We start from the raw sequence: 57,087 nt of genomic DNA, 5'->3' as shown, positions 1-57,087 counted from the left end.
AAGTAGGTCCCGGTCGGCGAGTCGGAGTACTGGTAGAAGACCGAGAACCGGTCGGGCGAGGCGAACACCTGCCGCCCCGACCACTGCAGGCACATCCGCTGCCCCTCGATGGCCCCCTGCTCGTCGGCGGGGAAGACGATGCCGTCGTTCTCGTACGCCTTGTAGATGGTGCCGCCCGCGTCGTTGCGCACGAAGTGGCAGACGAGGCCGAGGTGGTGGGTGGCCAGGTTGGTGAAGCGGTGGGCGGCCATCTCGTACGAGACGGCGAACACGTCCCGCAGGTCCTCCACCGACAGCGCCCGGTCGGACTTGGCCTCCTGGAGGTAGGGGGCGGCGGCCCTCTCGGGGACGAGGACGGCGGCGGCGAAGTAGTTGGCCTCGGTGCGCTGGCGCAGGAAGTCGGCGAAGTCGCGGGGTTTGTCGTGGCCGAGCGCGAGGTGCCCGAGCGTCTGGAGCAGGATCGTGCGCGGGGTGTGCATGCCGAGCTGCTCGTGCTTGACGTAGATGCGGCGGTTGCGCAGGTCGGTGATGGAGCGTACGGAGCGGGGCAGGTCCTGGGCGGTGTGCACGGTATAGCCGAAGTGGGTGACCAGGCCCTGGATCGTGCTCTGGGAGAGCGCTCCGGTGCGGTAGCCGACCGCGTCGAGCGCCTGGGCGGCGGCCTTCTCGATCTCGGGGAAGTAGTTGCCCACCTCCCGCTGCCGCCGCCGCAGCTCGGCGTTGGCGACCCTGGCCTCCTCGGGCGTGGCGGTGCCGCGGGCCTGGCGGGCGCGCAGCTCGCCGTACAGGCCGAGGAGGTGCTCCAGCACGTCGTTCGGCACGCGCGCGGAGACCTTCAGCCGGGGCAGGCCGAGCCCGGCGTAGACGGGGTCGCGCTGGGCCTCCTCCAGCGCGATCTCGAGCTGGGCGCGGCGGTTGGGCGGCTGGCGGCGCAGCAGCTCCTCGACCGGCACGCCCAGGGCGCCGGCCAGCGACTTGAGGAGGGAGAGCTTGGGCTCGCGCTTGCCGTTCTCCAGCAGGGAGAGCTGGCTGGGCGCCCGTCCGACGCGCGAGCCCAGGTCCGACAGCGTGAGGCCGCGCTGTTTGCGCAGGTGGCGCAGCCGTTGGCCAAACGCGATCAGATCCAGCTCCTGCGTCAAAGACAGCGGTTCTTCGCCTAGCAAGGACGCCATACCGAAATCTTAGACAGAAATTCGGCCCATTTTCTAGCCTCCGCGCGGGCGCGGTTCGGCGCCTCGTGCCGACCCGCGCGGCCCCCGTTGCCACCACGGGATTGGTCTAGGCCAACGGTAAAAGTCGCGATTTCTTCACCTCTGAATACCCCTCAGTAATGCACGAGAGCGGAAGTTTTGCGATTCTTCTCGACGGTTCGATCTGTTGACGCGCATCCGCGGGGCAGAGACTCGGCGTGAGCACCCAGGGGACGACAAAGGAGTGAACGATGATCGAGCGCCTCAAGGGAGCTGCCGAGCAGCTGCAGGACGAATGGGACAACGACCCGCGGTGGGCGGGCATCGAGCGCACGTACCGCGCTGAGGACGTGATCCGGTTGCGAGGGAGCGTGCAGGAGGAGCACACGCTGGCCCGGCTCGGCGCCGAGCGGCTGTGGAGCCTGCTGCACACCGAGGACTACGTCAACTCCCTCGGCGCGCTGACCGGCAACCAGGCGGTGCAGCAGGTGCGGGCCGGGCTGAAGGCGATCTACCTGTCCGGCTGGCAGGTCGCCGCGGACGCCAACCTGGGCGGGCAGACCTACCCGGACCAGAGCCTGTACCCGGCCAACTCCGTGCCGGCCGTCGTGCGCCGCATCAACAACGCGCTGCTGCGCGCCGACCAGATCACCTGGTCCGAGGGCGACGCCGACGCGCCGTACTGGCTGGCCCCGATCGTGGCCGACGCGGAGGCGGGCTTCGGCGGCGTGCTCAACGCGTTCGAGCTGATGAAGGGCATGATCGCGGCCGGCGCCGCGGGCGTGCACTGGGAGGACCAGCTCGCCTCGGAGAAGAAGTGCGGCCACCTGGGCGGCAAGGTGCTGATCCCGACCGGCCAGCACATCAAGACCCTGAACGCCGCCCGCCTCGCCGCGGACGTGTGCGGGGTGCCCTCGCTGATCATCGCGCGGACCGACGCACAGGCCGCGACGCTCCTGACCAGCGACGTCGACCCGCGCGACCAGGCGTTCACGACCGGCGAGCGCACCCCGGAGGGCTTCTACCGGGTCAGGAACGGGCTGGAGGCGTGCGTGGCGCGCGGCCTGGCCTACGCGCCCTACTCCGACCTGCTCTGGATGGAGACCGGCACGCCGGACCTGGACGTGGCGCGCGCGTTCGCCGAGGCGATCAAGGCCGAGCACCCCGACCAGATGCTCGCCTACAACTGCTCGCCGTCGTTCAACTGGAAGAAGCACCTGGACGACTCGACGATCGCCAAGTTCCAGCGGGAGCTGGGGCACATGGGGTACAAGTTCCAGTTCATCACGCTGGCCGGGTTCCACGCCCTCAACTACGGCATGTTCGACCTGGCCCAGGCGTACGCCTCCGACGGCATGACCGCCTACGTCGAGCTGCAGGAGGCCGAGTTCGCGGCCGAGTCGCGCGGCTACACCGCCACCCGGCACCAGCGCGAGGTCGGCACCGGCTACTTCGACCTGGTCAGCACCGCCGTCGCGCCCGACTCCTCGACGACCGCGCTGAAGGGCTCGACGGAAGAGGAGCAGTTCGCGCACTGACGCGCCGCCGCTCCGCACAGGCTCGCCGGCCACCTCCAGGGTATGGGAAGGTTCCCCGGCGACGGGGCCGCGCCGGTTCCCCCAGCACCGGCGCGGCCCCATTCTGCGCGCCTGCTGGGGCGCCCGCCGGGGCGGCGGGTACGGGGAGGGCGGGCCTCAGGAGGCGATCGCCGCCTGCTCCTCGGCCTCGACCTGCCGGTTCCAGTCGCTCTTGACCTCGCGCCACGTTTCGTCGTCCACCCCGGCGCGCCAGTAGCCGGAGATCGACAGCCGGTCCAGGCCGATGCCCCGCTCCAGGCGCAGGTGGCGGCGCAGCTCCTTGACGAACCCGGCCTCGCCGTGCACGAACGCGTGCACGTCACCGTCGGGGAAGTCCAGCGCGCGCACCGCCGCCACGAGCCGCTCGCCCACCGGGCGGTCGCCCCGGTAGACCCAGGTGACGCGGGCGTCGGCGGCCGTGCCGAGCTTCTGCTCGTCCTCGGGGCCGTCCACCTCGATCAGCACGTGGGCCAGGGCGCCCTCGGGCAGCGCCTCCATCGAGGCGGCGATGGCCGGCAGCGCGCTCTCGTCGCCCACCAGCAGGTGCCAGCCGGCCTCGGGATCGGGCGCGTAGCCGCCGCCGGGGCCCAGCATGATCAGCTCGTCGCCCGGCCTGGCGCGCTCGGCCCAGGGCCCGGCCAGCCCCTCGTCACCGTGGACCACGAAGTCGAGCGTGAGCTCGCGGGAGTCGGGGTCCCAGGCTCGCACGGTGTAGGTGCGCAATCTCGGCCACACCTCGCGGGGCATGGTCTCACGGCAACTCTTCACGCTGAACGGCTGCGGGTATTCGACGCCTTCGTACGGAAAGACCAGCTTCACATAATGGTCGGTGAGCCCGGTGGTGGCGAAGTCCGCCAGGCCGTCGCCGCCGACGACGACGCGGACCATGTGGCGCGAGAGGCGCTCGGTGCGCTGGACGACACCCCGGTGATGATCAATACGCTTGTCAGCCATGGACGGCCCCCTGAAATAAGTTAGGTATACCTAACCTTACACTGCCCCCTCAAATGAGCGTATGCCAATGTGCCCTCAACCGGGCGGGCAAATCACGCCGCCGCCGAATCCTCCAGCGATTCCGGCAATTCCCCTACCGCCCGCAGGAACTGGGAGATGTGCCGGAAGGCCAGCCGCGCCTCGGGCAGCACGTCGGCCAGGATCGGGAAGACGTGCGGCATGCGGGGCCATTCCTCGTACCGGACCGGCACCCCGGCCTGCCGCGCGCGCTCCGCCACCCGGCGGCCCTCGTCCCGCAGCACCTCCGTCGACCCGGTCACGATCATCAGCGGCGGCAGCCCCGTGAAGTCCCCGTGCACCGGCGAGACGAGCGGGTCGCGCGGGTCGAGACCGGAGGTCCACCGGCGGGCCAGCCAGCGCACCCGGCCGGCCGGCAGCAGCGGGTCCTGCCGGCGGTTGGCCCGGCGCGGCGCGTCGGTCAGGTCGGCCCAGGGCGACAGGCAGATCGCCGCCGCGGGCAGCGGCAGGCCGCGGTCGCGCAGGGCCAGCAGGGTCGCCAGGGTCAGATGGCCGCCGGCGGAGTCGCCCGCCATGATGACGTCCCCGGGCGCGTACCCGCGCCGCAGCAGGCAGGCGTAGGCGTCCAGCGCGTCGGCCAGCGAGTCGGCCAGCGTGTGCACCGGCCCCTGCCGGTAGTCCAGCGCCAGGACCGGCCGCCCGGCCGTCACCGACAGGCGCCAGGTGATGGACCGGTGCGTACGCGGCGAGCACGAGAAATAGCCGCCGCCGTGGAAGTAGAGCACGACCTTGCCCTCGTCGAGCCCCTCCGCTCCGCGCACCCACTCACCGCCGCAGGCGGAGAAGCCGGCCGGCGCGATCGCCACGTGCCCGGGGTACGGCGCCCCCACCCGCGCGATCTCCCCCAGCCGGGCCGCGCCGACCAGGGCCAGCCGGTGACGCATCAGCACGGAGGACACCGGCTTGACGGTGCCGCGCATGAGGCCGGTGAGCGCACGGGCCTGCCAGCTCAAGGGATATTCCGGAACTATGTCGCTATCGATCCGCATATCGCCCCTCCAGGGCTAATTCTTCCCCTTTCAACATCGTCCTACCGGCGGGTAAGTATCTCATCTCTTACCGAGCCATTTCGGCCCCGTGAACCCCGGACCGGTACGGCCGTGCACGCCGCAAATCCCGTTGCGGATCACCGGGCGGCCAGCGGATAATTCCGTGTTTCCCACCGGCAGGCCCGCGCTCGGGCCCGGACACGGTCCGTCACCGTGGCCTCACACCCTGGAGGTGCAAAACCATACCGCTCTACGCCCGGCTCGTCCGGTACGGCTTCCGCAAACACGCCACCTACGTCTGGGCCGCGCTCGCCGGCGCGTTCACCAACAGCGTCTTCGGCATCCTGCGCGCCTACGTCCTGATCGCCCTGTGGCAGGCCCGCCCCGGCCTGGCCGGCTACGACATCAGCGACGCCGTCACCTTCTGCTTCGTCACCCAGGCGTTCATCGGGCCGATGCAGCTCTTCGGCGTCGGCCTGAGCCTGCCCGAGCGCATCCGCAGCGGCGACATCGCGCTCGACCTGGTGCGCCCGGCCTCGCTGCAGCTCTGGACGCTCTCCGAGGACACCGGCCGGGCCGCCTACCTGTTCCTGGTGCGCGGCGTGCCGCCCATGCTGCTCGGCGCGGCCCTGTTCGACCTCTCCTTCCCCGACGGTCCCGGCCAGTGGCTCGCCTTCCTGGCCGGGTTCACGATCGCGCTGCTCGTCAGCTTCGGCTGGCGCTACCTGATCGCGCTGTCGGTCTGCTGGCTGCTCGACGACCGCGGCGTCGCCACCCTGTCGCTCGTGCTGACCACGTTCTTCAGCGGCATGATGGTGCCGCTGCACCTGTTCCCCGGCTGGCTCGGCGAGCTGGCCAGGGCGCTGCCGTGGGCCGCGATGGTGCAGGCGCCCGTCGACCTCTACCTCGGCAAGGCCCCGGTGGCCGCGACCCTCGCCCTGCAGGCGTCGTGGGCCGCGGTCCTGCTCGGGTGCGGCGCGCTGGCCACCCGCGCGATCCGCCACAAGGTGGTGATCCAGGGTGGTTAGCACGTATTTCCTGTTGATCTGGACCTGGACCAGGAGCGCTGCCGCCTATCCCGTCTCGTTCGCGCTGATGACCGTGCTCGGCTTCCTCATCGCCGCGATCGACGTGGCCGTGATCCTGGTCATCTTCGCCAACACCACCAGCCTGGCCGGCTTCTCCCGCGACGAGGCGCTGTTCCTGTACGGCGCGTCCGGCCTGGCCTTCACCATCTGCGACACCTTCGTCAGCAACCTCGACCGCACCAGCCAGCACATCAAGGCCGGCACGCTCGACACGTTCCTGATCAGGCCGGTCAGCCCGTGGATCCAGCTGGCCGCCGACCGTTTCATGGCCACCAGGATCGGCCGCATCCTCCAGGCCGCGCTCGTGCTCGGCTACGCGGTCGCCGCGCTCGGCATCGGCTGGGACCGGGCGTGGATGATCCCCGTCATGGTGGTCACCGGGATCGTCATCTTCGCCTCGTTGTGGACGATCGCCGGCGCGGCCCAGTTCCTGCTGACCGACGCGCCCGAGGTGGTCAACGCCTTCACCTACGGCAGCAGCCAGCTCACCCAGTACCCGCTCAGCGTCTACGCCCGCGACCTGGTCAGGGGCGTGACCTACGTGCTGCCGCTGGCCTTCGTCAACTGGCAGCCCGGCCTGTACGTCCTGGGCCGGGACGACCCCTTCGGCACCCCCGGCTTCACGCGTTTCCTCGGACCGGCCGCCGCGCTGGTCCTGGCCCTGCTCGCCGCGCTGATCTGGCGACAGGGCGTCCGGCACTACCGATCCACGGGGAGTTGAGCGATGATCGAGCTTGACCGGGCGGGCCGCTCGTTCAAGGTGAAGAGAAACGTCGTCCACGCCGTACGCGACCTGTCGTTCACCGTCGCGCCCGGCGAGTTCGTCGGCTACCTCGGGCCCAACGGCGCGGGCAAGTCCACCACGATCAAGATGTTGTGCGGCATCCTGACCCCCACCTCGGGCACGGTCCGGGTGGCCGGGCTGGACCCGTCGCGCCGGCGCACCACGCTGGCGCGGCGCATCGGGGTGGTGTTCGGGCAGCGCACGACGCTGTGGTGGGACCTGCCGCTCGCCGACAGCTTCGAGCTGATCCGCCACCTGTACCGCGTGGAGCGGGCCGCGTTCCGGGCCCGGCTCGCCGAGCTGACCGAAACCCTGGATCTGGGCCCATTCCTGCGCACCCCGGTGCGGCAGCTCAGCCTCGGCCAGCGCATGCGCGGCGACCTGGCGGCGGCGCTGCTGCACGCGCCCGAGGTGCTGGTCCTCGACGAGCCGACGATCGGGCTCGACGTGGTCAGCAAGGCCGGCATCAGGGACTTCCTGGCCCGGCAGAACGCCGAGCGGGGCACGACCGTGCTGCTGACCACGCACGATCTCGGCGACATCGAGCGCCTGTGCCGCCGGGTGATGGTGATCGACCACGGGCGGCTGGCCTTCGACGGCACCCTGCCGGAGCTGATGGCCACCGCGCCGGAGCAGTCGTCGATCGAGGACGTGGTGACCCGCCTCTACACCGCCGGCTCCGCTCCCTAGCGGCGCCTCGGCAACGGGGCCTCGACAGCGGGGCCTCAATGGCGGCGCCCGGGGCGGCCGGTCAGTAGTAGCTGCCCTCCGGCGCGGTCTCGTACTCCTCGTCCAGGTCGTCGTCGCGGCGCGACCAGCGGGACGGCATCAGCACGGGGATGAACAGGGCCACGCCGAGCAGGGCGAACACGCCGGTCGTGAGCATGGTCCTGCTGCCGGAGCCGGCGTCGAGGACGATCCGGTGCAGCGATGGGCCGGTCGGGACGAAGGACAGCGCCCGGCCGGCGTCGAGTGCGTACACGACCGTCCAGGCCAGCAGCACCAGCGACGGCACGAACGTCGCCATGGGCGAGACGCGGCCGGCCAGCACGAGCCCGACGACCAGGCCGACGGCGGCCATCGAGCCGAGCGCGATCCACAGGTTCTGCCCGCCGGGGGCGGCCGCGCCGTTCGCGCCCGCCTGCTGCACCGCCCACCCGCCACCGCCGAGCACGGCCGCCGTCACGACAAGCCCGATGAGGAAACCAGCTAAGTGCCGCAACGTTCTCACCTCTATGTCAACGTGATCGGCACGACCCTAGCGACAAATGCCATTTTCGGCCCAGGCATTGCCCAGCTTGGTACACGAGGTCTCTTGACGTCCTTGCCCCGTGAGAGCATGGGCACACTCATGCGCGCGCGACTTCCCCTCCGGCTCGCGCGGACGGCCGCCTTCTCCGCCGTCTGCGTGACCCTCGCCGCGTTCGCCCACGTGCTCGGCGGCGGCGCGGCGCCCGCGCCGCCGGCCGCCGCGCTCGGGCTGGCGGGCGTGGCGCTGCTGGGGCTCGCGCTGTGCGGCAGGGAGCGCTCGGCGGGCACGATCACGATGATGCTGCTGGCGGCGCAGCTCGGGCTGCACGAGCTGTTCGCGGGCGAGGGCGGCGCCTACGTCCTGGTGCACGCGCACGCCCGGGGCGGCCTGGCGGTCAACGCCGGCATGCTGCTCACGCACTCCACCGCCACCGTCATCACCGGCCTGTGGTTGTCGCGCGGCGAGGCGGCGCTCTGGTCGCTGCTGCGCCGGCTCGGCCGCCGGCTGCTCGTCCTGCTCGTCCCCGCCGCCGTGCCCGCCTCGCGGCCGGCCGCGCCGGTCGTGCTCACCAGGGTGGTTCCGCTGCAGCCGGGCGTCCGGCACAGCGTGGCCAGGCGTGGTCCTCCACTTCCCGCCTGACCTCTGGCACCCCTTCTCGTCCCCCGTTCACCAAGTGGAGTTCCCGCATGTCCTTCGTACGCCGTGCGGCGACCGTGCTCGCCGCCACCACCGCGCTCACCACCGCGCTGACCGCCGCCCTGGCCCTGCCCGCGCTGGCCCACGTCACCGTCCAGCCCGGCACCGCCGAGCAGGGCGGGTTCACCAAGGTCGCCTTCCGGGTGCCCAACGAGCGCGACAACGCCTCGACCACCAAGGTCGAGGTCTCCTTCCCCACCGACCACCCGCTGGCCTTCGTCTCCGTCAAGCCCGTGCCCGGCTGGAAGGTCAAGGTCACCGAGGGCAAGCTGCCCGCGCCGGTCAAGACCGAGTACGGCGACCTGGAGGAGGCCGTCACCAAGGTCGTCTGGGAGGGCGGGAAGATCAACCCCGGCGAGTTCCAGGAGTTCGAGGTGTCCATGGGGCAGCTGCCCAAGGACGTGGACTCGCTGATGTTCCCGACCAAGCAGACCTACTCCGGCGGCGAGGTCGTGGACTGGTCGGAGGCCCCCAAGCCCGACGGCACCGAGCCCGAGCACCCCGCCCCGCTGCTCAAGCTGGTCCCCGCCGCCGAGGAGGGCGCCGCCACGCCCACAGCCACGCCCACAGCCACGGCGCCCGCCGCCGCTTCCGCCGCCGCCACGCCGTCGGTCGCGCCGGTGGCCGCCGCCGCCTCGTCGTCGGACGGCACGGCCCGCCTGCTCGGCGGTGCCGGGCTGGCGGCCGGCGTCATCGGCGTCGTGATCGGCCTCCTCGGCCTGCGCCGCCGCCCGTCGGCCTGACCCGCCGCGCGCGACGCCCCCGCGCGGTCACCGCACGCCTGCGGCGTGGGAACCGCGCGGGGGCTCGTGGGGACCGCGCGGGGGCGCCGGGGCGGTCACGAGGTGATGTCCTTGCCGGAGAACCGGGCCCACGCGATCGAGCCGAACAGCACGATGTACGCCCCGAACGCCAGCAGCCCCTCCCCCAGCGCCCCCATGTCGATCGGCGCGCGCAGCACCGCGTCGAAGTTCGTGAACCAGGTCGGCAGCAGGTAGGGCGTGATGACGGCCAGCTCGGGGATGGCCCGCAGCACCTGGCAGACGATGACCAGCACCATGGTGCCCGCGATGGCCCCGATCGGCACCTCGGTGAACGTCGACAGCGCCACCGCGACCGCGGCCAGCGCCGCCATGCCGGCGCCCACGTACGCGACGGCGACGGCGATGCGCAGCAGGCCGTCCCCCAGCGAGATCGTGGTCCCCGACAGCAGCGTCACGTCCCCGGCCGGGAACAGGATCAGCCCCGTCACCAGCGCCGACAGCGCGACCACGGCGGTCACCGCGTAGGCGTAGACGGCCGCGTTGAGGTATTTGACCGCCAGCAGCCTGGTCCGGCCGGCGGGCGCGGCCAGCAGGTAGCGCAGCGTGCCGCCGCCGGCCTCGCCGGCGATGGAGTCGCCCGCGACCACGCTCACCGCCACCGGCATGAGCAGCAGCACCAGGAACGAGAACGAGACGAACGTGAGCATGAGGCTGTTGCCCGCCACGTCCTGGACGATCCCGCTCATGTCGTCGTCGCCGGAGCCGAAGGCGCGCAGGGCGACGCCGACGACGACCGGCACCATGGCCAGCACGGCCAGCATGACGAGGTTGCGCGGGCGGCGGAAGGTCAGGCCCAGCTCGGAGCCGAGCAGCCGCCAGAACGCGCCCATCGCCCGCGCGGCCGGCTCGGGCGGCTCGGGCGCGGCGGCGGGCGGGGGCTCGGGCGCGCGGCGCTCGGAGGTGCGCATCGTCTCCGTCACCGGCACCAGCCCGGGCGTGCGCCGCCCCAGCGTCGCCGTCCCCGGCGTCGCGCCGTCACCCGTCGACATCGAAGCCCTCCCCTGTCAGTCCCACGAACACGTCCTCCAGGCTCGGCCGCACCACGGCCAGCCCCCGCACGGCCACGTCCTCGCCCACCAGCGCCGCGTTGATCCGCTCCGGCGCGTGCCCGCCCAGCTCCGCCGTGACCTCGCGGCCCTCGGCCCGCACGTCGGCCAGGCCGAGCCCGGTCAGCACGCGCGCGGCCCCCGCCGGGTCGGGTGTCTCCACCCTGATCCGGGTGACCACGCCGCCGTTGAGCGAGGCGATGGTGCCCTCCGCCACGAGCCGGCCGGTCCGCATGATCGCCGCGTGCGTGCACATCTGCTCGACCTCGGCCAGCAGGTGGGAGGAGACGAACACCGTGGTGCCGTCCGCCGCGATCTCCTTGACCAGCGCGCGCACCTCGCGGGTGCCCTGCGGGTCGAGCCCGTTGGTCGGCTCGTCCAGGACGAGCAGCTCGCGCGGCCCCAGCAGGGCGGCGGCGATGGCCAGGCGCTGGCGCATGCCGAGCGAGTAGTTGCGGTAGCGCTTGCCCGCGGCGGCCGACAGGCCCACCCGCTCCAGCGCGTCGGCGATCCGCCGCGCGGCGGTGGCCCGGCGCGCGGTCGGGTCGGCCGCGTCGAAGCGCATCAGGTTGGCCGCGCCCGACAGGTACGGGTAGAAGGCCGGCCCCTCGACCACCGCTCCCACCTTCGGCAGGGCCCTGCCCAGCGGCAGCCCGAGCACGGAGTACTCGCCCTCGGTGGGCGCGACCAGGCCCAGCAGCATCCGGATCGTGGTGGTCTTGCCCGAGCCGTTGGGCCCGAGGAAGCCGAACACCGAGCCGCGCGGCACGGTCAGGTCGAGGGCGTCCACCGCGACCTGGCCGCCCTTGAAGCGCTTGGTCAGCCCCCGGGTGACGATCGCCGCGTCCCCGGAGGGCGGGGCCGCCCCGAAGGGCGCCCCCGCTTCCTGCGTGACGGTGGTCACCTGACGCCCGCCGCCTTGACGATCTCCTCCGGGGTGACCGCGCCGACCAGCAGCCGGCCGTCGTCGGTCAGCAGGGCCGTGACGAGCTTGGTCTTGATCAGCTTGCCGGAGCCCCACGTGCCGCTCACCGGGGTGGCGGACTTGAGCACGCTGTCCAGCAGCGCCCTCGGGTCGCCCTCGCCGCCGAAGCGGTCGCCGCCGTCCCCGGCCGGCCCGCTCTGCCCGTTCTGTCCGCTCTGCCCGTTCGCCGCGGCCGTCAGGTCGGCCAGGGAGAACGGCACGACGGCCACGCTCGTCCAGCCGTCGCCGACGACCTTCAGGTCGCCCGCCACGTCCTTTGCGTGCTCGGCGCGCTCCTCGGCGCGCTGCCCGATGCCGTCCGCGCCGAGCGTGCGCTCCTCCACCTTGGCGCCCGCGGGCGGGGTGAAGGCGAAGTTCTCCTCCGCCGGCGGCGTGAACGTCACCTGGGTGAAGCCGACCTGGTAGGCCGGCTCGGCCGAGCCCCTGGCGTACACCTGGACCTGGAGCGGGACGTACGTCTCGCCGTCGAGGGCGATCCGGATCTCCTGCACCAGGGAGCCGTCGTCCTTGGGCGCCAGCACGAGCTGGTAGACCGGGCGGCCGGCCACCTGGGCGGTGTTGATCACCCGGACCGCGGTGTGCTCGCCGGTGTTGGCCAGCACCCGCGCGGCGACCTGCTGCGGGGTCAGGTCGGCCGGCTGGGGCACCGGGGTGGACGTGCCGGCCGGGCGGGTGCCGGGCTTGACGGTCAGCTTGGTGGCGGTGTTGGTGGCGCTGTCCCAGTACCACGCCTGGCCGCCGTTGAGTATCAGGTTGGTCTCGTTGAGCTGGGTCGGCATGGCCACCCGCAGCTTGTCGGCGGCGCCGTACCAGACCTTGACCTCGTGCGAGCCGGACAGCAGGCTCAGCGGCGAGGCCGAGCCGGTCTGCGGCAGCGCGGGCAGGCCGAGTGAGGCCGTCTGCTGCACCGTGCCGGACATCGGCGGCAGGCCGCCGTCCTTGCCGGTCGCCGCCACGGCGTCGGCGAGCAGTTGCTCGGCCGAGCGCTCGGGCAGCACGGGCTCGCCTCGCACCGCGGCGATCACGGGGCCGGCGCCGATCGCGGCTCCGATCACGGCCGCCGCCGCGATCGGGACTCCCCACCTCACGAACGTGCCTCTTCGCATCTCACTCCTTAACGGTATGTCGATGCCCAAAGCCTGCGGCATGCTTCCTGTGGCGGGCCTGAGACAGTCTGAGACGGCTCTCAGGCCGGCCGCGTTCCCCCTGGTGGGCGCCGGTACGGGCGAGCGGCCGCCGGGCGGGGGATGATGGAGTGCCAGGCGAGATGACGTCGAGGAGACAGGTGATCGAGCTACGCAGCACGGATGTGCCGGCCGCCGAGCGGTTCCAGTGGTGGTGCGACCTGACCGCGCGGCAACTGGTCCCCACCGACCTCAGCAGCGCGCACGCGCCCGACTTCCGCGCCGCCATCGCGGTCAAGGAGCTGGGCCGGGTGACGGCGTCCGCGCCGAGCTACGCCGACCAGCGCTCGGTCCGCACCCCGCGGCTGATCCGCCGCTCCGACCCGGAGCAGTGGTGGGTGACGCTGCTGTGCTCCGGGTCGTTACAGGTCGAGCAGGGGCGCTCGCGCGCCCGGGTCGCGCCGGGCGACCTGGTGCTGACCGACACCTCCCGGCCGTTCGACGTCGACTCCGCCGGCGGCGACGACGGCCTCACCCACATGATCACCCTCCAGCTCCCCCGCGACGCGCTGCCCCTGCCCGAGCAGCGGCTGCGCGACCACGTGGTGCGGCCGCTGCCGGCGCGCGAGGGGCCGGCGGCGCTGCTCGCCCAGTTCATGCACGGCCTCGTGCGGGAGGGCTCCCGGCTCGGGGCCGCCGACGACGGCCCGCTGGGGTGGGTGGCGGTCGAGCTGGCCACGGTCTGGCTGGCGGGCGCGATCGGCGCCGGCGACGCGGTGCCGGCCGGCACGCGGCGGCAGGCGCTCGTCAGGGAGGTCAAGGAGCACGTGCGCCGGCATCTCGGCCGGCCGGGGCTGACCCCGTCCTCGATCGCCGCCGCCTGCAACATCTCGGTGCGCCACCTGCACCAGATCTTCCGGCCCGAGGGGCAGACCATCAGCGAATACGTGCGCGGCCAGCGGCTGGAGCGCTGCCGGGCCGACCTCGAAGACCCCCGCCTGGCCGGGGTCAGCGTCGCCGACGTGGCCGCGCGCTGGGGGTTCGTGGACGCGGCGTTCTTCAACCGCACGTTCAAGGCGGCGTACGGGATGCCGCCCGGCGAATACCGCAGGGCGGCGCGGGCGCGCGCCGAGGTCTGAGACCGCTCTCAGCCTTCTCAGCGTCGTCTCAGCAGAAGGACGGGAGAATCGCCACATGAGAGTACTTGTCGTCGAGGACGAACGGCGGATGGCTGCGGCGTTGCAGCGCGGGCTCCAGGCCGAGGGCTTCGCCGTCGATCTCGCCCACGACGGCGAGGAGGGGCTGCACGCGGCCAGGAACGGCGACTACGACGTCGTGGTGCTCGACATCATGCTGCCCAGGCTGTCGGGCTACAACGTGTGCAAGCAGCTGCGCGCCGAGGAGAACTGGGTGCCGATCCTGATGCTGTCGGCCAAGGACGGCGAGTACGACATGGCCGACGGGCTCGACCTCGGGGCCGACGACTACCTGACCAAGCCGTTCTCGTACGTGGTGCTGGTGGCCCGGCTGCGGGCGCTGATGCGGCGCGACGCGGGCCGGCGGCCGTCGGTGCTGGTGGCCGGCGACCTGTCGCTGGACCCGGCCCGGCGCAGGGTGGAGCGCGGGCAGAGCCCCGTCGAGCTGACGCCGCGGGAGTTCGCGCTGCTGGAATACCTGATGCGGCGGCGCGACGAGGTGGTGTCGAAGTCGGAGATCCTGGAGCACGTGTGGGACACCTTCGACACCGACCCGAACGTGGTCGAGGTGTACGTGGGCTACCTGCGCCGCAAGATCGACGCCCCGTTCGGCAGGAACGCGCTGCAGACCGTGCGCGGCGCGGGCTACCGGCTGGCGGGCGACGGTGGCTGACTCCCCGCTGCTGTGGTGGCGGCGGCAGGGGCTGCGTTTCCGGCTCACGGTGGCCGCCGCCGCGGTGCTCGCGCTGGCGCTGGCCGTGTCGGCCTCGGTGCTGCTGAGCGTGCTCGAACGCGCCCTGATGGACACCGTCGACGAGTCCACCAGGCAGCAGGCCCAGGCCGTGCGGGTGGCGGCCGACGCGGGCACGCTGACCAGCCCGATCACCACCCACGACGGCACGATCGTGCAGGTCATCGACGCGCGCGGGCGGATCACGCACGTCACGTACGGGGCCGACCGGCTGGTGCCGCTGCTGGACGCCGGGGACCGGGCCAGGGTGCTGAGGCACGGGCAGGCGACGGAGCTGGACGGCCGGCCGTACGCCATCCCCGGGTTCCTGCGGGTCATCGTGCTCAGCGCGGACCGCGGCCAGACGGTGGTGGCGGCCCGGCCGGTCGGCGAGATCCAGACCAGCCTGGGCACGGCCGGCCGGGTGCTGCTGGTCGGCACGCCGGCGCTGGTCGTGCTGCTGGCGGTGGCGAGCTGGCTGATGATCGGCCGCACCCTGCGCCCGATCGCGGCGCTGCGCAGGGGCGCGGCGGACATCACGCACACCGCCAGGTCGCGCCGGCTGCCGGTGCCGCAGTCGCGTGACGAGGTGCACTCGCTGGCCACCACGCTCAACGACATGCTGGCCCGGCTGGAGGAGGCCGAGCAGCGCCAGCGGGCGCTGGTCTCCGACGCCGCGCACGAGCTGCGCAGCCCGCTGGCCAGCATCAGGCTGCAGCTCGAAGTGGCGCTCGGGCACCCCGACGGCCAGGACTGGCAGGAGACCGCCGAGGGCGTGCTGGAGGACACCATGCGGCTGTCCCGGCTGGCCGAGGACCTGCTGGCGCTGGCCAGGCTCGACGAGCGCGGCGGCGTGCCCGCCCGGCGCGAGCCGGTGGACCTCGACGAGGTGGTGCGCCAGACCGTGGACCGCTACGCCGAGGCCCGGCTGACCGCCTGCGACCCCGTGGTGGTGCGCGGTGACGCCCTCGACCTGAGCCGGGTGCTGACGAACCTGATGGACAACGCCGCGCGCCACACCGCTTCCACGATCGAGGTGGCGCTGACGTCCGACGGCGTGCTCACGGTCACCGACGACGGCCCCGGCATCCCCGAGCAGGACCGGGAGCGGGTCTTCAACCGCTTCACCCGGCTCGACTCCGGGCGCAGCCGGGACGAGGGCGGGGCGGGGCTGGGGCTGGCGATCGTGCGGGAGACCGTGCGGGCGCACGGCGGCAGCGTGCGTCTGGAGGACGCGGAGCCGGGCCTGCGTGCCGTGGTGACCCTGCCGGTCGCCCGCTGAGAGGAAATGGATCGTTCCCGAAAGGTCAGGCGGCGGTCCCCTTCTCCGCGGTCGCCAGGAAGTCCTGGGCGATGAGCGGCAGGCGGCGGCGGGCGTGCACGACGGCTATGACGCGGCGCAGCGCGGGGTCGAGCGAGCGCACCACCAGGCCCGCGCGCCCGGCCTGTTCGGCCATGCCGCGGTACCACAGCAGCGACGCCTGCCCCTTGCGCACGGCGTTGAGCCAGCCGTTGCGTTCGTCGGTCTCGAGCACGACCACCGGGGTGACGGCGTACTTGCCGAACATCGCGTCGAGTTCCCTGCGCCGCATGCTGCCGCGGGCGGGCAGTGCCAGGCGCATGCCGTGCAGCCTGCCCATCGGCACCGGGTTGGGCAGTTCGAGCCCGGGCGGGGAGATCAGCACGATCTCCTGGCGTTCGAGCGGATGGGTGATGAGGTCGGTGGGCACGGGCAGGTCCGTGAGGCCCAGGTCGGCCCGCTGGTCCCTGATGGCGCTGACGACGCCGTCACGGCCGTCGCAGCGGACGATGTGCACGCGTACGCCCGGATGGTCGGCCGCGTAGGCGGGCAGCAGCCGCCCTGCGAGGCCGGGTTCCAGGCTGGGGGTGGCGGCGATGCGGAGCTCCGCCTCGGTGACGGCGCTCTGGTTGGACAGGCCCTCGATCTCGTGTACGGCGTCGAGTGCCTCTCTCGCCAGCTTGACCACCCGGCGTCCCTGTGCGGTGACGACGACCCCGCGACCCGAACGGGCGAAGAGCGTCATGCCGAGCTCTCGCTCGAGATCGCGGATCGCGCGCGAGAGCGCAGGCTGCGCGATGTAGAGCGACCTGGCCGCGTCGGTCATGGTGCGGTGCTCCGCAGTCGCGACCACATAGCGGAGCTGCTGGAGATTCATGCCAAAGAAGCTAGGACAACGCCGGTCTCCCGGACCGGGAGATAGCGGAGATCACCTCGAATGATTTCGGACTGTAACCGAGCACCGCTACATCCGTGACGGGTGATAAATCAGTATGCTTTTGCCCCAAATTTGGCAAGGGTCCGATTGGTGGCCCCACAAAGCCATGCATTAGGGACGACGGGGCGATCGGGGAGACAGGGTGACAGGCAACGGGCAATACCCACCGCCGCCACAGGGGCCACACCAGCCACAGAGGCCACCCTCCCTGCCCTGGCCGCCGCCCGGTCACCGGCAACCGCAGCCGCAGGGCGCGCCGCACCCGCAGCCGCCCCAGCCCCCGCCGCCGGCGCCGCCGCAAGGGCCGCCGCACGGGCCGCCGCACCCCCAGCCGGCGCCGCCGCAGGGACAGCCGTACCCGCAGCCGGCGCCTCCCCAGGGGCCGCCCCATCCGTTCCCGCAGCCGCCGTACGGGCCCCCTCAGGGGCAGCCGCCCCATCCTCAGGCGCCGCCGTACGGCCGGCCGCCCTACGGGCAGCCTCCGCACCCTCAGGCGCCGCACGGGCAGCCGCCGCACGGGCAGCCCCCGTACGGGCAGCCCCCGTACGCGCAGCCCCCGTACGCGCAGCCCCATCAGCGGCCGCCCCAGCCCCCGCCGCCCCCGCCACCGCCGCCGCCCATGCCGCCGCGGCAGTGGCAGCAGCACCCGCCGCGCAGGAAGTCGGGGACGGGCGCCATCGCGGTGATCGGCGCCGTGTTCGGCTCGCTGGCGGCGCTGTTCGTGCTGATCGTGATCGGGGCGGCGCTGCTGGACGGCTCGCGCGGCTCGGACACGACGACGCCGGTGGCGATCCCGACGTACGGCCCCTCGGCCGAGCCCACCCGGGACTCCGAGCCCGTGCCCACCAGGACCCGCGACGAGGAGCCGACCCAGCGGCCCACCCAGCAGCCGACCAGGGAGCCCGAGCCGCCGCCCCAGGTCACGCTGAACACGAGCCTGAAGAACAACACCATGTACAAGGCCGGCTCCCTGCCCAGGCTGAACTGCCGGGCCGGGAACGTGAGCATCTACGACCACGCCCGGCTCAAGGCGCTGATCCTGAAGACCGGCAGGTGCATGGACCGGGCGTGGAAGCCGATCCTGGAGAAGCAGGGCATCGAGTTCAGGGCGCCCAACTACGCCATCGTGTCGGGGCGGGGCCGGGGCGCGTGCGGCGACTATCCCTCGCCGGGCAGCATCGTGCCGTACTACTGCCCGCGCAACAGCACCATCTACGCCTCCACCTCGGCGATGGCCAGGGGCAACGGCAACGCGCTCGGCTACGGCCAGATCATCTCCTGGCACGGCGGCATCATCAGCATGATGGCCCACGAGTACGGCCACCACGTGCAGAACATCACGGGCCTGATGGACTCGTGGTGGCGCTCGACGCTGGACTCCACCAGCCAGAGCGGCAAGCTGGCGCTCAGCCGCCGGCTCGAACTGCAGGCCACCTGCTTCGGCGGCATGTGGATGCGGTCGGTGGCGGCGTCGTATCCGGTGAGCACGGCCCAGCGCGGGCAGCTGTTCTACTTCTACGGACGGGTGGGCGACCATCCGGGCTATCCGCGCGATCACGGCAAGCCGGTCAACAACAATCTGTGGTTCCGGCAGGGGTGGCAGAAGAACAAGACATTCCAGTGCAACACGTGGATGGCGCCCTCTTCGACCGTCTCCTGATGGTCCCGTGGCGTTCATCTCAGGTTGGGCACATGTCTCTGATGTCCAGGTATGGGGGCTAGAATCCTGGCAATCTTGTGCCGATCGGGGGGCAAAACGCGGGTTTTGCCTGGTAGGCGTTTAAGGAGCCGGGTGTGGACAATCGCGATGGGGTAGGCAGCACGCCTGAAGGCAGGAAACGGCGCCCCACGCGACGATCACGCCCGTCCGCACAGCCCGCCAAGCCCGGCCGACCGGCCCAGTCCGGCCAGTCCGGCCCGTCCGCGCGACCGGCCGGCCAGGACGCCAAGCCCGCGCGGCCCGCCGGGCAGGACGCCAAGCCGGCCAAGCCCGCCGCGCCGGCCGGGCCGGCGGAGCCGGGCGAACCGCCCCGTTCCCAGGCCACCGAACCGGGCAAGTCGTCCAAGTCGGCCAGGTCCACCCGGCCCGCCCAGTCCGCCCAGTCCGCTCAATCCGCCCGGCCTGCCCAGCCCGCCCGGTCCCGCGAAGAGGGCAGGCCGCGCGCCGCCAAGCCGCGCGCGCCGAAGCCCCGCCCCGCCGGCTCGGCCGCCCCGCGCTTCGCCAAGCCGCTCACCACCGCCTCGATGCTCGGCTGGACCGCCCTGTCAGCCGTCGTGCCCGGCGCCGCTCACCTGCGGGCCGGGCACCGCCGTACCGGGCTGGCGCTGATCAGCGTGTACGCGGTGCTGCTGCTCGGGCTCCTGGCCTACGGCCTGACCGTGGCCGGAGACCTGTCGAACGCCACCTTCCTGGTCCGCGACGGCGCGATGGTCGGCGTCATCGCCGTCACCTCGATCCTCGCCCTGGCCTGGTTCGCGCTGCTGGTCACCTCGTACGTGGTGCTCGGCCCGAGCCGGCTGAACATGCAGGGCCAGGTGGTCAGCGGCATCGTGGTGGGCGTGTTGTGCGTGGCGGTCATGTCGCCGTTCGCGCTGACCGCCAACGTCGCCATGGGCGCGCGCGACGCGTTCAGCATCTTCCCCACCCACCACGACCCGGAGGTGCCGCAGACGGTCCAGAACCCCGAGGACCCCTGGAACGGCCGGGACCGGATGAACTTCCTGCTGGTCGGCGGCGACGCGGCCGGCAACAGGACCGGGGTGCGCACCGACAGCATGAACGTGGCCAGCGTGGACGTCAGGACCGGCGCGACGGTGCTGTTCAGCCTGCCGCGCAACCTCCAGCACGTGCGCTTCCCCGCCAGCTCGCCGCTGCACAAGCAGTTCCCCAACGGCTTCATGGCCGAGCTGCCCAACGGCGGCCTGCTCAACGAGGTCTGGCAGTACGCCAACGACCACCCCGAGCTCATGGGGGGCAGGAACAAGGGCCCGCGTGCCCTGATGGACGCCATCGGCCACACCCTGGGTCTGAAGATCGACTACTACGCCCTGATGAACATGTACGGCTTCGCCGACCTGGTCGACGCCATCGGCGGCCTGCGCATCCACGTCGAGCAGGACGTCAAGTGGGGCGGCCTCTACGGCACGGCCGGCACGATCAGGGCCGGCGACCGCAAGCTGACCGGCGAGCAGGCCCTGTGGTACGGCCGCTCCCGCGTCGGCAGCGACGACTTCTCCCGGATGGCCCGCCAGCGCTGCGTCATCGGCGCCTTCGCCCAGCAGGCCACGCCGACCGTGATCCTGGCCAACTTCAACAAGCTGGCCGGCGCGGCCAAGCGGGCGGCCCAGACGAACATCCCCCGCGACCTGCTGCAGCCGCTGATGGACCTGGCGCTCAAGGTCAAGGACGCCAAGATCACCAGCCTGCAGTTCGTGCCGCCCCACTTCTACCCGGGCAACGCGAACTGGGCCAAGATCCGCCAGGCCACGAAGCGGGCGATCATCAACTCGACGCGCCCGGCCCGCCAGGCGCAGACCGCGAACGTGAGCGCCTCCCCCAGCGCGCCCGCCTCGGCCTCGACGCCGGCGACGACCCGCGCCGCCGCGCCCACGCAGACGCCCACCCGCAACTCGCAGAAGAGCAGCGAGGCCGAGTCCCTCGACCAGCTCTGCGGCTGACCGCATCCGGCCACCCGCCCAGGACGCGCCTCGGACCGCCTGCCAAGGCCGGGTGGCGAGCCGCCGCCCGGCTCGCCCGCCCAGGTCATCGGCCCGGACCGCCCGTCCGGGACGGGTGGCGGGCCGGCGGGCGAGGCCGGTCTCGCCTCGCCCGCCACCCGCCGTCCCGGCCGGCGGGCCGGCGTCACTTGCCGAGCTGTCCCAGGATCCACTCCGCCAGCGTGGCGGTCACCTCGCCGTGCTCGGAGTTGTGGGAGTCGCAGTGGAAGTCGTCGAGCTGGCTCTGCTCGGGCGACAGGGAGGTGATGTCGGTGTAGAGGTCCACCGTCCAGTCCAGGGGGTCGTACTGGAGGGCCACGGCGCTCACCGACGGGACGAAGCAGGTCGAGCGGTACCTGGCCGCGATCGGCACGCCGAGCCGGTCGGCCACCGTGCCGTACAGGGGAAGGGTCCCGCCGGGCACGCCGTCGAAGGGCGGGACGTCGCTGGTGTAGCTCTTGCTGGCCCACATCGGCACCGCGCGCATGCCGCCGACGTGCCGGTTGGTGCCGCGGTCCGGCTGGGTGCGGACGGTCGCGCCGACGAGGCCGCCCAGGGCGCTCCACTCGAACACGGGCTCGTCGGGCGGCACGTTCCTGCCGGTGCCGTCGGCGGCGCCGTTGGCCACGCCGAGCTTGCGCGGGCGTACGGGGAACCAGCCGACGCGGCGCAGATCCGCCAGGAACTCGGTGCGCAGCGGGCTGGCGGTGGCCACGGGGCCGGAGTAGCGGCCGTCGGCCACCCACGCCCACAGGAGCTGCTGGGCGGCGGGACTGGTGATCAGGGCCGTCTGTACGGGTTCGGCCGGGGACAGGCCGGCCGCGAAGTGCGCGAGCTGCTGCAGGATGAGCGGGATCCACGCGCCGTTGTGCGGCGTGTCGTAGGACAGGTACGTCTCGGTCTGGTGGTCCTCGCCGCGGCTCTCCATCTCCGCCAGCGCGTAGCGGGCGATCAGCCCGCCCATGCCGAGGCCGCCGACGATCAGCGGCGCGTGGCCGGCCCGCGCGCCGATCGCGCGGCGGATGCAGGTGGCCGCCACGCCGGCGTTGGCCTGGATGTGGGTGTGCCGGGCGCCGAAGCCGAGCAGCACGACGTCGATGCCCTGAGCGAGGAGCTGGTCCAGCAGGCACTGCTGGTGAGGCGGGTAGGGTGCGTTGAGGCGGTGCCACAACCCCGGCAGGTCGCTGGGGCCGTGGCCCAGGCCGTCGGCGAAGATCATCGGCCTGACCAGGCGGTCGTGGCCGGCGCCGTAGTGCACGACGGCGGTTCCGGTGGCGGTGCGGCCCTGGTGGGGCCAGGCGGAGGCGAGGGTCCACTCCTCCTGCGGCTTCCGCGCCTGCCCGCCGGGTGACTGCGCCTGGGTCGCGAACAGCACTCCCTTCGGGAGCACCGCGGCGATCTGCTCGGCGCGGCCGGCGGGCACCGGGTCGGACTCCTGCGGCAGGGCGAGCTCGACATCAATCCTTGCTGCCCCTTGTGTCGCCATGATGACACCTTTTCTCGTGGGTTTACCGGACGTCACCCCCGATCTCGTACCTCCATTTCGAAAGGCGGGATTTCCCTTTTCGGCTACCGAACGATCATCGCGATCACGGCATGGCTGGTATCTCTACCTCACCTCGCAGTCTCCGACAAATCAACCTTATTCGGAAACCGTTCATCTGACCCTCGGTCAAGGCATTACTGAGAAGATTTCGGAAATGCCCTTCCGTATTTCTGGCACGGTCACGCCGGCACGGTCACGCCGGCACCGAGTTCTTCCTCGGCAGCAGCAGGAAGGCGCCGACGTAGAGCAGGGCCGCGACGACGAGCAGGCCCTGGTAGCCGATCACCAGGGCGACGTACTCCAGGCAGCCGCCGACCATGGCGCCCAGCAGGTTGGCGCCGAAGGAGGTGGTGGCGTCGGCGGTCTCGGCGAAGCGCTTGGCGAACACCACGTTCGCGGCGAAGATCGGCAGGAACGCCACCGTCACGGCCGCCACCGCGCGCAGCGGCAGCGGGAGCGACAGCAGCCACTCGTTCGGCACCAGCCAGGCCAGCAGCAGGCCGGCGAGGAGCACGCCGTACATGACGGGCAGGGGCGGGGTGCGGAAGCGGCGGGTCACCTCGACGGCGGCGAGCACCGCGACCAGCACGCCGGCGAAGACGATCGCGTTGACCACCCACGTGGTACCGAACAGCAGCGCGAAGCCGGTCACGCTCTTGGTCTCCAGCAGCATGAACGCCACGCCCAGCAGGAACAGGTCCGCGTAGGGGCGCATCCGCCGGTACGGCCCGGCCACCGCGCGCACCGCGAGCAGGCTCACGATGAGGATCAGGCCGAGCGTGATGACGTAGATCGGCGGGATCGTGGCGTCCTTGAGGTAGAGGAAGGGCCGGTCGTCGCCGGCGGGCGGGGGCGTGCCGGCCGCCGCGCCCGGCCACTCGGTGGCGCAGCGCTGGTCGGCGGGGGCCAGGCCGGCGGTGATGACGGCCTGCTGCCCGGCCGTGCTGACCACGTCGACGCACGGCTTGTGGCCGAAGGCGCGCTGCATGGTCGAGGCCAGGCGGTCGACGAGCCAGCTCTCGCGGTAGTAGTTGTACATCGAGAACGTGCCGCCCGGCCGCAGGTGGTCGCGGGCCGCCCGCATGGCCTCCTCGGTGAACAGGTAGCTCTCCAGGCGCAGCGAGCTGGCCCCGGAGACGAGGGTGAGCGAGTCGGGCAGGGCGAACAGGATCAGGTCGTACTTGCTGTCGGTGCGCTCCAGGAAGGCGCGGCCGTCGGTGACGTGGGTGGTGACGCGGGGGTCGTCGTAGGGCCTGTCGGGGTGGACCGAGCCGCCGAGCTCGCGCAGCTTGGGGTCGATCTCGACGGCGTCCACCCGCTGGGCGCCCTTGGACAGGGCGATCGCCACGTCGGTGCCGCTGCCGGCGCCGACGATGAGCACGTCTTTGGGCGGTTTGGTGGTGCGGTCGTACGGCAGGCCGTACTGCGCCTCCCACTGCAGCCGGGCGGTGGCGGGCACGGCCTGCTGGTGCGGGATGCCGTTGACCGCGATGTCGGTGACGGGGACGCCGAGCTGCTGGAGCTGCTTGGTGGTGACCTTGTAGTACGGCGACCAGATCGCCCCCGCGGTGAGCGTCTCGGCCAGCAGCAGCCCGACCACGGCCAGGGACGGCACGACCACCAGCCCGGCGTACAGGACGCGGGGGTTGGGCAGCAGGAGCAGGCCGTAGCAGACCGCCACGATGACGCCCCAGAACACCGGCGGCGCGCTCAGGAACGACAGCGCCGTGAACGCCGCGATGCCGGTCAGGCTGCCGATGAGGTCGTAGCGGTAGGCCTCCAGGCGCGGCAGCTCGGGGAAGCAGCGCCCGACCAGCTCGGCCGGCCCCATGAGCACGACCGCCGCCGCGCAGAAGATCACCGGCAGGATCGCCCACGCGGGCGGGCCGCTGGTGGACAGGCTCGTCCAGTACAGGACGCCCTCGGTGTTCCTGTCCACGGTGACGGGGAAGGTCAGCACGACGATGACCAGCACCGCCAGGACGACGGGCGAGTAGAACGGCTGCCGCCGCGAACGCCCCACGCGCAGGAAGCCCAGCCCGATGCCGAGGAACGAGCCGAGCAGCACGAAATTGGTGAAATAGCTGAGATGGACGATGTTGGACCCGGTCCACCGGATCAGCGCCAGCTCGAGGAAGAGCATGAACGCGCTGGCGAGGACGAGCCTCGGTCGCACCGCCAGCCAGTGTGCCTTTTCTCCGTCGTCAACCGGCTTTTGCGCCTGGAGCGTCATAACGCCTCACCGTAGTGAACAGACCGAAAACAAGGAAGCCTGACGTCCCAGAACAAATGTCGTCCGCTTCGCCCTGATTAGAGAGTTTTCGCAGGTCAAAACCCCCTCGGATGTGCTGGACGAGCCGGGACGGATGAAGGAATGTTGGGAGGTTCGTTTCACTCCACAAACCCCTCCCGGTGATGACCATGCGGATTCTCATCCAGCTTCGTCCCTCTCCCGATCTGGTCGCGGCCGTGACCGACCCCGGCCGCACCGCCACCGTCGCCGACGTGGCCGACGGCCTGCCCGGCGTCGAGCTCGACCCGGCCTACCCGCCCGTGGCCCTGCCGCGGCCCGTCCCGCCCGCGGGCGGCGACCCGCTCTCGCTCAACCAGCCGCTCGACTTCTCCCTCGCCGCCGAGGACGCCTCCGTGCTGGTCAGGGGCACCATCTCGGACGACGAGCCGGCCGCCAGGATGGCGCTGCTGCCCGCGCTGCGGCCCGACGTGGTGGGGGTCTTCGCCGACCCCGTCATCGAGTCCGCCCCGGCCTGCCCCGGCGACCCGCCCACCGGCGACTGGCACGACGTGGAGCGGCTGCTGAACGTGGCGGGGCTGCACGCGGAAGGGCTCGACGGCGACGGCGTGGCGCTGGCCGTGCTGGACACCGGGATCAACGCCGCGCACACCGCCAGGCGGCTGGGCAGGGGCGTCACCGTGGACGCCGGGCGGAGCTGGAGCCCGTCGGGCGTGCGGGGCGGGCCGGGCCAGTTCGAGGTCGGCCACGGGACGATGTGCGCGTTCGACGCGCTCATCGCCGCCCCGCAGGCCACGCTGATCGACATCCCGCTGCTGCTGTCCACCCGGCCCGGCGGCTCGGCGATGGACGGGCTGCTGTCGGACGCGGTGGCGGCCTTCGCGCACCTGCGCGGCGTGCTCGACGCCCAGCCGGCCGCCTCCAGGGCGCTGGTGGTCAACAACTCGTGGGGGTCGTTCTCGCCGGAGTGGGACTTCCCCGTCGGGCATCCGGGCAACTACTCCGACAACGCGGCGCATCCGTTCAACCTCATGGTGGCCGCGCTCGACAAGGCGGGGGCCGACGTGCTGTTCGCGGCCGGCAACTGCGGGCGCGAGTGCGCCGACAGCCGCTGCGCCTACCCCGGCCGGCCCATCGTGGGAGCCAACTCCCATCCCAAGGCGCTGTCGGTGGGCGGCGTGGACGTCAACGGCGAGCGGGTGGGCTACTCCTCCCAGGGGCCGGGGCGGCTGACCGCGCGCAAGCCCGACGTCTGCGCGTACACGCACTTCTCCGGGTCGGGGGCGTTCGGCCGGGGCGAGCCCGACTCGGGCACGTCGGCGGCGGCGCCGGTGGCCGCCGGGATCGTGGCGGCCGTGCGCACCCGCTGGCCCGCCGGCAGGCTGACGCCCGGCCAGTTGCGGGCGCTGGTGCGGCGGACGGCGGAGGACCGCAGCGAGGTCGGGTTCGACTACGACTACGGCTACGGGACGGTGGACCCGGCCGGCCTCATCGCCGCCCTGGAACGCCGGGACAGGAGCGCCGCCTGACACCGGTCCCCCGCCCGGCGCCCCCTCCACCTGACGCCGGCCCACCGGCGGACCTTGTGCTAGGCGTGCTCGCGGTTGTAGACGCGGGTGCCGATCGCCAGGCCGGCCGCCGCGAAGAGCACGGCCACCGCCACGCCGGCCGCGACGGTGCCGGTCAGGTAGCGGCCGTGGAACAGCTCGCGCAGGGCCTCCAGCACGTACGTGAACGGGCTGATCCGGGACAGGGCGTCGAGCCAGCCCGGCGCCATCGACATCGGCAGGAACGCGCCGGACAGCAGGACCAGCGGCACCACGGCCGTGGACATCACCGGCGGGAAGAGCTGCTCGTTCATGGTCAGCGCGATCGCGTACGACAGCGCCGCCAGGCCCGCCCCGACCACCGCGACCAGCGCGAACCCGGCGGCCAGCCCCGGCGCGGGGGCGCGCAGGCCCAGCGCGAAGGCCGCCAGGACGAGCAGCGCCGTCTGCGCGGCGAGCGTGACGACGTTGTTGAGCACCCGCCCGAGCAGCAGCGCCAGGCGGCTGGCCGGGGTGACGCGCATGCGCTCCAGCACGCCCGTGCGCTTGTCGAAGACCACGCCGAACCCGGCCATGCCCGTGCTCATCAGCCCGAGCTGGACGATCAGGCCGGGCACCAGCGTCTCCCAGGTGCCGATCGCGGTGAAGATCGGCCCGAACAGCACCAGGAACAGCATCGGCTGGATCACGCCGAAGACGAGGGCGACCTTCGCCCGCAGCGTGACGTCGAGGTCGTGACGGAAGATCACCCAGGTGTCGCGCAGCATCAGGCCCCCTCCCCCGCCGCCGTGGCCGCGCTCTCCTCGCGCAGGGACCTGCCGGTGAGGTCGAGGAAGACGTCGTCGAGCGTGCGCCCGCCGGTCTTCAGCGCGGCCGGGGCGCCCCCGGCCACGATGCGGCCGCGGTCGATGATGAGCACCCGGTCGCAGAGCGCGTCGGCCTCGTCCAGGTAGTGGGTGGTCAGGAACACCGTCATGCCCCGCTCGGCGCGCAGCGCGCGGACGTGCTCCCACAGGTTGGCGCGGCTCTGCGGGTCGAGGCCGGTGGTCGGCTCGTCGAGGAAGAGCAGCACCGGGTCGTGCAGCAGCGCGAACGCGATGTCGAAGCGGCGGCGCTGCCCTCCCGACAGCGAGGCCGGAGCCCTGGTCTCCAGGCCGGTCAGCTCCAGGCCCGCCAGGACCTCGGCGATCCTGGCGGCGACCCGGGCGCGGCTCAGCCCGTACAGCAGGCCCTGAAGCTCCAGCTCGCCCTTGGCGGGGGTGACGGGCGGCAGCCCGCTGCCCTGGGCGACGTAGCCGATGCGCCTGCGCACCTGCCGGGGCGCGCGGATCAGGTCGTGGCCGGCCACGGTGGCGGTGCCGGCGGTGGGGCGCAGCAGCGTGGTCAGCATGCGCATGGTGGTGGTCTTGCCGGCGCCGTTGGGCCCGAGGAAGCCGACGATCTCGCCGGGCCTCACCGAGATGTCCACGCCCGCGACGGCCTCCGAGCCGTCCTTGTAGGTCTTGCTCAGACCTGAGGTGCTAATCATTTCATCGCCTCCAAACTTTAAGTAACCACAAATTTGGTGTCACTGCAAACTTGGTACGATGACGGCATGCACGAAGGGCTGCGGGAGCGGAAGAAGCGCGAGACCAGGCAGCGGATCTCGGACATCGCGACGGGCCTGTTCATCGCCCGGGGGTTCGACAACGTGACCGTGGCCGAGATCGCGCAGGCCGCCGACGTGTCGGTCAACACGGTCTTCAACTACTTCGGGACCAAGGAGGACCTGTTCGCCGACCGGCAGGAGCTGGCGGTGGACCTGCCGCAGCGGGTGCTGCGCGAGCGCGCGCCGGGAGAGGGCGTGGTGCGCGCGTTCCGGCGCGACTACCTCGACGCGATCGACACGCGCGACTGGCGGTACGGGCTCAACGAGGGCAGCGACGTGTTCACCGGCGTCGTCAACGCCAGCCCGGCGCTGGTGGCCCGGCTGCGCGAGATCGCGGTGGCGCGGGAGGAGGGGCTGGCGCGGGCGCTGGCCGGCGAGCTCGGCGCCGGGCCCGGCGACCTCACCCCGGGGATCGCCGCCGCGCAGATCCTCGCCACCACGCGCATCCTGAGCGACCACGCGCTGGCCCGGATGCTGGCGGGCGAGCCGTGGGAGCGCATCGCGCCGTCACTGCGGGAGCAGGCGGAACGGGCCTTCGACCTGCTGGAGTCCGGCCTGGGCGACTACGGCGCCCGCCCGGCGGCCGATGACGGGTGACCGGCCGGGGCGGGGGGCGGTCAGTAGCTGGTGCTGGTGAAGGCGCCGCCGATGATGCCGACGCCGAAGATGAGCGCCATCAGACCGAAGCTGATGATCATCAGCACGGTGGAGATGATGCCGCAGATGCGCCCGGCCTGGATGTGGCCGCGGTTCTCGTAGTAGTAGCCGCTCTCGTCGATCTCGCGCAGCGCCTTGTTGCCCATCGACCAGGCGAAGGGGCCGATGATCTGGCAGACCACCAGGCTCAGGATGCCCAGCACGAGGATGGTCGTGCCGTTGGGGTGGCTCTGCGGCGGCGGCCCGTAGTAACCGGGCCCCTGGTGGGGATAGGACATGCGCGCGCGGCCCCCTCACGTGGACAAGTCAGGTGGGCTTTATACCACAGTCTCCCTCTTGATCATCATGCGTCATCATGGTAGGGCATATGATCAACCCCCGAGGAGCCTGCCCCCGTGCGTGAACGCACCCGCGCCGTACTCGCCCACCGGCATTTCCAGCGGTTCGTCATCGGCGTCATCCTGATCAACGCGGTCACCCTCGGCCTGGAGACCTTCCCCTCCGTCGTGGAGCGCCACGGCGCCCTGCTGACCGTGGTCGACCACGTCGCGCTCTACATCTTCACCGTCGAGCTGCTCGCCAAGCTCTACGTCGAGCGCACCGCCTTCCTGCGCGACCCGTGGAACATCTTCGACACCCTCATCGTCGCCGTGGCCTTCGCCTCCACCACCGGCGGGCTGTCGGTGCTGCGCGCCCTGCGCATCCTGCGGGTGCTGCGGCTGCTGTCGGTCGTGCCGAGCCTGCGGCGGGTGGTCTCGGCGCTGCTGCGCGCGATGCCCGGGATGAGCTCGATCGTGGTGCTGCTGTCGCTGGTGTTGTACGTGGCCGCCGTCATGGCCACCAAGCTCTACGGCCAGACCGCGCCCGACCGCTTCGGCACCCTGCCGACCTCGCTGTTCACCCTCTACCAGACGATGACGGGCGACGACTGGGGCAACATCGCCAGGGAGGTGATGAGCCGGCACCCCACGGCCTGGATCTTCTTCACCATCTTCATCCTGGTGTGCACCTTCGTGGTGCTCAACCTCTTCCTCGCCGTCGTGGTGAGCGCGATGGACGAGGAGAACGCCGAGGAGCGGGCCGCGCTGGAGGACAGCACCACGGCTCACACCCGGCAGATCCTTCAGGACAGCACCGCGCACACGCGGCAGATCCTGGAGGACGGCACGGCCCATACACGGCAGATCCTGGACGAGCTCGCCGAGCTGCGCAAGGAGGTCGCCGAGCTGCGCGGGCTGCGCGCCCCCGAGCCCGTCGCCGCCGGCGCCGTCCCGGCCGCCACCCACCGGCCCGCCCATCGGGTCGCGACCAGGAAGAAGGCCCGGGGGAAGCGGTCACGCTGACCGCCTCCCCCGGGCCGTCCCCGCAGGCGCGGGTCGCGCCGGCCGCCCCTCCCGGGCCCTTCGGCAGTGCCTAGCGGGAGTAGAACTCCACCACGAGCTGCTCGTCCACCGGGATCGCGATCTGCTCGCGCTCCGGCCGGTGGGTCAGGGTGAAGCGCAGCTCCGGCAGCTCGACCGACAGGTACGGCGCCGTGCGCTCGTCGGCGTACACGCCCTCCGACGCGGCCACGAAGGGCTGCATCCTGCGCGAGCGCTCGCGTACCGAGATGACCTGGCCGGGCTTGACCAGGTAGCTGGGGATGTCGACCTTGCGGCCGTCCACGGCGATGTGCCCGTGGCTGATGTACTGGCGGGCCGCGTAGATCGACGGCGCCAGCCCGGAGCGCAGCACGAGCGAGGCCAGGCGGCTCTCCAGCAGCGAGACCAGCTCGGTGCCCGAGGCGCCCGGCTTGCGCACGGCCAGGTCCCAGTAGCGGCGTAGCTGCCGCTCCGACACGTCGTAGTACCAGCGCAGCTTCTGCTTCTCCATCAGCCGCAGCCCGTAGTCGCCGGTGGTGCGGCGGTTGGTCTTGCGGCCGTGCTCGCCCGGCGGGTAGGGACGCTGCTCGAAGTAGCGGACGGCTTTCCTGGTCAGCGGGACGCCCGCGCGACGCGACAGTCGCACCTTCGGGCCGGTGTAGCGCACGTTCACCTCAATGTGATTAGGTAGTCCTTACTTAGGTAAGGCTAACCTATCACTGTTGCTGCTCTCAAGGAGGCGTCATGCTGCCGATCCCCGAGCGGGTCCGCACCCTCGCCGCGACGGCCACCGTCGCCAAGCTCTCCGTTGACGGCGCCCCCTCACCCGCGCGCGGCGGGGTGGACGAGCGCGGCCGGCCCATCCTGCTGGTACGCCCCGGCGAGGCGCTGCACGGGCTGCGTGCCGACGCCGTGGTGGCGGTGAACCTCACGGCGATGCGGCAACTGGGCACCATCACGCATCCGCGCGGGCTGATCGAGGTGCAGGGCTGGGCCGAGGCCGTGCCGGAGCCGCAGGCGCGGGCCGCGGCGGTGGCGGTGGCCGCGCACACCGCGGACGAGAGCCTGTTCGAGGCGCTGGAGCGGTTCGGCCGGCCGGACGCGCCCCAGTTGTTGCGGATGGACGTGGGCCAGGTGGTGTACCTGACGGGGCAGGAGTCGGGGGTGCTGGACGCCGACGACTACCTGGGGGCGGCGCCCGACCCGTTGAGCGAGACGGCCGAGCGCGTGCTCGCCCACGTCAACGCCTCCCACCGGCCCCAGCTCGCGGCCGGGGTGACGCGGCAGCTCGGGGAGCCGGCGGGCGAGGTGTGGCTGTGGGAGCTGGACCGGTTCGGGGCGACGGTGCGGGTGGACGAGTCGCTCGTGCGCTTCCCGTGGCCGACGCCCGCCCGCTCCGGCATGTGCCTGGAGACGGCGCTGCGCGGCCTCCTGTGCACCTGCTGACCGCCGCCCGGCCGGGCGTGCACCCGCTGGCCGCCGTGCGCGGTCGGCCGGGCGCCCGCTGACCGCCGCCCGGCGCGCCGGGGGTCCGCCCCGTCAGGGGCTCAGTGCGCCGGGTGGGCGGTGGCGATCGTCCGGGGCACCTGGTCCTCGGTGCCGGGCTCCACGATCACGAACTGGCCCATCATGCCGGAGTCCTCGTGCCGCAGGATGTGGCAGTGGTACATGTACGGCGTCGCCGGGTCCGTGAAGCCGCCGAACCGGACGGCCAGCCGCACGGTGCTCTTCGGCGGCACGTAGACCGTGTCCTTGTGGCCGCTCCCGTACGCCGGCGGCCTCTCCCCGTCCACGTCGAGCACCTGGAAGGCCACCTCGTGGATGTGGAAGTTGTGCGCGTACACGGTGTTCTCGATCTCCCAGATCTCGGTGGCTCCGGCCGGGACCACCTCGTCGATCCGGGACATGTCCATCTCCTTGCCGTTGATGGCGTCGTGCCCGTTGAGCCGGAAGCGGCGCACCCTGGCGTTCGCGGGGGCGACGATCGCCTCCGGCGCGGACAGGCGGGCCGGCCCGTCCAGGGGCGGGGCTTCCAGGGATGGGGCGTCCAGGGATGGGGCGTCGATCCGCACCGTCACGCCGGCCGACTCCATGTGCATGTCCTCGGCGAGCAGAACCCGGATCATGCGTCGCTCCCAGCCTCAGGACCCTACTTTCGCCCCATTTCTTCCATCTCGTGAGATCCGCATTGTCGATCATGAAACCGTCACGTCAGGCCCGGTCCGGCGCCGAGCGCGCGCCGGCCATGCCGTCCAGGAGGTAGCCGAGGCCCTCGTCGAACGTGGCGTCCCAGTCGTGCTCCAGGCCGTGCCCGGCCAGGGCGGGATAGCGGCCGGCGCGCTCGCGCAGGAACGCCCCGGTGTCCGGCTCGCCGCTCCGCTGCCAGGAGACCTGCATGATGACCGAGCCCATCACGTAGTTGGCCAGGCTGAAGGCCGCCGTCTTCGGCGCGGCGAACCCGGCCGCGATCAGCGTCCCGTAGAGGAACTCGGTGCGCCCCAGCGCGTTGGGGCCCATGAGCGGCCGGTCCAGGATCGTCGCCGACCACGGGTGACGCAGCAGCGCCGCCCGCCACCGGCCCATCAGCCCCCGCACCGGCGCCCGCCAGTCGCCGCCGTCGCGGGCGGCGGCCAGGTCGTCCAGCGCCACCTCGCCGAAGACGGCGTCCAGGGCCAGGTCCAGCACGTCGTCCTTGGTCTTGACGTGCCAGTAGAGGGTGGTCGAGCCGGTGTCGAGACGCTCGGCCAGGCGGCGCATGGTCAGGCCGCCCACGCCCTCCTCGTCCAGCAGCGCCACGGCCTCCGTGACGATCCGGTCCAGCGTCAGGGTCTGCCTGGGGGTCTTCCGGTCGCGCGACCACACGTTGTCCACGCGGGGATAATACGTTGTACGGGGACCGGATCGATGGTCTAGTTGGTGGAACGTTGATCCGGTGGAGCGGTCTGGAGGTCTCGTGGGGCACGTCGAAGTGAGCGGGGTGACGTACCTGCTGCCCGACGGGCGGCCGTTGCTGCTGGAGGTGTCGTTCAAGGTCGGCGAGGGCGCCAAGGCGGCGCTGGTCGGGCCCAACGGGGCGGGCAAGAGCACGCTGCTGCGCCTCGTCGCCGGCGAGCTGACGCCGGTCGAGGGGCGGGTCGCGGCCACCGGCGGCGTCGGGGTGATGCGGCAGTTCCTCGGCGCGGGCACCGTGCACGACCTGCTGCTCGGCGTGGCCCCGCGGCGCGTGCGGGAGGCGGCCGCGGCGCTGGCGCGGGCGGAGGCGGCCATCGCGGCGCGCGACGACGAGCCGCGCCAGCTCGCCTACGCCCAGGCCATCGCCGACTACGCCGACGCGGGCGGCTACGAGCTGGAGGTGGTGTGGGACGTGTGCGCCACCGAGGCGCTGGGGCTCCCCTACGAGCGGGTCCGGGCCCGGAGCCTGGCCACGCTCTCCGGCGGCGAGCAGAAGCGGCTCATGCTGGAGGCGCTGCTGCGCGGGCCCGACGAGGTGCTGCTCCTCGACGAGCCCGACAACTTCCTCGACGTGCGGGCCAAGCAGTGGCTGGAGCGGGCGATCAGGGGCTCGGCCAAGACCGTGCTGCTCGTCTCCCACGACCGGCGGCTGCTGGCCGAGGCCGCCGACCGGATCGTCACCGTCGAGGGGCGCACGGTGTGGGTGCACGGCGGCGGGTTCGCGACCTACGCCGAGGCCCGCGGGCGGCGCAAGGAGCGGCTGGAGGAGCTGCGGCAGCGGTGGGAGGAGGAGCGGGCCAGGCTGCGGCGGCTGGTGCACACGCTGCGGCAGCGCTCGGCCCACAACGACGCGCTGGCGGGGGCGTACCGGTCGGCGGTGACGCGGCTGGCGCGGTTCGAGCGGGCGGGGCCGCCGCAGCGCGCGCCGAAGGAGCAGAACGTCCGCATGCGGCTGCGCGGCGGGCGCACCGGCAGGCGCGCCGTGGTGTGCGAGGAGCTGGAGCTGACCGGCCTGCTGCGGCCGTTCTCCACCGAGCTCTCCTACGGCGAGCGCGTCGGCGTGCTGGGCATGAACGGCACCGGCAAGTCCCACTTCCTGCGCCTGCTGGCGGGCGAGCCGATCGCGCACACCGGCGTCGCGCGGCTGGGCGCCAGGGTCCGCCCCGGCTACTTCGCCCAGACCCACCTCCGGCCCGACCTGCACGGGCGTGCCACCGCCGAGGTGGTGATGGCCGGGCACGCGCTGACCTGCAACGAGGCGATGGCGGCGCTGGCCCGCTACGAGCTGGCGCCGGCGGGCGGGCAGCCGTTCGAGACGCTGTCGGGCGGGCAGCAGGCCAGGCTGCAGATCCTGCTGCTGGAGCTGTCGGGGGCGACGCTGCTGCTGCTCGACGAGCCGACCGACAACCTCGACCTGGCCAGCGCGGAGGCGCTGCAGGCCGGGCTGGCCGGATACCAGGGGACGGTGCTGGCGGTGACGCACGACCGCTGGTTCGCCGACGACCTCGACCGCTACCTCATCTTCGGCGCCGACGGCCTCGTCCGCGAGAGCCCCGAACCCCGCTGGGACCTCTGAGCGCGGAGCCTGGTCCGGGCACGGGTCCGGGCGAGGGGCCCGGCACGGGTCCGGGCGCGAGCGATCAGTGCCCGAGGCGGCGCGGGCGGTCAGTGCCCGAGGCGGGCGCGGGGGTCGTCAGGCCGGTTCGGCGGCGCGTTCGTGGCGCAGGGCGGTCAGGGTCATGGTCTCGTCCACGGCCTCCGGGGCGAGCACGTGGTCCAGGACCATCACCGCGCATCCGCTGATGCCCGCGCCCGCGCCCAGCCGGCTGGGCTCGATGCGCAGCCGGCGGGTGGCCAGGGCGGTGGAGCGGCGGTAGACGACCTCGCGGATGCTCGACACCAGCGGCCCGAACGCCTCCGCCACGTCCCCGCCCAGCACCACCACCGACGGGTTGAGGATGTTGACCGCCCCGGCCAGCACCTCGCCGATGCGGCGGCCGGCCTCGCGGACCGTGGCCATCGTCTCGGCGTCGCCCGCGCGCACCAGGGCGGTGACGTCGGCGATCGTCTTGACGTCCTTGCCGCGCGCCCGCAGGTCCTTCAGCAGCGCGGTGCCGCTGGCCACGGAGTCGACGCAGTCGTAGTTGCCGCAGCGGCACAGCACGCCGCCGCCGTCGAGCACGGGGATGTGGCCGATCTCGCCGGCCGCGCCGAGCGCGCCGCGCAGGATGCCGCCGCCGGCGATGACGCCCGCGCCGATCCGCGTGGAGATCTTGACGAACATCAGGTCGTTCAGGTCGGGGTAGGCGCCCCGGTGCTCGCCGATGGCCAGCACGTTCACGTCGTTGTCCACGAGCACGGGCACGGGGAAACGGGTGTGGATGATCGGCGGGATGACCACGCCGGTCCAGGAGGCCATGACGCGGGCGCTCTCCGTGCGGCCCTGCGCGAACTCGACCGTGGCGGGCACGCCCATCCCGACGCCGCGGATCATCGAGCGCGGCCGGTCGCCGAGCAGGTCGTCCCAGGTGTCCATGAGCAGCGGCAGCACGATGTCGGGCCCCTGCTCCACGTCCATCGTGAACTCGCGCCCGGCCAGCTCCGCCCCGGCCAGGTCGCAGACCGCCACCCGGGTGCGCGAGGCGCCGAGCGCCGCGACGAGGACCACGCCGCCCGCGGCGTTGAACTCCAGCCGGACGGGCGGGCGCCCGCCCGTGGAGGGCGCGTCGGTGCGCTCCACCACGAGGCCGCGCTCCAGCAGCTCGCCGACGCGCAGCTGCACCGCGGGGCGCGACAGGCCGGTCACCCGGCCGAGGTCGGCCCGCGTCACGGCCTCACCGGTGCGGATGAGGCGGAGCACCTCACCACTTGTGGCGAGGGCGGCAGCGGTACGTCGAGGCATCGGCTAAGTGAACCACATGTGCTTGTGTCATGAAAAGTCACGACTTTTTCATCTCAAATGCCAAAACTCCGCTTGTGTACGACCCAAACTCTGGTTAGTGTCCGTTCTGTCCCTGCTTGGTAGATCATCGGAGCCCCACCCGTGTCCACCGCGTCCTCCGCGTCCAGCGCCGTGCCAGCCACCCCGTCCACCACGACAGCCGCCGGCCTGTCCGGCCGCACGTCCGGCGGCGCGTCCGGCAACCCGTCCGGCAACCCGTCCGGCAACACGTCCGGCAACACGGCCCACACCGCCGACCTCGTCGTCTTCGGCGGCACCGGCGACCTGTCCATGCGCAAGCTGATCCCCGCGCTGTACCACAGCGACCGGGAGGGCCGGCTCTCCCCGGAGACCCGCGTCATCGCCCTGTCCCGGGGCGGGCTGACCGACGCCGACTTCCGCGGCAAGGTGGACGCCGAGGTGCGCGACCAGGTCCCGGTCGACGACCCCGCGATGTGGCAGCGTTTCCTCGGCCGCCTGTTCCACGTGACGGTCGACGTCGGCAGCGAGGACAAGTCCGGCTGGCAGGCCCTGTCGGCGCTGCTGGGCGAGCACGAGCAGCGCGACCGGGTCTACTACCTGGCCAGCCCGCCCAGGACGTTCGGCCCCTTCTGCCGCGGGCTGCAGCAGGCCGGGCTGGTGTCGCCGCGCTCGCGCGTGGTGCTGGAGAAGCCGCTCGGCCACGACCTGCCCAGCGCGCAGCGCATCAACGACGAGGTCGGCGCCATCTTCGAGGAGCGCCAGATCTTCCGCATCGACCACTATCTGGGCAAGGAGACGGTGCAGAACCTGCTGGTCCTGCGCTTCGCCAACGCCTTCCTGGAGCCGATCTGGAACTCCCTGTGGATCGACCACGTCCAGATCACCGCCGCCGAGACGGTCGGCACGCCCGGCCGGCGCGGCTACTACGACCACGCGGGCGCGCTGCGCGACATGGTCCAGAACCACCTGCTGCAGCTCCTGACGCTGACCGCGATGGAGCCGCCGGCGCGCAACGACCGCGAGGCCATCCGCGACGAGAAGGTCAAGGTGCTGCAGGCGCTGCGGCCGATCGCGGGCGGCGAGGTGGAACGTTTCACCGTGCGCGGCCAGTACGTCGAGTCCGACGGCATGGTGGGCTACCTCGACGAGCCGGCCTCCACGCCGCCGAACGAGGACTCGCGGCGGGTGGAGACGTTCACCGCGATCCGGGCCGAGATCAAGAACTGGCGCTGGGCCGGGGTGCCGTTCTACCTGCGGACCGGCAAGCGGATGCCGTACCGGCGCTCGGAGATCGTGGTGCAGTTCAAGGACGTGCCGCACTCCATCTTCCCCGGCGGCACGCCCAACCGCCTCGTCCTGCGGCTGCAGCCGGAGGAGGGCATCGAGCTGCACATCATGGCCAAGGAGCCGGGCGCGGGCGAGGTGACGCTGAAGCCGGTGCCGCTGTCGCTGAACTTCGGCAAGACGTTCACCGCGCGGGTGCCCGAGGCGTACGAGCGGCTGCTGATGGACGTGCTGGCCGGCAACCCGACCCTGTTCATGCGCCGCGACGAGGTCGAGGCGGCCTGGCGGTGGATCGACCCGATCCTCGACGCCTGGCGGGCCGACCCGGCGCTGCCCGAGCCCTACCCCGCGGGGACGACCGGCCCCGCCGGAGCCCACGAACTGCTCGGCCGCAGCGGTCGCGCCTGGCACGAGGAGGAGCTGTGATGAACCCCGTCATCCAGGAGATCACCGACCGGATCGCCGAGCGGAGCGCCGCCAGCCGCTCCGTGTACCTGGAGCGCATCCGCCGCGACGGCGAGGCCGCCAGGGCGAAGGGCCCGGCGCGGGCGCACCTGGGCTGCGCGAACCTCGCGCACGGCTTCGCGGCCGCCCCCGAGGCGGACAAGCCCGCCCTACGCGGCACGGCCAAGCCGGGCGTGGCCATCGTGACCAGCTACAACGACATGCTGTCCGCGCACCAGCCGTACGAGACCTACCCGCCGGAGCTGAAGGCGGCCGTGCGCAAGGCCGGCGGCGTGGCGCAGGTGGCCGGCGGCGTGCCGGCGATGTGCGACGGCATCACGCAGGGCCGCGCGGGCATGGAGCTGTCGCTCTACAGCCGGGACGTCATCGCCATGGCCACCGCGATCGCGCTGTCGCACGACATGTTCGACGCCACGCTGCTGCTGGGCGTGTGCGACAAGATCGTGCCGGGGCTGTTCATCGGGGCGCTGCACTTCGGGCACCTGCCCGCGATCTTCGTGCCGGCCGGCCCGATGACCTCGGGCCTGCCGAACAAGGTCAAGGCGCGCACCCGGCAGTTGTTCGCCGAGGGCAAGGTGGGCAGGGACGAGCTGCTGGAGGCCGAGTCCAAGTCCTACCACTCGCCCGGCACCTGCACCTTCTACGGCACCGCGAACTCCAACCAGGCGCTGATGGAGGTCATGGGCCTGCACCTGCCGGGCTCGACGTTCGTCAACCCGCACACCGAGCTGCGCCACGCCCTCACCGAGGCCGCGGGGCGCCGGGCGGTGGAGATCACCGCGCACGGCGGGGCGTACACGCCGATCGGCGAGCTGGTCGACGAGAAGGCCATCGTGAACGCCTGCGTCGCGCTGCTGGCCACCGGCGGCTCCACGAACCACACGCTGCACCTGGTCGCCATGGCCGCCGCCGCGGGCATCGTGCTGACCTGGGACGACCTGGCCTGCCTGTCGGAGGTCGTGCCGTCGCTGACCAAGATCTACCCCAACGGCCAGGCGGACGTGAACCACTTCCGCGAGGCCGGCGGCATGCAGGTGCTGATCGGCGACCTGCTCGACGCGGGCCTGCTGCACGCCGACGTGATGACCGTGGCCGGCCCGGGCCTCGACCGTTACCGCGAGGCGCCGGAGCTGGTGGACGGCGAGCTGGTCTGGTCGCCGGTGACCGGCGGCAGCAAGGACCTGGACGTGCTGCGGCCGGTCTCCGACCCGTTCTCGGCCGACGGCGGCATCCACATGGTCGAGGGCAACCTCGGCCGCGCCGTCAGCAAGGTCTCGGCGGTCAAGCCCGAGCACCTGGTCATCGAGGCGCCGGCCAAGGTCTTCCACGACCAGCTCGACCTGATGAAGGCGTTCGAGGCGGGCGAGCTGGACGGGCAGGACTTCGTGGCGGTCATCCGCTACCAGGGCCCGAGCGCGAACGGCATGCCCGAGCTGCACAAGCTCACCTCGCCCCTGGCGGTGCTGCTCGACCGGGGCCAGCGGGTGGCCATCGTCACCGACGGGCGCATGTCGGGCGCGTCGGGCAAGGTGCCGGCGGCGATCCACCTGTCGCCCGAGGCCGCCGACGGCGGGCCGATCGCGCTGGTGCGCGACGGCGACGTGATCAGGCTGGACTCGGCGGCGGGCACGCTGGAGCTGCTGGTGCCGGCCGAGGAGCTGGCCGGCCGCGCGCCGGAGGGCCGGCCGCTGAGCGACGCCCAGTGGGTCGGCACGGGCCGTGAGCTGTTCGCCGCCTTCCGCCGCATGGCGGGGCACGCCGAGCAGGGCGCCGGCATCTTCGGGATCAGCGGCGCCGAGTCGCCGCACCACGGTCCCGGGCTGGGCTTCCCGGCCCAGGCGGGCTCCTCGCACCTGGAGACGGGCGTGTCGGTCGGCGCGCGGCCCGCCGGACTGGTCCGGTGACCAACTATAAGACGGTACGGTGCTCTATGTCCGTTTGGCGCGCTCTGAACGCTCCTGAGCCCGTACCCTCACATCCTCCCGTGAACGGTCGTGGCATCCTTCGGTGTATGGCGCGCGATCTTGACGCCGCCCTGAATGCCGGAGGTATGCGTGAGTGCCTTTGACCTTCCGTGGCTCGTCGCCGACATCGGAGGGACCAACGCCAGGTTCGGCCTGGTCACGTCCCTGGAGGCGCGGCCGACGAACGTCGCGGTCCTGGCCGGTGCCGACTACGGCACCCTTCCCGAAGCCGTAGCCGCCTATCTCGCGGAACACGCGGGCGGAGTGCGGCCGGGGGCGGCCTGCCTGGCGCTCGCCGGGCCGATCGACGGCGACCACTACCGGCTCACGAACTCGCACTGGGCCGGGTCCGTACGCGACCTGGGGATCCCCTACGTCCGCCTCCTCAACGACTTCGAGGCGCTGGCCGTGTCGCTGCCGCACCTGGACGGCGACGAGCTGGTCTCCCTGGGCGGCCCCGCGCCGCACCACGGCGTCAAGGCGGTGCTGGGCCCGGGGACCGGGCTCGGCGTCGGCGGGCTGGTGCCCGTCGAGCACGGCTGGGCCCCGATCCCCGGCGAGGGCGGGCACGCCACGGTGCCGGTGCTGGAGCCGCGCGAGCTGGAGATCGTCCGGGCGCTGCAGGCGCAGGGCCTGCCGCACGTGGTGGCCGAGCACCTGCTCTCGGGCCCCGGGCTGGTACGGCTGCACCGGGCGCTGGCCCTGGTCAACGGCGTCACCGCGCCCGAGCTGACCGCCTCGGACATCGTGGCCAGGGTCGACGACTCGCTGTGCGCGGAGACGGTCGAGGTGTTCTGCGCGATGCTGGGCACCTTCAGCGGCAACGTCGCGCTCACGCTCGGCGCCCGGGGCGGGGTGTACCTGGCCGGCGGCGTGCTGCCGCGCATCGTGGAGCGCGTGCGGGCCAGCGGTTTCCGGGCCAGGTTCGAGGACAATCCGGACATGGCCGCGTACCTGGCGGAGATCGGGACCGTGCTCATCGTCGCGGCCCAGCCGGGGATGACGGGCGCGGCGGCCTGGCTGCGCCAGCGCGCCCGCACGGAACTGGTGGGCCCGGCGGCCCTTTGAACCGTCCCCTGCCGGGCAGGTGACCGCGTTGTACGAGACAACGCGCCGCACAGGACGCGTCCCGTGAGACCGGCCGCGTCCCACCGGACAGGACGCGTTGTACGCGACAAGACGCACGTGACAAGACGCACCTGACAAGACGACGGCCGTGAGACGGCCGACGAGGAGAGAGAACCATGAGCCTGCTCGATCTCGCCCCCGTGATCCCCGTCGTGGTGATCGAGGACGCCGGCACCGCCGTCCCGCTGGCCAGGGCGCTGGTGGCCGGCGGACTGCCGGTCATCGAGGTGACCCTGCGCACGCCGGCCGCCCGTGAGGCCATCGCCAGGATCGCCGAGGAGGTGCCCGAGGCGACCGTGGGCGCGGGGACGATCCGGACCACCGACGACATCGCCTCCTCGGTGGCGGCGGGGGCGAAGTTCCTCGTCTCGCCGGGCACGACGCTGTCCCTGGTGGAGGCGCTGGACGCCAGCGGGGTGCCGTACCTGCCGGGCGCGGCCACCGTGACCGAGGTGATGGCGCTGGCCGAGCGGGGGGTCAAGGAGCTGAAGTTCTTCCCGGCCGAGGCGGCCGGCGGCGTGCCGTACCTGAAGTCGCTGTCCGGGCCGCTGCCCGACGTGCGCTTCTGCCCGACCGGCGGCATCCGCCCGGAGACCGCCCGCGACTACCTGGCGCTGCCCAACGTGGGCTGCGTCGGCGGCACCTGGCTGACGCCGGCCGACGCCATCGCCTCGGGCGACTGGTCCCGCGTGGAGAAGCTGGCCGCCGAGGCGGCCGCACTCCGCGCCTAGCACGGCGGCCCGGCCGAGCGGGCGGCGGCCCGGAGGAATAATGGTGCGGTGGCCCTGGAGACCGCAGCGCTGAAGGTGGGCACGGCCGTGGGCGAGCGTGCCATGCGCACCTGGCTCACCGCCCGTTCGACCGGCGAGAGCAGCCGCCTGCCGCTCGTCGAGCTGATGCGGGCCCGCTTTCCCGATCATCTGGTGCGCCGCAAGGCCCAGCGGCAGATCGAGGACATCGCCGACGCGGTGACGGCGCGGGTGCTGAAGCTGTGCGGGCACGAGTTCCCCGGGCTCGGCGACGACGACCGGCTGGTCGTGCTCGCCGAGATCCGGGACACGCTGGCGCGGGCCGATCTGTCCGACCGCGCCCTGCTGGCCGCCGACGCCGACCCGGTGCGCCTCGCCCGGGACCTGCGCGCCTCGTTACCCGCGCCGAAGGACCTCGGCGAGGCCCAGGCCCGGCTCTACGACGTCGTGCTGGACGAGTGCTGCGACTGCCTGGTCAGGCTCGTCAGGCACCTGCCCGAGTTCCAGCCCCGCGCCGCTGCCGAGACCCTCGCGCGCCTGTCGGGCCTCGGCGAGCAGCTCGCGGCCATGCTGGCCCGGCTCCCGGCGCGCACCCTGGAGGCCCCCGACGGCACCGGCCACGACGCCGAGTTCCGCCGCCGCTACCTGGACCACGTCTCCCGCACCCTCGACACCCTGGAGCTGCTGGGCGTGCGGGTGGAGCGGTTCCGGCCGCGCACCTCGCTCAGCGTCGCCTACGTCAGCCTGTCCGTCACCGCCACCCCCGCCAGGACCGCGGCGCACGTCCCGTGGCACGAGAGCCCCGACGAGCCCGCGACCATGCGGGCGGAGAGCGCGCTCGGCCGGGGACGCCGGATGTTGCTGCGGGGCGAGGCCGGCGGCGGCAAGAGCACGCTGCTGCGCCGGCTGGCCGTCATGGCCGCGCGCGGCGAGTTCGAGGGCGACCTGAGCGGGTGGAACGGTTGCGTGCCGTTCCTGGTGAAGCTGCGCAGCCACGCCGATCGCGAGCTGCCCAGGCCCGAGCGGCTGCTCGACCTGACCGCCGGCCCGCTGGCCGGGCTAATGCCCGCCGGGTGGGCGCACCGGCAGCTCGCGTCGGGGCGCGCGCTGCTGCTGATCGACGGCGTGGACGAGCTGACCGGCAACCAGCGCAGGGCGATCAGGCCGTGGCTACGCGGGCTGCTCGCCGAGTTCCCCCGGATCCGGGTCGTCGTCACCAGCCGCCCGTCCGCCGCCTCCGCGTCGTGGCTGGACGAGGAGGGCTTCACGCCGGCGTACCTGGAGCGGATGACCCCGGCCGACACCCGTGCCCTGGTAGAGCACTGGCACGAGGCGATCAGGGGCGCCGGCGACCTGCCGTGCCCGCCGGAGCACCTGCCGGTCGTCCAGGCGCGGCTGCTGTCGCACCTGGAGAGCGCGCCCCACCTGCGCGCGCTGGCGGCCACGCCGCTGCTCGCCTCCATGCTCTGCGCGCTCAACCTCGACCGCGCCTCCCAGCTCCCGCCCGACCGCATGGGCCTGTACGCGGCGGCGCTGGAGATGCTGCTGGAGCGCAGGGACGCCGAGCGGGTCGTCCCCAGCTACGGCGAGGTGCCACTGAACCGGCCGCAGAAGATCCAGGTGCTGCAGGAGCTGGCCTGGCAGCTCTCGGTCACCAACCGGGTCGAGCTGGCCAGGCCGGCGGCGCTGGCCTGGGTGAACCGGGCGGTCGCGGCCATGCCCCGGGTGCGCGCGACAGGCGAGCAGGTGCTCGGCTACCTGCTGGAGCGCAGCGGCGTGATCCGCGAGCCGGTGCCGGGGCGCATCGACTTCGTGCACCGCACCGTGCAGGAGTACCTGACCGCGCGGGCCGCCGCCGAGGTGGGGGACATCGAGCCGCTGGTGTCGAATGCGCACCGCGACCAGTGGCGCGAAGTCGTGATCATGGCGGCGGGCCACGCGAACGGGCCGCTGCGGGAGGAGCTGCTCGGCGGGCTGCTGGCCCGGATCGCCGCCGAGCCCCGGCACGCCCGGCGGCTCAAGATCGTGCTCTGCGGCTGCCTGGAGACGCTGCCCTCGGTGCCCGAGCGGTTACGCGAGGCGGTGGACGGCTGCCTCGGCGACCTCATCCCGCCCCGCGATCTGGCCGCGGCGCGGTCGCTGGCGCTGGCCGGGCAGGTCGTGCTCGACCGGCTGCCGAAGGATCTCCGCGGGCTCTCCCCCGCCGTCGCGCGGGCCTGCGTGAGAACGGCCCGGCTGATCAACGGGCCGGAGGCCCTCGACCTGCTGGCCCGCTACGCCTCGTGTGAGGGGATGGGGTACGAGCTGGTGGAGGGATGGCGCTACTTCGAGCCGAGGGTCTACGCGGAGCGGGTGCTGGGCGCCATGGCGGAACCGCCGTCGCTGCTCCGGGTGCGGACGGCGGGCCAGCTCGACGCCGTACGCGTGCTGCCGCCGCAGCGGTACATCGTCCTCCACGTCTCCGCGGCGCATGACCTGACCCCCCTGCTCGCCCATCGGGAGTCGCTCAAGGAGCTCGTGCTGACCTTCGTGCCGGCCGGGGCCGACCTCGGCGTCGTGAGCCGGCTCGGCGCGCTGGAGGGCCTCACGGTGATCGGCGCAGAGGCGATCGGCTTCCTGGCCGGGATGCGGAGCCTCACCAGCGTGGCGCTCGCCGACGTGCCGCGGATCTCCGACTTCACGGTCCTCGGCGACCTTCCCGGGCTGCGGACGCTGGCCATCACCGACGCCCCCGCCCTGACCGCGTGGGAGTGCCTGCCGCCGCTGGATGGTCTGGAGTCGCTGACGCTGACCGGCACCCCGCTGGCCGCCTCGGCCGGCGAGATCGTCCGCCGCGGGCCGGGCCTGCGCGACCTCGACCTCGGGGGATGTGACGACGTGGAAGAGCTGGACGCGCTCGCCCGGCTGGACCTGACGCGGCTCGCGCTGTGGGACGTCCCCGGGCTGGAGGACCTCTCCCCGCTCTCGCGCTGCCACGCGCTCGGCTCGCTGCACCTCGGCGGGACCGCGGTGCGGGACCTCTCGCCGCTGGCGGACCTGCCCTCCCTCGGCCAGCTCTGGTTGACTGACTACGTTCCCGGGCTGGATCTCGCGCCGCTGGCCGGCAACACCCGCCTGGAGGTGCATCTCATGTCCGGGCAGGAGGTGAGCAACGGTCACCTGTTCGGCCGGCGGCTCCGCCGCCACAAGTGATCAGCTCCAGATCGACACGTGCACCGGCGGGCGGAAGCGGCTGCGGGGGATGCCGTCGTCCGGGGTGCGCATGATCTGGGTGGCCGCCGGGGTGGTGAGGAAGTCGAGGAAGGTGCCGCACGTCCGGCTGATCGCCAGCCGCAGGCGCGGCGCGGCGGTGCTGGCGCGGGTGGCGGGCGGGGAACGGGTTCATGTCCCGGCGGGTCTGGACATAGGGGCCAGAACGCCTGGTGAGGTGGCGGTCTCCGTGTACGCGGAGATCATCCGTCTGCGCTGAGCGGGTATTCAGCGCGCGGCAGCCGGGGTAGGCCAGGAAATGTCCAACCACAGCCCCGGGAAGCCCCTTCCGCTATCCGGAGAGCGAAAGGGATATCGATGCCGACGGAAACGGCCGGTCAAGCACAGGCGGTCACGGACGAGCGCCCCGCGTCCCAGCCCGGCAGCCTGGAGAGGGGGATCGACATCCTGCTCGCGCTCAGCGCCGCCTCCCGTCCCGTCACGCTGTCGCAGCTGTGCAGGAGCACGGGCCTGCCCAAGTCGACCGCCCACCGGATCCTTGGCGTGTTGTGCTCGCGCGAGCTGGCCCGGCGGGTGGGCAACGCGTACCTGCCGGGTGAGCTGCTGGAGTCGATGACGGGCATCACCCGCGCCCGCGTGCCCGGCACCCGCAAGGCGGTGCTGCCGTACCTGCTCTACCTGTACGAGGCCACCCGGCAGACGGTGAACCTGGCCGTGCCGTCGGGCCTGGAGGTCCGCTACGTCGAGCGCCTGTACGGCCACAACCGGGTCGCCTCGCGCTCCGACGGCCTCGACCGGGCGCCGCTGCACTGCACGGCGACCGGCAAGGCGCTGCTGGCCTTCGACCCGAAGCTGCGCCAGGAGCTGCTGGCGCGCGGCGCGTTCGAGCGGATGACGCGCCGCACGATCACCGGCCTGGCGGGGCTGGAGCGGGAGCTGGCCCAGGTCCGCAGGCACGGCATCGCCTACTCCCAGGAGGAATATACCGAGGGCGTGGCCTGCGTGGCCGCCCCGGTGTTCGGGCCCGGCGGCCGGATCTGCATGTCGCTCGGCGTGGCCGCGCCCGCCCATCTGGCGCCGCTGGGCAGGCTGAGCATCTCCGTACGCGGCGCCGCGCAGGCCATCTCCGCCGTCCTCCTCGGCTCGTGACGCGTTCCGGTCACCGGAACATCGACGGATCTTGAGTCCGGAAGTGTTCCGGTGACCGAAACCCCGCATTGCGAGCGCGACCCCCGGGACGATCACATCGTGACATGAACGTCCCACCCGGATCGCGGGAGCCCGCCCGTGCCTAGGGGCCTGCCCAGGGCCGGCCTGCTGGAGAGCCTGCGCCTGGCGCCGGCCCTCGTGCCGCCGGGCACGCCGCACGTGACCCCGGGCCGCGACGTGCTGCGCTCCCGCGCGCTGCTGGCCTCCCTGGAGGCCCGCTACGGCGGCCGGCCCGTGCTCGTCCGCGTCCCGCGCGGACGGGCCCTGCTGGTCCTGTCCAAGCGCGACGCCGTGCGCGTGCTGGCCGAGGACGACGACGCCTACGCCCCCGCCGTCGAGGAGCGCCCGTTCGGCCTGCCCACCAACGTGCTGCGGCCCCGCTTCATCGAGGTCGCCAGGGAGGAGGCCGGCGCGCTGACCAGCGGCGTCGTGGACCACGCCCGGCTCGCCGCCTGCTGGGAGCGGGTGGCCAGGCGCTGCGTCTACGGCGACGGCGCGGCCGGCGACCAGGAGCTGACCCGGCTGCTGACCGGCATGACCCGGGCGGGCCGGTGGCGGGCCAGGGGCAGGGCGGGCCGGCGCCAGGAGATCCTCGCGGGCCGCTACGACACCCGCATCATCGACCACCTGCGCCGCGCCGAGCCGGGCAGCCTGGCCGGGCTGATCGCCGAGACCCCCGAGACGGACGCGCGGGCGCTGATGCAGGCCGCGTTCTGGCTGATGGGGCTGGGCTCGATCTCCTCGGGGCTGACCCAGACGCTGGCGCTCCTGGCCGCCCATCCCGGCCACCGCAAGACGGCCCGCAAGGACCCCGACCACCTGCGCGCCTGCCTGCGCGAGGGGCTGCGCCTGTGGCCGCCGGTGCCGGCGCTGTCCCGGGTCACCACCACCGAGACCGAGTGGTACGGCACCACCCTGCCCGCCGGCACCACCGTGCTCATCCCGGTCTCGGCCCACCAGCGCGGCCCGCGCCTGCCGTACGCCAACACGTTCGCGCCCGAGATCTGGCTCGACGGCACCGCCGCCGACGAGTGGTGGGCGATGCCGGGCTGCGACGGCGTGCACCTGACGCTCGCGGTCGGCACCGCCTTCCTCGGCGCCGTGCTGCGCGTGGCCCGCCCCAAGCCGATCGGCCGCCTGCTGTCGCCGCACCGCCCGCTGCCCCACTCCATCGACGTGACGCGCCTGCGGGTGACGATGCGCCCCGTGCGCCGCGATCCCCCCGAGCGCTGACGCCAGGCCCCGCGCTGCGGGCTACTGGCCACCGGGCAGCCCCTGTCTCCGTTAGAGTCTGGGGTACAAACGGGATGCCGGGCGGCGGAACGGTTCGGGGGTCAGAGGAACGAACCGGCGGGAGGAACGGTTCGGGTTGAGACGGGATGACGACGGCGAGAGGACGGCGACGTTGGGGCGCTCCGGAGGCACTCCTCTGCAGCCGGATGACCCGCCGGCGATCGGCCCCTACGAGCTGATCAGCCGTCTCGGCTCCGGCGGCATGGGCGTGGTCTACCTCGCCACGACCGCCGACGGCCCGCGGGTGGCGCTCAAGGCGATCCGGCGCGACTACACCGCCGACCCCGTCTACCGGGCGCGGTTCCACGAAGAGGTGTCCAACGCGCGCAAGGTGGCCTCGTTCTGCACCGCCCGGGTGCTCGACCACGGCGAGGACAACGGGGTGCTCTACCTCGTCACCGAGTACATCGACGGCATCTCCCTGGAGGACCACCTCATCGAGCACGGCGCGCTGTCGCCGTCGGTGCTGCACGCCGCCGCCGTGGGCGTGGCCGCCGCGCTGACCGCGATCCACGCCGCGGGGCTGGTCCACCGCGACCTCAAGCCGGCCAACGTGATGCTGACGCTCGCGGGGCCGCGGGTGATCGACTTCGGGCTGGCCCGCTCGACGCACGTGCACTCCCGGCACACCAACGCCGGCATGGTGATGGGCACCCCCGGCTGGATCGCTCCCGAACAGGTCTTCGAAGGCGTCTCCAGCCCGGCGGGCGACGTGTTCGCGTGGGGGTCGCTGATCGCGTACGCGGGGCTGGGCGGGCATCCGTTCGGCGAGGGCGACGCCTACGTGATGGCGGCCAGGGCCCGGCAGGCGCCGCCCGACCTGCGCGGGCTGCCCGCGCCGCTCGACCGGCTGGTGGCCGCCGCCATCCATCCCGACCCCGCGCGGCGGCCGGCCGCGCGGCAGCTCCTGCTGGAGCTGGTGGAGGCGGCCGACGAGCCGGCGGCGCAGCTCGCCGCCACCAGGCACCTGACCAGCGCGTGGAACCCGTCGGAGTTCGGCCCGCTGATGCCGCCCCCGATGCCGCCCGACCGCCCTGGCCACGCACCGCAGCCGGACCGCCCTGGCCACGCACCGCGGCCGCCGCGCGGGCCTCAGCCGCCGCCCGCCGAGCGCACCGGCCCCGGTGGCTTCCGCATGCCCCAGCAGCCCTCCCCCGCCGAACGCACCGGCCCGGGCGGCCACCGCATGCCGCCCCAGCCGCCGGTCGAGCGTGCCGGGCGCCCGGCGGGCCCGTCGCAGGTGCCCCCGTCCGAGCGCACCGGCCCGACACCGGGCGCGGGCCGCCCGCCCCAGCCGCCGCCCGCCGAACGCACGGGGCCGACCCCGGGGCCGGCCCGTCGCGGGCCGCAGCCCGGGCCCGCCGAGCGGAGCGGGAATCGGATGCCGCACCAGCCGCCGCCCGCGGAGCGCACCGGGCCGGTGGGGGCGCGCATGCAGCCGCCGCCGGTCGAGCGCACCGGGCCGGTGCCGGGGGCCGGACGCGTGCCGCCGCCGCACCAGAGCGGGCAGCTGCCGCTCCCGCACCAGACGGGGCAGGGGCCGCTGCCGCATCACGCGACCACCGGGCAGGGCCCGCTGCCCGGCTACCGGCCGGCGAGGCCGAAGCGGGGCGTGCTGACGGGCTGCCTGACCGTGCTGGTCATCGCGGTCGTGGTGATGGTCGTGCTCATCGCCGTGCTGGCGTGGGTCTTCCGCTCCCCCGCCGCGGGCGCGGACGGGGCCGCGACGGACGGCAAGCTGCGCTTCGCCGTGACGAGCACGAAGTGCCCCAAGCCCGCCAAGGGCGCGACGAAGCGTACGTGCCGGATCGGCGTGGAGGTCAGCAACATCGGCCCGGAGGCCAGGGTGCTCTACCCCGGCCAGCAGAAGCTGATCGACGAGGACGACGAGCCGCACGGCGGCACCAGGCTGCTCGACCGGGGCGGCAAGGAGATCACGCCGATCCGCATCGAGGCGGGCCGGTCGTTCACCGGGGCGCTGGTGTTCGAGCTGCCGAAGAACCTCGAACCGGCGGGGCTCGAGGTGCACGACTCGGGCCTGAGCGCCGGCGCCCGGATCACCCTGGACTGAACGGAGGCGCCGCCCGGCATCGGGCCGGCGCCGGATCAGCAGGAGACCCCTGCCGGCGTCAGCCGGGACAGACGCCCGCACCGGGATCAGCCCGGACAGGACACCGCCACCGGGATCAGCTCAGGTGGACGCTCGCCGTCAGAAGCCCTGTTTCGGGGAGACCACGCCCTCCAGCGGGGCGCCCTCGGCGAAGCGGCGCACGTTCGAGGTGACGCGCTCGGCCAGCCCGCGCCAGTAGGCGGGGCGGGGGTTGGCGCAGTGGGGGGTGATGAGCACGTTGTCCAGCTCCCAGAGCGGGTGGCCGTCCGGCAGCGGCTCGGGATCGGTCACGTCGAGCGCCGCCCCGCCGATGCGGCCCGCGCGCAGCGCCTCCACCAGGTCGCCGGTGACGACGAGGCCGCCTCTGGCGACGTTCACCAGCCAGGCGTCGTCCCGCATGAGCCCGAACTCGTGCGCCCCGAACATCCCCCTGGTGCCCGGCGTGGCGGGGGCCGAGACGACCACGTAGTCCGCGCCGGGCAGCGCCTCGCGGTAGCGGGCGCGCGGCAGGACCTCGGCGGCGCCGGCCACCGCGCCGCTGTCGCTGACCGCCACCACCCGGCAGCCGAACGGCTCCAGCAGCGCGATCAGGGCCCGCCCGATGCCGCCGCAGCCGACGATCGCGACCGTCGAGCCGGCCAGTTCCCTGGAGGTGTTGGGCCCCCACGACCTCGCCCTGGCCAGCCGGTGCAGCCCGCGGGCGGCGGCCAGCATCATGGCCAGCGCGTGCTCGGCCACGGGGCGGCCGTAGGAGCCGGTGGCGGCGGTGAAGACGGGGTGGTCGGTGATGACGCCGGCGTCGGCCCACCGCTCGACGCCCGCGTGCGGGAGCTGCACCCAGCGGATGCCCTCGTGGATCAGCGAGCGCATCTCGTCGGGGTCGTCGTTGCCGTAGTAGACGATCGCCTCGGCCTCCGCCAGCGGCACGACGCGGCCGCCCGCACGGCGTACGGCGTCGATGAGCGCGGGCACGGGTTCGGGGCCGACGTGGACGGCGACGGTCATCGGGCAGCCTCCCGGGCGTAGCACATTGATCCCGAGTGAGCATATATCGCGCTTGATGTCCGAATGGCACCGGCGCCTTTGTCATGCGACTGCGTTGAACGAGCGTCCGGGCCCTGCCCGACGCCGGAATCATGCGGCGCGGGGCGACGCGCCGGACCTCTGCGTCACGTGACGAGGGGGCAGGCGCCGGATCGCAGGATGTGCTCGACCTCGGCGCGGGCCGCCGCGACGATCGAGCCGGCCGCCCGGGCCGCGTCCTCGCCCCGGCCCGCGGCCACCGCCTCGGCCACGTCGAGGTGGCGGCGGGCGGCGGGGCCGTCCAGGCGTTCCGGCATGAGCAGCAGGTCGCGCCGGGAGCGCAGCAGCTCCTCCGTCGCCTCGGCGAGCTGGGCGAACATGCCGTTGCCCGACGCGGCGAGCAGCACCCGGTGGGAGGCGGTGTCGGCGGCCACGAAGCCTTCGCCGTCACCGTCCCGCGCGGCGGCGGTCAGGGCGTGCGCGTGGGCGACGAGCTGCCGCCGCGCCTCGGGCGGGGCGTGCGCGGCGGCCAGCGCCGCGGCGGCGGGCAGCGCCGCGGCGGCGGGCAGCGCCGCGGCGGCGGGCTCGACGGCGGCCCGCAGCTCGGCCAGCTCGCGCGACTGCGCCTCGCGCCCCGGCGAGGCCAGCCGCCAGCGGATCACCTGGCGGTCGTAGAGGTTCCAGGCGCTCATCGGGCGCACGGTGACGCCGACGCGCGGGCGGCTGGCGACCAGCCGCTTGGCCTCCAGCACGCGTACGGCCTCGCGGGCGACCGTACGGGAGACGCCGAAGCGCTCCTGGACGTCCTCCAGCCGCAGCACCTCGCCCGCGCCCGGCTCCCCCGCCGCCAGCGCCCGGCCGAGCCCGTCGACCACCTGCCCGTGCAGGCCGTGCAGCTTCACGCCGTGGCTCCCTGACGCGACATCAGCGGGCCCCGGCGAGCCGGGCGAGCAGGGTGGTGACGCGCTCCCCCGCCGCCCGCGCGCCGCCCGAGGTCAGGGCGGAGCCCATGCCGCAGGCCACGGCGCCGGCCGCGATCCAGTCGGGCGCGTTCTCCAGGGTCACCCCGCCGGTGGGGATCGCGGGAGCCTGGGGCAGCGCCGCGCGTACGTCCCGCAGCCAGGACGGCGACATGGCGGAGGCGGGGAAGAGCTTCACGGCGTCGGCCCCCTCCTCCAGCGCCCGCACGATCTCCGTCGGGGTCGCCACGCCGGGGAAGACGGGCACGCCGTGGCGGTGCCCGGCGCGGATCACCTCGGCGCTCAGGCTGGGCGAGACCAGGAAGCGCGCCCCGGCCTCGACGGCGGCGCGGGCGGCGGCGGCGTCGAGCACGGTGCCGGCGCCGACCAGGGCGCCGGGGCGCGTCTCGGTGAGCCGGGCGACGGCGGTCAGCGCCCGGGGCGTGGTGAGCGCGACCTCCACGGCGCGCAGCCCGGCGTCCAGCACGGCCTCGGCGGCGGCGACGGCCTCCTGCGGCCCCGCGCTCCTGACGATGCCGAACACCCGCTGCTCGGTGACGGCCCGGACGATCTCCCAGCGGTACATGCCCGCTCGTCCCCTTCCCGTGGACGTTGGGCTAATAAGTACTATTAAATCACCATTGATCGGGGCGGCCGGGCGGCGCGGAGCCGCGGCGGTGTCAGCCGGCCGGCGCCTGTGCCCTGGCCAGCAGCGCCGGCTCGCCGATCGGGGACTCGTGGGTGCCCGCCACCGTGCACGCGTGCGCGCCCGCGATCGCCCCGAGCCGTACGCGCTCCTCCAGCGGCCTGCCACGCAGCAGCGCGTACAGGAACCCGGAGACGAACGCGTCGCCCGCCCCGTTGGTGTCGGCCACCGGCCCCGGCAGCGGCGCGGCGGGGAAGGCGCGCACCTCGCCCGCGGCCTCGCGGGTCAGCACGAGGCAGCCGTCGGCGCCCCGCGTGCACACCACCGTGTGGGCGCGCCCGCGCGCGATGATCGCGCGCATCACCCCGGCCGGGTCGGCCAGCGCGGCGGCCGAGAGGAAGACCAGGTCGGCGCGGTAGGCGAAGTCCTCGTGGTAGGCGTTGACGCCGTCCCAGTCGTGCAGGTCGGTGGAGACGGGCACGCCGCCGAGGCCGGCGAAGACGTCGCGGCAGCGGTCGGTGATCGACACGTGGACGTGGCGGGCGCGCACGTCGGAGTAGAGCTCGCGGGGCAGGCGCTCGCCGGGCGTGGCCTTCGGGTCGTGCAGCGAGGTGCGCCGCCCGGCCGGGTCGACCAGCAGCACGCTGCGCGTGGTGCCCGCCGCGGCGCGGCCGAAGCGGCACTCGACCTCGCGCAGCGCGTGGCGGACCAGCGCGCCCTGCGGGTCGTCGCCGATGAGGTCGGCGAAGGCGACGCGGAGCCCGAGCGCGTGGCAGCCGAGCGCCACGCCGGAGCCGGTGTTGCCGATCCGGTCGACGACCGGCGGCACGTGGTAGGTGTCGCGGTACGGCAGGGGCAGCTCGGGCACGTAGACCGTCGAGTCGACCCCGGAGCCGCCGAGGACCAGGAGGTCGCGCGTCATCGGTTGACCAGCGGCCCCGAGCCGGTGGAGCCGCGCACGACCAGCTCCGGCTGGAAGATCAGCTCGACGTGCTTGCCCGGCGCGCCGTTGACCTCTTCGAGCAGGGTCTGCACGGCCGCCGAGGCCATCGCGCCGATCGGCTTGCGCACGGTGGTCAGCGGCGGGTCGGTGAACGCGATCAGCGGCGAGTCGTCGAACCCGACCACGGACACCTCTCCCGGGACCGACAGGCCCTGCTGCCGGCAGGCCCGGATCGCGCCCAGCGCCATCAGGTCGCTCGCGCACACGATGCCGGTGCAGCCGCGGGCCAGCAGTTGCGCGGCGGCGGCCTGCCCGCCCTCGACGGAGAACAGGGAGTGGGAGATCAGCTCCTCGACGTCCTCGACGCCGAGAAGCTGGGCCATGGCCTGTTTGTACCCCTCGATCTTCCTGATCACCGGCACGAACCTGCGCGGCCCCAGCGCGATCCCGATGCGCTCGTGGCCGAGGTCGACCAGGTGCTGCACCGACAGCCGGGCGGCCATGCGGTCGTCGGGCGAGATGAAGGGCGCGTCGATGTGCTCGCTGTAGCCGTCGACCAGCACGATCGGCAGCCCGCGGTCGGTCAGGCGGGTGTAGCGGTCCATCCGCGCGGTGGTGTCGGCGTGCAGGCCGGAGACGAACACGATGCCGCTGACGCCGCGGTCGACCAGCAGCTCGGTGAACTCGTCCTCCGGCGCGCCGCCGGGGAGCTGGGTGCACAGCACGGGGGTGTAGCCGTGCTGGGTCAGCGCCTTCTCGATGGCCTGGGCGAAGGCGGGGAAGATCGGGTTGTCGAGCTCCGGCGTCACCAGGCCGATCAGCCCGTTGCTGCGTTGCCGCAGGCGGGGCGGGCGCTCGTAGCCCATGAGGTCGAGCGCGGCCATGACCGCCTGGCGGGTGGCGGCCGAGACCCCGGGCTTGCCGTTGAGCACGCGGCTGACGGTGGCCTCGCTCACCCCGGCCTGGGCGGCGATGTCGGCTAGGCGAGCGTGACCGTTCATGGCAGACACTTTACTTTCCACCAGGCCGCCGAATCCGCTGCTCCGGGGACATCGGAGGTGATCAGGAGCTCGCCTTCGACGCCGAAGTCCACGGAGGTTCCGGTGAGGTTGACGGTGCAGACGAACGCGCCCCTGGAGAAGACGAGCGTGCCCTCGGGCGAGTCGTGCCAGACCAGCCTCTCCGGGTCGGCGCCGGGGTCGGCGGCCAGTTCGGCGTGCAGGGCGCGGCGCAGGCGCAGGGCCCGCCGGTACAGCTCCAGCGTCGAGCCCGGCACGCCCTGCTGGGCCTGCACGCTCAGCTCGGCCCACGCGGCGGGGATCGGCAGCCACGGGTCGTCCCAGCCGCCGTCGCGGGTCCAGGGCATCGGCACCCGGCAGCCGTCGCGGCCGCTGTCGGGGTCGCGCAGCCGCTGCGGGTCCTGGCACAGCTCTTCCGGCAGGTCGAGCACCTCGGGCAGGCCCAGCTCCTCGCCGTTGTAGAGGTAGGCGGAGCCGGGCAGGGCGAGGGTGAGCAGGGCGGCGGCGCGGGCCCTGGCGGTGCTGCCGTAGCGGGTGACGTGCCGCTTGACGTCGTGGTTCGACAGCACCCAGGTGGTCGGCGCGCCCACGGAGGAGGCCGTGGCCAGCGAGGAGTCGATGACGGCGCGCAGCTCGGCGGCGTCCCACGGCGCGAACAGGTAGTGGAAGTTGAAGGCCTGGTGCAGCTCGTCGGGGCGGACGTACATCGCCAGCCGCTCCGGCGTGGGCGCCCACGCCTCGGCCACGCCGATCCGCTCGCCGGGGTAGGAGTCGAGCACGCGCCGCCAGGCGCGGTGGATCTCGTGCACGCCGTCGTTGTCGAAGAACGGCACCGGCTCGCGGCCGACCATCCTGGCCTGGTTGCCGCGGCCGATGTCGGGCAGGCCGGCCGGCTTGACCATGCCGTGCGCCACGTCCACGCGGAAGCCGTCCACGCCCAGGTCGAGCCAGAAGCGCAGGATCGACTCGAACTCGCCGCGCACCTCGTCGTTCTCCCAGTTGAGGTCCGGCTGGGACGGGTCGAACAGGTGCAGGTACCACTGCCCGTCCTCGACCTGGGTCCAGGCGGGGCCGCCGAAGATGGACTCCCAGTCGTTGGGCCGGTCGCGGAAGATGTAGCGGTCGCGCCGCTCGCCGCGCAGCGCCTGGCGGAACCAGGGGTGGGCGGAGGAGGTGTGGTTCGGCACCACGTCCACGATGACGCGCAGGCCGTGGCCGTGCGCCTCGTCGATCAGCGCCTTGGCGTCCGCCAGCGTCCCGAACAGCGGGTCGACGTCCCTGTAGTCCGCCACGTCATAGCCGAAGTCGGCCATGGGAGAGGTGTAGAAGGGCGTCAGCCAGATGGCGTCCACGCCCAGCTCCGCCAGGTACGGCAGGCGATCGCGAACGCCGATCAGGTCGCCCACGCCGTCGCCGTTGCCGTCAGCGAAGCTGCGCACGTAGACCTGGTAGATCGCGGCGTTCCGCCACCAAGCGGTCATGTCTCCCCCGAAGTCCTCTCCCGAACGTCCCGACCATGAAAGCTCTTTCCGTAAGTTTACGCAAGCCCTTCCATGCGTCACAGATTGGGAAATCTCGGCGTACGGATGCCCAAAACACCCGTCCGAAACCCCCCGGCTGGAGATTCTTTATGTCAAGGGTGGACATGTAGCGTTAAGGCGCGATGTACTACCTCTTCAATCAGCCTCGTCACAGGTGACACGCGCGCAAGGTGTGGGCCCATGAGCTCGGTCGTTCTCGACAAAGTGACCAAGGTGTATCCGGGCGACTACCTCGCAGTCGACCGGCTGAGCCTCCAGGCGGAAGAAGGGGAGTTCCTCGTCCTTTTAGGCCCCTCGGGGTGCGGGAAATCCACGCTGCTCCGGATGATCGCGGGCCTGGAGGAGATCACCGAAGGGGACCTCTGGCTGGACGGCGAGCTGGCCAACCACCTGGCCCCCCGTGACCGCGACGTCGCCATGGTCTTCCAGAACGGCGCGCTCTACCCGCACCGGACGGTCCGCGGAAACATCGCCTTCCCCCTGGAGATCGCCAAGGCCGACCCGGCGATGGTGCGCGAGCGGGTCACCGAGCTGTCCAAGGCGCTGCACATCGACGAGACCCTGGAGCGCCGCCCCGGCACGCTCTCCGGCGGGCAGCGGCAGCGGGTGGCGATGGGGCGGGCGATCGTCCGCCAGCCCAAGCTCTTCCTCATGGACGAGCCGCTGTCGAACCTCGACGCCGGCATGCGCACCGAGCTGCGCATGGAGATCTCCGCGCTGGTCAGGTCGCTCGGCGTCACCACGATCTACGTCACGCACGACCAGGTCGAGGCCCTGACCCTGGCCGACCGCATCGCGATCCTGAATCGCGGGGTCCTCCAGGACGTCGGCACTCCGGCCCAGATTTACAACGATCCAGCGACGGCCTTCGTGGCGGCTTTTCTCAACTCCCAGCAGTTGAACCTGCTGACGGCGGGTGTCAGGACCCCGCAGAACCAATATGTGATGCTCGACTTCGGCCCGCACCGGCTCACGATGCCCTGGAGCGATCCCAGGGCGTACGCCATCTCCCAGCACACCGGCGGGCAGGTGCTGGTGGGCATGCGTCCCGACGGGCTGGCGCCGGTGCCGGAGTCGTACGAGGGGCCGTCCTTCTACGGGCGGGTGCGGGCGCTGGAGTATCACGGACACGAGTGGCTGGCGTACCTGGAGTGCGGCATGCCGGCCGTGCCGGTGCCCGAGCCGCCGGACCCGCGCGGGCGCGGCGGCCGGCTCAACGGCGGCAGGAACGGCGCGGGCCGGCTGACGGCGCTGGCGCGGCGGCTGTTCTCCCGGGCCGACGAGGTGGACCCGGTCGAGCAGGAGCAGGCGGGCCAGCACGCGAACAGCGGCATCCACCGCCGCTCGGACCTGATCGTCCGGCTGGGCAACCGCCCCATCTGGCGCACGGGCGACGCCGCCAAGGTCGCGGTGGACCTCTCGCGCATCATGATCTTCACCCTGGACGGCGCCCGCATCGACCCCCCGCGCCGCTGAACCCCCTCCCCCGCCGAACGCCCATCGGCAGGGGGGAACATCTATCGGCGCGGGCCGGTGAGCGTGGCGGGGTCGAAGGTGACCGGGAAGGGCATGCCGATCGTCACCGTGTCACCGGCCTTCGCCTCGGCGACCAGCTCGTAACCCTGGCTCCCGAGGCCGAACACCTCGACCCGCGGCGCGCCGTCGCCCCGCAGCTCGACCCTGACGAAGCACGGGATGCCCCCGGCGGCGTATTTGGGCGGCTTGACGATGTAGTCGCGCCAGTGGCCGCTCTTGCCCGGGCTGACGATCTCGACGACGCAGACGACGTCGCCGGAGGAGAGCGTGACGGCTCCGGGCATCGCCGCGGCATGCCCCACCACGATGTCCGGTATCAGGCCGTCGCCACAGACTTCGAGATTGCCGGTCTCCACCACCTCGTAGTCCTGAGGGCAGGCGTCGTCGATGATACGGAGCAGGCGCTTGGCGGCGATCGCGTGATCGTAGCCAGGCATGGGACTCACCAGAAAACTCCCGTCGATCAACTCGATCCGCTCCCCGGCTTCGGGCAGCTTGAGCCAGTCCTCGACGGTGTAGTTGCCCAGGGCGCGCGGCACGGAGAAGAGCCTGACGCGACCCGGCGGCGGATGAGCTTCCAGCCAGCCTTCATCCGGCAGAGCAGTCATCGCCTCATCGCCTTCCATGAACGAGAGTCTCGCACGCACGCTCAGCAG

General features: G+C 72.9%; 50 protein-coding genes (1 of these 50 running past the window's edge). 26 read left to right on the top strand and 24 right to left on the bottom strand.

The genetic code is table 11. The features are described from left to right. On the bottom strand, nt 1-1,172 hold the 5' portion of the coding sequence (locus IO39_RS47230; RefSeq protein ID WP_052424262.1) for a helix-turn-helix domain-containing protein. 301 nt of this gene lie to the left of the window's left edge; 1,172 of the gene's 1,473 nt are visible here — the first part of the coding sequence; the start codon lies at nt 1,170-1,172; its stop codon lies beyond the left edge, outside the window. Between the two features lie 269 nt (nt 1,173-1,441). Here IO39_RS47230 and aceA point away from each other — a divergent pair, with 269 nt between their 5' ends. Then, nucleotides 1,442-2,728: an isocitrate lyase gene (gene aceA / locus IO39_RS47225; RefSeq protein WP_043639510.1), complete on the top strand. Its 1,287-nt coding sequence runs from the start codon at nt 1,442-1,444 to the stop codon at nt 2,726-2,728. A 156-nt stretch (nt 2,729-2,884) separates the two neighbouring features. Here aceA and IO39_RS47220 read toward each other — a convergent pair whose 3' ends face one another. Together IO39_RS47220 and IO39_RS47215 are read right to left on the bottom strand one after the other, a co-directional pair. After that, nucleotides 2,885-3,721, bottom strand: a complete 837-nt coding sequence (locus IO39_RS47220; RefSeq protein ID WP_043639507.1) for a siderophore-interacting protein — start codon at nt 3,719-3,721, stop codon at nt 2,885-2,887. A gap of 92 nt (nt 3,722-3,813) precedes the next feature. Continuing rightward, nucleotides 3,814-4,788, bottom strand: a complete 975-nt coding sequence (locus IO39_RS47215) for an alpha/beta hydrolase (RefSeq protein WP_063765478.1) — start codon at nt 4,786-4,788, stop codon at nt 3,814-3,816. Between the two features lie 155 nt (nt 4,789-4,943). On the opposite strand from IO39_RS47215, the gene IO39_RS47210 reads away from it, so the two are divergent. From IO39_RS47210 to IO39_RS47200, 3 genes are read left to right on the top strand one after another with little or no spacing between them, the layout of a single operon-like run. After that, nucleotides 4,944-5,816 carry an ABC transporter permease gene (locus tag IO39_RS47210; protein ID WP_342671499.1) on the top strand — a complete coding sequence of 291 codons (873 nt, stop codon included), beginning with the start codon at nt 4,944-4,946 and terminating at the stop codon, nt 5,814-5,816. After that, complete coding sequence (locus IO39_RS47205; protein ID WP_043639500.1) at nt 5,809-6,597, top strand: ABC transporter permease; 789 nt, start codon at nt 5,809-5,811, stop codon at nt 6,595-6,597. Before IO39_RS47210 ends, IO39_RS47205 begins: the two co-directional genes overlap by 8 nt. 3 nt (nt 6,598-6,600) lie before the next feature. Continuing rightward, nucleotides 6,601-7,350, top strand: a complete 750-nt coding sequence (locus tag IO39_RS47200) for an ABC transporter ATP-binding protein (protein WP_043639498.1) — start codon at nt 6,601-6,603, stop codon at nt 7,348-7,350. A 61-nt stretch (nt 7,351-7,411) separates the two neighbouring features. Here IO39_RS47200 and IO39_RS47195 read toward each other — a convergent pair whose 3' ends face one another. Continuing rightward, entirely contained in the window at nt 7,412-7,891 is a 480-nt protein-coding gene (locus IO39_RS47195) for a hypothetical protein (protein ID WP_245642654.1), read from the bottom strand. Nucleotides 7,892-7,999: 108 nt separating this feature from the next. On the opposite strand from IO39_RS47195, the gene IO39_RS47190 reads away from it, so the two are divergent. Continuing rightward, nucleotides 8,000-8,551, top strand: a complete 552-nt coding sequence (locus IO39_RS47190; RefSeq protein ID WP_245642653.1) for an MFS transporter — start codon at nt 8,000-8,002, stop codon at nt 8,549-8,551. Nucleotides 8,552-8,598: 47 nt separating this feature from the next. Next, nucleotides 8,599-9,351 carry a YcnI family copper-binding membrane protein gene (locus IO39_RS47185; RefSeq protein ID WP_043639493.1) on the top strand — a complete coding sequence of 251 codons (753 nt, stop codon included), beginning with the start codon at nt 8,599-8,601 and terminating at the stop codon, nt 9,349-9,351. 95 nt (nt 9,352-9,446) lie between these two features. Here the strand turns inward: IO39_RS47185 and IO39_RS47180 are convergent, their stop codons facing one another. From IO39_RS47180 to IO39_RS47170, 3 genes are read right to left on the bottom strand one after another with little or no spacing between them, the layout of a single operon-like run. Then, a complete protein-coding gene (locus IO39_RS47180) occupies nt 9,447-10,421 on the bottom strand; it encodes an ABC transporter permease (RefSeq protein ID WP_052424261.1) in 975 nt (324 codons plus the stop codon). Next, entirely contained in the window at nt 10,408-11,382 is a 975-nt protein-coding gene (locus IO39_RS47175; protein WP_043639490.1) for an ABC transporter ATP-binding protein, read from the bottom strand. The genes IO39_RS47180 and IO39_RS47175 overlap by 14 nt, the downstream gene beginning before the upstream one ends. After that, complete coding sequence (locus IO39_RS47170) at nt 11,379-12,569, bottom strand: LolA family protein (RefSeq protein ID WP_043639488.1); 1,191 nt, start codon at nt 12,567-12,569, stop codon at nt 11,379-11,381. Before IO39_RS47170 ends, IO39_RS47175 begins: the two co-directional genes overlap by 4 nt. A 161-nt stretch (nt 12,570-12,730) precedes the next feature. Here IO39_RS47170 and IO39_RS47165 point away from each other — a divergent pair, with 161 nt between their 5' ends. From IO39_RS47165 to IO39_RS47155, 3 genes are read left to right on the top strand one after another with little or no spacing between them, the layout of a single operon-like run. Beyond that, entirely contained in the window at nt 12,731-13,726 is a 996-nt protein-coding gene (locus IO39_RS47165) for an AraC-like ligand-binding domain-containing protein (protein ID WP_043639485.1), read from the top strand. A gap of 55 nt (nt 13,727-13,781) precedes the next feature. Further along, nucleotides 13,782-14,456: a response regulator transcription factor gene (locus IO39_RS47160; protein ID WP_043639482.1), complete on the top strand. Its 675-nt coding sequence runs from the start codon at nt 13,782-13,784 to the stop codon at nt 14,454-14,456. Further along, nucleotides 14,449-15,795: a sensor histidine kinase gene (locus tag IO39_RS47155; protein WP_043639478.1), complete on the top strand. Its 1,347-nt coding sequence runs from the start codon at nt 14,449-14,451 to the stop codon at nt 15,793-15,795. Before IO39_RS47160 ends, IO39_RS47155 begins: the two co-directional genes overlap by 8 nt. Before the next feature lie 25 nt (nt 15,796-15,820). Here the strand turns inward: IO39_RS47155 and IO39_RS47150 are convergent, their stop codons facing one another. Further along, nucleotides 15,821-16,690, bottom strand: coding sequence for a LysR family transcriptional regulator (locus tag IO39_RS47150; RefSeq protein ID WP_043639475.1), 870 nt, complete (start codon nt 16,688-16,690; stop codon nt 15,821-15,823). Between the two features lie 679 nt (nt 16,691-17,369). Here IO39_RS47150 and IO39_RS47140 point away from each other — a divergent pair. Both IO39_RS47140 and IO39_RS47135 read left to right on the top strand, forming a co-directional pair. Continuing rightward, a complete protein-coding gene (locus tag IO39_RS47140; RefSeq protein ID WP_043639472.1) occupies nt 17,370-18,410 on the top strand; it encodes a neutral zinc metallopeptidase in 1,041 nt (346 codons plus the stop codon). Nucleotides 18,411-18,544: 134 nt separating this feature from the next. Further along, the gene (locus tag IO39_RS47135) at nt 18,545-20,428 is read left to right on the top strand and encodes an LCP family protein (RefSeq protein ID WP_245642652.1); all 1,884 of its coding nucleotides are present in this window, start codon (nt 18,545-18,547) and stop codon (nt 20,426-20,428) included. 184 nt (nt 20,429-20,612) lie between these two features. Here the strand turns inward: IO39_RS47135 and IO39_RS47130 are convergent, their stop codons facing one another. Both IO39_RS47130 and IO39_RS47125 read right to left on the bottom strand, forming a co-directional pair. Next, a complete protein-coding gene (locus IO39_RS47130; protein ID WP_157549896.1) occupies nt 20,613-21,953 on the bottom strand; it encodes a lipase family protein in 1,341 nt (446 codons plus the stop codon). A gap of 253 nt (nt 21,954-22,206) precedes the next feature. Continuing rightward, nucleotides 22,207-24,189 carry a spermine/spermidine synthase domain-containing protein gene (locus IO39_RS47125; RefSeq protein WP_245642651.1) on the bottom strand — a complete coding sequence of 661 codons (1,983 nt, stop codon included), beginning with the start codon at nt 24,187-24,189 and terminating at the stop codon, nt 22,207-22,209. Between the two features lie 245 nt (nt 24,190-24,434). Between IO39_RS47125 and IO39_RS47120 the strand changes: the two genes are divergently transcribed. After that, a complete protein-coding gene (locus tag IO39_RS47120; protein ID WP_043639467.1) occupies nt 24,435-25,793 on the top strand; it encodes a S8 family peptidase in 1,359 nt (452 codons plus the stop codon). 59 nt (nt 25,794-25,852) lie between these two features. Here the strand turns inward: IO39_RS47120 and IO39_RS47115 are convergent, their stop codons facing one another. Both IO39_RS47115 and IO39_RS47110 read right to left on the bottom strand, forming a co-directional pair. Further along, nucleotides 25,853-26,578 (bottom strand): ABC transporter permease, encoded by a 726-nt coding sequence (locus tag IO39_RS47115; RefSeq protein ID WP_043639464.1) that lies wholly within the window; start codon nt 26,576-26,578, stop codon nt 25,853-25,855. Continuing rightward, entirely contained in the window at nt 26,578-27,339 is a 762-nt protein-coding gene (locus tag IO39_RS47110; protein WP_043639461.1) for an ABC transporter ATP-binding protein, read from the bottom strand. Before IO39_RS47110 ends, IO39_RS47115 begins: the two co-directional genes overlap by 1 nt. A gap of 66 nt (nt 27,340-27,405) precedes the next feature. Here IO39_RS47110 and IO39_RS47105 point away from each other — a divergent pair, with 66 nt between their 5' ends. Then, the gene (locus IO39_RS47105; RefSeq protein ID WP_043639459.1) at nt 27,406-28,056 is read left to right on the top strand and encodes a TetR/AcrR family transcriptional regulator; all 651 of its coding nucleotides are present in this window, start codon (nt 27,406-27,408) and stop codon (nt 28,054-28,056) included. Nucleotides 28,057-28,076: 20 nt separating this feature from the next. Here the strand turns inward: IO39_RS47105 and IO39_RS47100 are convergent, their stop codons facing one another. Further along, a complete protein-coding gene (locus IO39_RS47100; RefSeq protein WP_043639456.1) occupies nt 28,077-28,394 on the bottom strand; it encodes a DUF4190 domain-containing protein in 318 nt (105 codons plus the stop codon). A 117-nt stretch (nt 28,395-28,511) separates the two neighbouring features. Between IO39_RS47100 and IO39_RS47095 the strand changes: the two genes are divergently transcribed. Next, nucleotides 28,512-29,459: an ion transporter gene (locus tag IO39_RS47095; RefSeq protein WP_084774674.1), complete on the top strand. Its 948-nt coding sequence runs from the start codon at nt 28,512-28,514 to the stop codon at nt 29,457-29,459. A 70-nt stretch (nt 29,460-29,529) separates the two neighbouring features. On the opposite strand, the gene rpsD is transcribed toward IO39_RS47095, so the two are convergent. After that, the gene (rpsD, locus tag IO39_RS47090) at nt 29,530-30,144 is read right to left on the bottom strand and encodes a 30S ribosomal protein S4 (protein ID WP_043639983.1); all 615 of its coding nucleotides are present in this window, start codon (nt 30,142-30,144) and stop codon (nt 29,530-29,532) included. Nucleotides 30,145-30,221: 77 nt separating this feature from the next. Here rpsD and IO39_RS47085 point away from each other — a divergent pair, with 77 nt between their 5' ends. Then, nucleotides 30,222-30,923: a hypothetical protein gene (locus IO39_RS47085; RefSeq protein WP_043639453.1), complete on the top strand. Its 702-nt coding sequence runs from the start codon at nt 30,222-30,224 to the stop codon at nt 30,921-30,923. A gap of 101 nt (nt 30,924-31,024) precedes the next feature. Here IO39_RS47085 and IO39_RS47080 read toward each other — a convergent pair whose 3' ends face one another. Then, nucleotides 31,025-31,603 (bottom strand): multicopper oxidase domain-containing protein, encoded by a 579-nt coding sequence (locus tag IO39_RS47080; RefSeq protein WP_043639450.1) that lies wholly within the window; start codon nt 31,601-31,603, stop codon nt 31,025-31,027. Nucleotides 31,604-31,688: 85 nt separating this feature from the next. Further along, nucleotides 31,689-32,348 carry a TetR/AcrR family transcriptional regulator gene (locus IO39_RS47075; protein ID WP_043639447.1) on the bottom strand — a complete coding sequence of 220 codons (660 nt, stop codon included), beginning with the start codon at nt 32,346-32,348 and terminating at the stop codon, nt 31,689-31,691. A gap of 82 nt (nt 32,349-32,430) precedes the next feature. Here IO39_RS47075 and IO39_RS47070 point away from each other — a divergent pair, with 82 nt between their 5' ends. After that, a complete protein-coding gene (locus IO39_RS47070) occupies nt 32,431-34,005 on the top strand; it encodes an ABC-F family ATP-binding cassette domain-containing protein (protein WP_043639444.1) in 1,575 nt (524 codons plus the stop codon). 117 nt (nt 34,006-34,122) lie between these two features. On the opposite strand, the gene IO39_RS47065 is transcribed toward IO39_RS47070, so the two are convergent. Next, complete coding sequence (locus IO39_RS47065) at nt 34,123-35,331, bottom strand: ROK family transcriptional regulator (protein WP_043639441.1); 1,209 nt, start codon at nt 35,329-35,331, stop codon at nt 34,123-34,125. Between the two features lie 141 nt (nt 35,332-35,472). On the opposite strand from IO39_RS47065, the gene zwf reads away from it, so the two are divergent. The 9 genes from zwf (at nt 35,473) to IO39_RS47020 (ending at nt 48,725) form a co-directional block, all read left to right on the top strand. Beyond that, nucleotides 35,473-37,062: a glucose-6-phosphate dehydrogenase gene (gene zwf / locus IO39_RS47060; RefSeq protein ID WP_439331510.1), complete on the top strand. Its 1,590-nt coding sequence runs from the start codon at nt 35,473-35,475 to the stop codon at nt 37,060-37,062. Beyond that, entirely contained in the window at nt 37,062-39,005 is a 1,944-nt protein-coding gene (gene edd / locus IO39_RS47055) for a phosphogluconate dehydratase (RefSeq protein ID WP_043639438.1), read from the top strand. The genes zwf and edd overlap by 1 nt, the downstream gene beginning before the upstream one ends. Before the next feature lie 150 nt (nt 39,006-39,155). Then, nucleotides 39,156-40,133, top strand: a complete 978-nt coding sequence (glk, locus tag IO39_RS47050; protein ID WP_245642650.1) for a glucokinase — start codon at nt 39,156-39,158, stop codon at nt 40,131-40,133. A 176-nt stretch (nt 40,134-40,309) separates the two neighbouring features. Next, a complete protein-coding gene (eda, locus tag IO39_RS47045; RefSeq protein ID WP_043639432.1) occupies nt 40,310-40,924 on the top strand; it encodes a bifunctional 4-hydroxy-2-oxoglutarate aldolase/2-dehydro-3-deoxy-phosphogluconate aldolase in 615 nt (204 codons plus the stop codon). 48 nt (nt 40,925-40,972) lie between these two features. Beyond that, nucleotides 40,973-44,134, top strand: a complete 3,162-nt coding sequence (locus IO39_RS47040) for an NACHT domain-containing protein (RefSeq protein ID WP_052424259.1) — start codon at nt 40,973-40,975, stop codon at nt 44,132-44,134. A 70-nt stretch (nt 44,135-44,204) separates the two neighbouring features. Continuing rightward, nucleotides 44,205-44,411 (top strand): XdhC family protein, encoded by a 207-nt coding sequence (locus IO39_RS47035; RefSeq protein WP_245642673.1) that lies wholly within the window; start codon nt 44,205-44,207, stop codon nt 44,409-44,411. A gap of 98 nt (nt 44,412-44,509) precedes the next feature. Further along, nucleotides 44,510-45,301, top strand: coding sequence for an IclR family transcriptional regulator (locus tag IO39_RS47030; protein WP_052424258.1), 792 nt, complete (start codon nt 44,510-44,512; stop codon nt 45,299-45,301). A gap of 138 nt (nt 45,302-45,439) precedes the next feature. Continuing rightward, a complete protein-coding gene (locus IO39_RS47025; protein WP_043639425.1) occupies nt 45,440-46,594 on the top strand; it encodes a cytochrome P450 in 1,155 nt (384 codons plus the stop codon). Nucleotides 46,595-46,766: 172 nt separating this feature from the next. After that, nucleotides 46,767-48,725 carry a serine/threonine-protein kinase gene (locus IO39_RS47020; protein WP_052424257.1) on the top strand — a complete coding sequence of 653 codons (1,959 nt, stop codon included), beginning with the start codon at nt 46,767-46,769 and terminating at the stop codon, nt 48,723-48,725. 138 nt (nt 48,726-48,863) lie between these two features. Here IO39_RS47020 and IO39_RS47015 read toward each other — a convergent pair whose 3' ends face one another. The 6 genes from IO39_RS47015 to IO39_RS46990 form a co-directional block, all read right to left on the bottom strand. Then, nucleotides 48,864-49,769: a D-isomer specific 2-hydroxyacid dehydrogenase family protein gene (locus tag IO39_RS47015; protein ID WP_043639422.1), complete on the bottom strand. Its 906-nt coding sequence runs from the start codon at nt 49,767-49,769 to the stop codon at nt 48,864-48,866. Between the two features lie 164 nt (nt 49,770-49,933). After that, entirely contained in the window at nt 49,934-50,689 is a 756-nt protein-coding gene (locus IO39_RS47010; RefSeq protein ID WP_043639419.1) for a FadR/GntR family transcriptional regulator, read from the bottom strand. A 22-nt stretch (nt 50,690-50,711) separates the two neighbouring features. Then, nucleotides 50,712-51,332 (bottom strand): bifunctional 4-hydroxy-2-oxoglutarate aldolase/2-dehydro-3-deoxy-phosphogluconate aldolase, encoded by a 621-nt coding sequence (locus IO39_RS47005; RefSeq protein WP_043639417.1) that lies wholly within the window; start codon nt 51,330-51,332, stop codon nt 50,712-50,714. Nucleotides 51,333-51,426: 94 nt separating this feature from the next. Continuing rightward, nucleotides 51,427-52,314, bottom strand: coding sequence for a carbohydrate kinase family protein (locus IO39_RS47000; protein ID WP_043639414.1), 888 nt, complete (start codon nt 52,312-52,314; stop codon nt 51,427-51,429). Continuing rightward, complete coding sequence (locus tag IO39_RS46995; RefSeq protein ID WP_043639411.1) at nt 52,311-53,336, bottom strand: LacI family DNA-binding transcriptional regulator; 1,026 nt, start codon at nt 53,334-53,336, stop codon at nt 52,311-52,313. The genes IO39_RS47000 and IO39_RS46995 overlap by 4 nt, the downstream gene beginning before the upstream one ends. Further along, nucleotides 53,333-54,835 (bottom strand): glycoside hydrolase family 13 protein, encoded by a 1,503-nt coding sequence (locus tag IO39_RS46990; protein ID WP_052424256.1) that lies wholly within the window; start codon nt 54,833-54,835, stop codon nt 53,333-53,335. The genes IO39_RS46995 and IO39_RS46990 overlap by 4 nt, the downstream gene beginning before the upstream one ends. A 240-nt stretch (nt 54,836-55,075) precedes the next feature. On the opposite strand from IO39_RS46990, the gene IO39_RS46985 reads away from it, so the two are divergent. Next, on the top strand, nt 55,076-56,371 hold the full coding sequence (locus IO39_RS46985) for an ABC transporter ATP-binding protein (RefSeq protein WP_043639408.1): 1,296 nt from the start codon (nt 55,076-55,078) through the stop codon (nt 56,369-56,371). 41 nt (nt 56,372-56,412) lie between these two features. Here IO39_RS46985 and IO39_RS46980 read toward each other — a convergent pair whose 3' ends face one another. Next, a complete protein-coding gene (locus IO39_RS46980) occupies nt 56,413-57,057 on the bottom strand; it encodes a Uma2 family endonuclease (RefSeq protein ID WP_169789244.1) in 645 nt (214 codons plus the stop codon). Between the last annotated feature and the right edge of the window lie 30 nt (nt 57,058-57,087).

This window comes from Nonomuraea candida (assembly GCF_000725485.1).
GTDB classification, from domain to species: Bacteria; Actinomycetota; Actinomycetes; order Streptosporangiales; family Streptosporangiaceae; genus Nonomuraea; species Nonomuraea candida.
Note: the sequence above shows the minus strand (reverse complement) of the source record. Positions and strands in the feature narration are given on the sequence as shown.

Bases quoted from the DNA above. Each gene is read 5' to 3' on its own strand.
- IO39_RS47015 (WP_043639422.1), bottom strand. From the start codon at position 49,769: ATGACCGTCGCCGTCCACGTCGGCCCCGAACCCGTGCCCGCGCTCATC.
- IO39_RS47085 (WP_043639453.1), top strand. From the start codon at position 30,222: ATGCTGCCGATCCCCGAGCGGGTCCGCACCCTCGCCGCGACGGCCACC.
- IO39_RS46995 (WP_043639411.1), bottom strand. From the start codon at position 53,336: ATGAACGGTCACGCTCGCCTAGCCGACATCGCCGCCCAGGCCGGGGTG.
- IO39_RS46990 (WP_052424256.1), bottom strand. From the start codon at position 54,835: ATGACCGCTTGGTGGCGGAACGCCGCGATCTACCAGGTCTACGTGCGC.
- IO39_RS47035 (WP_245642673.1), top strand. From the start codon at position 44,205: ATGATCTGGGTGGCCGCCGGGGTGGTGAGGAAGTCGAGGAAGGTGCCG.
- IO39_RS47220 (WP_043639507.1), bottom strand. From the start codon at position 3,721: ATGGCTGACAAGCGTATTGATCATCACCGGGGTGTCGTCCAGCGCACC.
- IO39_RS47000 (WP_043639414.1), bottom strand. From the start codon at position 52,314: ATGACGCGCGACCTCCTGGTCCTCGGCGGCTCCGGGGTCGACTCGACG.
- aceA (WP_043639510.1), top strand. From the start codon at position 1,442: ATGATCGAGCGCCTCAAGGGAGCTGCCGAGCAGCTGCAGGACGAATGG.
- IO39_RS47185 (WP_043639493.1), top strand. From the start codon at position 8,599: ATGTCCTTCGTACGCCGTGCGGCGACCGTGCTCGCCGCCACCACCGCG.
- IO39_RS47180 (WP_052424261.1), bottom strand. From the start codon at position 10,421: ATGTCGACGGGTGACGGCGCGACGCCGGGGACGGCGACGCTGGGGCGG.
- IO39_RS46980 (WP_169789244.1), bottom strand. From the start codon at position 57,057: ATGGAAGGCGATGAGGCGATGACTGCTCTGCCGGATGAAGGCTGGCTG.
- IO39_RS47170 (WP_043639488.1), bottom strand. From the start codon at position 12,569: ATGCGAAGAGGCACGTTCGTGAGGTGGGGAGTCCCGATCGCGGCGGCG.
- IO39_RS47200 (WP_043639498.1), top strand. From the start codon at position 6,601: ATGATCGAGCTTGACCGGGCGGGCCGCTCGTTCAAGGTGAAGAGAAAC.
- IO39_RS47110 (WP_043639461.1), bottom strand. From the start codon at position 27,339: ATGATTAGCACCTCAGGTCTGAGCAAGACCTACAAGGACGGCTCGGAG.
- eda (WP_043639432.1), top strand. From the start codon at position 40,310: ATGAGCCTGCTCGATCTCGCCCCCGTGATCCCCGTCGTGGTGATCGAG.
- IO39_RS47080 (WP_043639450.1), bottom strand. From the start codon at position 31,603: ATGATCCGGGTTCTGCTCGCCGAGGACATGCACATGGAGTCGGCCGGC.
- IO39_RS47120 (WP_043639467.1), top strand. From the start codon at position 24,435: ATGCGGATTCTCATCCAGCTTCGTCCCTCTCCCGATCTGGTCGCGGCC.
- IO39_RS47005 (WP_043639417.1), bottom strand. From the start codon at position 51,332: ATGTACCGCTGGGAGATCGTCCGGGCCGTCACCGAGCAGCGGGTGTTC.
- edd (WP_043639438.1), top strand. From the start codon at position 37,062: ATGAACCCCGTCATCCAGGAGATCACCGACCGGATCGCCGAGCGGAGC.
- IO39_RS47140 (WP_043639472.1), top strand. From the start codon at position 17,370: ATGCCGCCGCGGCAGTGGCAGCAGCACCCGCCGCGCAGGAAGTCGGGG.
- IO39_RS47160 (WP_043639482.1), top strand. From the start codon at position 13,782: ATGAGAGTACTTGTCGTCGAGGACGAACGGCGGATGGCTGCGGCGTTG.
- IO39_RS47105 (WP_043639459.1), top strand. From the start codon at position 27,406: ATGCACGAAGGGCTGCGGGAGCGGAAGAAGCGCGAGACCAGGCAGCGG.
- IO39_RS47130 (WP_157549896.1), bottom strand. From the start codon at position 21,953: ATGGCGACACAAGGGGCAGCAAGGATTGATGTCGAGCTCGCCCTGCCG.
- IO39_RS47115 (WP_043639464.1), bottom strand. From the start codon at position 26,578: ATGCTGCGCGACACCTGGGTGATCTTCCGTCACGACCTCGACGTCACG.
- IO39_RS47165 (WP_043639485.1), top strand. From the start codon at position 12,731: ATGACGTCGAGGAGACAGGTGATCGAGCTACGCAGCACGGATGTGCCG.
- IO39_RS46985 (WP_043639408.1), top strand. From the start codon at position 55,076: ATGAGCTCGGTCGTTCTCGACAAAGTGACCAAGGTGTATCCGGGCGAC.
- IO39_RS47100 (WP_043639456.1), bottom strand. From the start codon at position 28,394: ATGTCCTATCCCCACCAGGGGCCCGGTTACTACGGGCCGCCGCCGCAG.
- IO39_RS47190 (WP_245642653.1), top strand. From the start codon at position 8,000: ATGGGCACACTCATGCGCGCGCGACTTCCCCTCCGGCTCGCGCGGACG.
- IO39_RS47215 (WP_063765478.1), bottom strand. From the start codon at position 4,788: ATGCGGATCGATAGCGACATAGTTCCGGAATATCCCTTGAGCTGGCAG.
- IO39_RS47150 (WP_043639475.1), bottom strand. From the start codon at position 16,690: ATGAATCTCCAGCAGCTCCGCTATGTGGTCGCGACTGCGGAGCACCGC.
- IO39_RS47065 (WP_043639441.1), bottom strand. From the start codon at position 35,331: ATGCCTCGACGTACCGCTGCCGCCCTCGCCACAAGTGGTGAGGTGCTC.
- IO39_RS47030 (WP_052424258.1), top strand. From the start codon at position 44,510: ATGCCGACGGAAACGGCCGGTCAAGCACAGGCGGTCACGGACGAGCGC.